At 73.9% G+C, this 57,125-nt stretch carries 49 protein-coding genes (2 of these 49 cut by a window edge); 25 read left to right on the plus strand and 24 right to left on the minus strand.

The annotated features are described in order from the left end of the window. A protein-coding gene (locus tag ACH4PU_RS02015) for a helix-turn-helix domain-containing protein (protein WP_398264579.1) crosses the window boundary here: on the minus strand, positions 1-782 show its 5' portion. Its footprint begins 253 nt before the window's first position; only the first 782 of its 1,035 coding nucleotides appear in the window; its start codon is at positions 780-782; its stop codon lies beyond the left edge, outside the window. A 145-nt stretch (positions 783-927) separates the two neighbouring features. On the opposite strand from ACH4PU_RS02015, the gene ACH4PU_RS02020 reads away from it, so the two are divergent. Further along, a complete protein-coding gene (locus ACH4PU_RS02020) occupies positions 928-1,803 on the plus strand; it encodes an NAD(P)-dependent oxidoreductase (protein WP_398264581.1) in 876 nt (291 codons plus the stop codon). Positions 1,804-2,066: 263 nt separating this feature from the next. Here ACH4PU_RS02020 and ACH4PU_RS02025 read toward each other — a convergent pair whose 3' ends face one another. Further along, on the minus strand, positions 2,067-3,203 hold the full coding sequence (locus ACH4PU_RS02025) for a rhomboid-like protein (RefSeq protein WP_398264583.1): 1,137 nt from the start codon (positions 3,201-3,203) through the stop codon (positions 2,067-2,069). Between the two features lie 212 nt (positions 3,204-3,415). Between ACH4PU_RS02025 and ACH4PU_RS02030 the strand changes: the two genes are divergently transcribed. The 4 genes from ACH4PU_RS02030 to ACH4PU_RS02045 all read left to right on the plus strand — a co-directional run bounded on the left by ACH4PU_RS02030 (position 3,416) and on the right by ACH4PU_RS02045 (position 10,145). Beyond that, positions 3,416-4,150 (plus strand): spermidine synthase, encoded by a 735-nt coding sequence (locus ACH4PU_RS02030; RefSeq protein ID WP_398264585.1) that lies wholly within the window; start codon positions 3,416-3,418, stop codon positions 4,148-4,150. 90 nt (positions 4,151-4,240) lie between these two features. Next, entirely contained in the window at positions 4,241-4,978 is a 738-nt protein-coding gene (locus ACH4PU_RS02035; RefSeq protein WP_398264587.1) for a response regulator transcription factor, read from the plus strand. A 16-nt stretch (positions 4,979-4,994) separates the two neighbouring features. After that, positions 4,995-6,083, plus strand: coding sequence for a sensor histidine kinase (locus ACH4PU_RS02040; RefSeq protein ID WP_398264589.1), 1,089 nt, complete (start codon positions 4,995-4,997; stop codon positions 6,081-6,083). 261 nt (positions 6,084-6,344) lie between these two features. Next, on the plus strand, positions 6,345-10,145 hold the full coding sequence (locus tag ACH4PU_RS02045) for a multifunctional oxoglutarate decarboxylase/oxoglutarate dehydrogenase thiamine pyrophosphate-binding subunit/dihydrolipoyllysine-residue succinyltransferase subunit (RefSeq protein ID WP_398264591.1): 3,801 nt from the start codon (positions 6,345-6,347) through the stop codon (positions 10,143-10,145). 99 nt (positions 10,146-10,244) lie between these two features. Here ACH4PU_RS02045 and ACH4PU_RS02050 read toward each other — a convergent pair whose 3' ends face one another. From ACH4PU_RS02050 to ACH4PU_RS02090, 9 genes are all read right to left on the minus strand, one after another. Further along, positions 10,245-11,462 (minus strand): acyltransferase family protein, encoded by a 1,218-nt coding sequence (locus ACH4PU_RS02050; protein ID WP_398264593.1) that lies wholly within the window; start codon positions 11,460-11,462, stop codon positions 10,245-10,247. Position 11,463: 1 nt separating this feature from the next. Further along, the gene (locus ACH4PU_RS02055; RefSeq protein WP_398264595.1) at positions 11,464-12,225 is read right to left on the minus strand and encodes an SGNH/GDSL hydrolase family protein; all 762 of its coding nucleotides are present in this window, start codon (positions 12,223-12,225) and stop codon (positions 11,464-11,466) included. Between the two features lie 221 nt (positions 12,226-12,446). Next, the gene (gene fxsT, locus ACH4PU_RS02060) at positions 12,447-15,467 is read right to left on the minus strand and encodes an FxSxx-COOH system tetratricopeptide repeat protein (protein WP_398264597.1); all 3,021 of its coding nucleotides are present in this window, start codon (positions 15,465-15,467) and stop codon (positions 12,447-12,449) included. Between the two features lie 67 nt (positions 15,468-15,534). Then, positions 15,535-17,043 (minus strand): aKG-HExxH-type peptide beta-hydroxylase, encoded by a 1,509-nt coding sequence (locus ACH4PU_RS02065; RefSeq protein ID WP_398264599.1) that lies wholly within the window; start codon positions 17,041-17,043, stop codon positions 15,535-15,537. Beyond that, positions 17,040-17,285 carry a hypothetical protein gene (locus tag ACH4PU_RS02070; RefSeq protein ID WP_398264601.1) on the minus strand — a complete coding sequence of 82 codons (246 nt, stop codon included), beginning with the start codon at positions 17,283-17,285 and terminating at the stop codon, positions 17,040-17,042. Before ACH4PU_RS02070 ends, ACH4PU_RS02065 begins: the two co-directional genes overlap by 4 nt. Before the next feature lie 126 nt (positions 17,286-17,411). Beyond that, positions 17,412-20,597 carry an SAV_2336 N-terminal domain-related protein gene (locus ACH4PU_RS02075; RefSeq protein ID WP_398264603.1) on the minus strand — a complete coding sequence of 1,062 codons (3,186 nt, stop codon included), beginning with the start codon at positions 20,595-20,597 and terminating at the stop codon, positions 17,412-17,414. 6 nt (positions 20,598-20,603) lie between these two features. After that, positions 20,604-21,608, minus strand: a complete 1,005-nt coding sequence (locus ACH4PU_RS02080; protein WP_398264604.1) for an AAA family ATPase — start codon at positions 21,606-21,608, stop codon at positions 20,604-20,606. Positions 21,609-21,795: 187 nt separating this feature from the next. Further along, complete coding sequence (locus tag ACH4PU_RS02085; RefSeq protein WP_398264606.1) at positions 21,796-23,925, minus strand: trypsin-like peptidase domain-containing protein; 2,130 nt, start codon at positions 23,923-23,925, stop codon at positions 21,796-21,798. A 17-nt stretch (positions 23,926-23,942) separates the two neighbouring features. Then, on the minus strand, positions 23,943-24,323 hold the full coding sequence (locus tag ACH4PU_RS02090; protein WP_185940224.1) for a CU044_2847 family protein: 381 nt from the start codon (positions 24,321-24,323) through the stop codon (positions 23,943-23,945). A gap of 172 nt (positions 24,324-24,495) precedes the next feature. Between ACH4PU_RS02090 and ACH4PU_RS02095 the strand changes: the two genes are divergently transcribed. Continuing rightward, the gene (locus tag ACH4PU_RS02095; protein ID WP_004937694.1) at positions 24,496-24,675 is read left to right on the plus strand and encodes a DUF6104 family protein; all 180 of its coding nucleotides are present in this window, start codon (positions 24,496-24,498) and stop codon (positions 24,673-24,675) included. Between the two features lie 157 nt (positions 24,676-24,832). Here the strand turns inward: ACH4PU_RS02095 and ACH4PU_RS02100 are convergent, their stop codons facing one another. Beyond that, the gene (locus ACH4PU_RS02100; protein WP_398264609.1) at positions 24,833-25,660 is read right to left on the minus strand and encodes a hypothetical protein; all 828 of its coding nucleotides are present in this window, start codon (positions 25,658-25,660) and stop codon (positions 24,833-24,835) included. Positions 25,661-25,839: 179 nt separating this feature from the next. On the opposite strand from ACH4PU_RS02100, the gene ACH4PU_RS02105 reads away from it, so the two are divergent. Together ACH4PU_RS02105 and ACH4PU_RS02110 are read left to right on the plus strand one after the other, a co-directional pair. Then, a complete protein-coding gene (locus ACH4PU_RS02105; protein WP_398264611.1) occupies positions 25,840-26,757 on the plus strand; it encodes a DUF4097 family beta strand repeat-containing protein in 918 nt (305 codons plus the stop codon). Further along, the gene (locus ACH4PU_RS02110; protein ID WP_398264613.1) at positions 26,757-27,707 is read left to right on the plus strand and encodes a helix-turn-helix transcriptional regulator; all 951 of its coding nucleotides are present in this window, start codon (positions 26,757-26,759) and stop codon (positions 27,705-27,707) included. The genes ACH4PU_RS02105 and ACH4PU_RS02110 overlap by 1 nt, the downstream gene beginning before the upstream one ends. 383 nt (positions 27,708-28,090) lie before the next feature. Here ACH4PU_RS02110 and ACH4PU_RS02115 read toward each other — a convergent pair whose 3' ends face one another. The 3 genes from ACH4PU_RS02115 to ACH4PU_RS02125 all read right to left on the minus strand — a co-directional run bounded on the left by ACH4PU_RS02115 (position 28,091) and on the right by ACH4PU_RS02125 (position 31,968). Continuing rightward, a complete protein-coding gene (locus tag ACH4PU_RS02115) occupies positions 28,091-29,545 on the minus strand; it encodes a cellulase family glycosylhydrolase (protein WP_398264615.1) in 1,455 nt (484 codons plus the stop codon). A 7-nt stretch (positions 29,546-29,552) separates the two neighbouring features. Beyond that, entirely contained in the window at positions 29,553-30,515 is a 963-nt protein-coding gene (locus ACH4PU_RS02120) for a zinc-binding dehydrogenase (protein WP_398264617.1), read from the minus strand. 238 nt (positions 30,516-30,753) lie between these two features. Further along, positions 30,754-31,968, minus strand: a complete 1,215-nt coding sequence (locus ACH4PU_RS02125) for an NADP-dependent malic enzyme (protein ID WP_398264619.1) — start codon at positions 31,966-31,968, stop codon at positions 30,754-30,756. A 621-nt stretch (positions 31,969-32,589) separates the two neighbouring features. On the opposite strand from ACH4PU_RS02125, the gene ACH4PU_RS02130 reads away from it, so the two are divergent. The 4 genes from ACH4PU_RS02130 to ACH4PU_RS02145 all read left to right on the plus strand — a co-directional run bounded on the left by ACH4PU_RS02130 (position 32,590) and on the right by ACH4PU_RS02145 (position 36,301). Continuing rightward, the gene (locus ACH4PU_RS02130) at positions 32,590-33,546 is read left to right on the plus strand and encodes an ABC transporter substrate-binding protein (protein ID WP_398264621.1); all 957 of its coding nucleotides are present in this window, start codon (positions 32,590-32,592) and stop codon (positions 33,544-33,546) included. A 31-nt stretch (positions 33,547-33,577) separates the two neighbouring features. Beyond that, a complete protein-coding gene (locus tag ACH4PU_RS02135; protein WP_398264623.1) occupies positions 33,578-34,531 on the plus strand; it encodes an amino acid ABC transporter permease in 954 nt (317 codons plus the stop codon). Then, the gene (locus ACH4PU_RS02140; RefSeq protein ID WP_274390172.1) at positions 34,528-35,295 is read left to right on the plus strand and encodes an amino acid ABC transporter ATP-binding protein; all 768 of its coding nucleotides are present in this window, start codon (positions 34,528-34,530) and stop codon (positions 35,293-35,295) included. The genes ACH4PU_RS02135 and ACH4PU_RS02140 overlap by 4 nt, the downstream gene beginning before the upstream one ends. Before the next feature lie 364 nt (positions 35,296-35,659). Next, a complete protein-coding gene (locus ACH4PU_RS02145; RefSeq protein WP_398264626.1) occupies positions 35,660-36,301 on the plus strand; it encodes a CGNR zinc finger domain-containing protein in 642 nt (213 codons plus the stop codon). Here ACH4PU_RS02145 and sodX read toward each other — a convergent pair. Then, the gene (gene sodX, locus ACH4PU_RS02150; protein WP_398264628.1) at positions 36,193-36,657 is read right to left on the minus strand and encodes a nickel-type superoxide dismutase maturation protease; all 465 of its coding nucleotides are present in this window, start codon (positions 36,655-36,657) and stop codon (positions 36,193-36,195) included. The two genes, ACH4PU_RS02145 and sodX, sit on opposite strands and share 109 nt — an antisense overlap. A gap of 148 nt (positions 36,658-36,805) precedes the next feature. Between sodX and sodN the strand changes: the two genes are divergently transcribed. Then, on the plus strand, positions 36,806-37,201 hold the full coding sequence (sodN, locus tag ACH4PU_RS02155; protein WP_004937667.1) for a superoxide dismutase, Ni: 396 nt from the start codon (positions 36,806-36,808) through the stop codon (positions 37,199-37,201). A gap of 234 nt (positions 37,202-37,435) precedes the next feature. On the opposite strand, the gene ACH4PU_RS02160 is transcribed toward sodN, so the two are convergent. Next, positions 37,436-38,110: a hypothetical protein gene (locus ACH4PU_RS02160; protein ID WP_398264630.1), complete on the minus strand. Its 675-nt coding sequence runs from the start codon at positions 38,108-38,110 to the stop codon at positions 37,436-37,438. Between the two features lie 848 nt (positions 38,111-38,958). After that, entirely contained in the window at positions 38,959-39,867 is a 909-nt protein-coding gene (locus tag ACH4PU_RS02165) for a LysR substrate-binding domain-containing protein (RefSeq protein ID WP_398264632.1), read from the minus strand. 147 nt (positions 39,868-40,014) lie between these two features. Here ACH4PU_RS02165 and ACH4PU_RS02170 point away from each other — a divergent pair, with 147 nt between their 5' ends. The 6 genes from ACH4PU_RS02170 to ACH4PU_RS02195 all read left to right on the plus strand — a co-directional run bounded on the left by ACH4PU_RS02170 (position 40,015) and on the right by ACH4PU_RS02195 (position 46,273). Continuing rightward, positions 40,015-41,220: an MFS transporter gene (locus tag ACH4PU_RS02170; protein WP_398264634.1), complete on the plus strand. Its 1,206-nt coding sequence runs from the start codon at positions 40,015-40,017 to the stop codon at positions 41,218-41,220. Between the two features lie 44 nt (positions 41,221-41,264). Beyond that, complete coding sequence (locus ACH4PU_RS02175) at positions 41,265-41,498, plus strand: hypothetical protein (RefSeq protein WP_398264636.1); 234 nt, start codon at positions 41,265-41,267, stop codon at positions 41,496-41,498. 175 nt (positions 41,499-41,673) lie between these two features. Beyond that, complete coding sequence (locus tag ACH4PU_RS02180) at positions 41,674-41,883, plus strand: DUF5133 domain-containing protein (protein WP_398264638.1); 210 nt, start codon at positions 41,674-41,676, stop codon at positions 41,881-41,883. A gap of 272 nt (positions 41,884-42,155) precedes the next feature. Further along, on the plus strand, positions 42,156-42,812 hold the full coding sequence (locus ACH4PU_RS02185) for an HAD family acid phosphatase (RefSeq protein ID WP_398264640.1): 657 nt from the start codon (positions 42,156-42,158) through the stop codon (positions 42,810-42,812). 97 nt (positions 42,813-42,909) lie between these two features. After that, complete coding sequence (locus tag ACH4PU_RS02190) at positions 42,910-43,323, plus strand: ArsR/SmtB family transcription factor (RefSeq protein ID WP_398264642.1); 414 nt, start codon at positions 42,910-42,912, stop codon at positions 43,321-43,323. Continuing rightward, on the plus strand, positions 43,307-46,273 hold the full coding sequence (locus ACH4PU_RS02195) for an HAD-IC family P-type ATPase (protein WP_398264644.1): 2,967 nt from the start codon (positions 43,307-43,309) through the stop codon (positions 46,271-46,273). The genes ACH4PU_RS02190 and ACH4PU_RS02195 overlap by 17 nt, the downstream gene beginning before the upstream one ends. A gap of 33 nt (positions 46,274-46,306) precedes the next feature. Here the strand turns inward: ACH4PU_RS02195 and ACH4PU_RS02200 are convergent, their stop codons facing one another. Beyond that, entirely contained in the window at positions 46,307-47,668 is a 1,362-nt protein-coding gene (locus tag ACH4PU_RS02200; RefSeq protein WP_398264646.1) for a hypothetical protein, read from the minus strand. A gap of 184 nt (positions 47,669-47,852) precedes the next feature. Continuing rightward, positions 47,853-49,376 carry an LCP family protein gene (locus tag ACH4PU_RS02205; protein WP_398264648.1) on the minus strand — a complete coding sequence of 508 codons (1,524 nt, stop codon included), beginning with the start codon at positions 49,374-49,376 and terminating at the stop codon, positions 47,853-47,855. Positions 49,377-49,569: 193 nt separating this feature from the next. Between ACH4PU_RS02205 and tatA the strand changes: the two genes are divergently transcribed. The 4 genes from tatA (at position 49,570) to ACH4PU_RS02225 (ending at position 53,005) form a co-directional block, all read left to right on the plus strand. Continuing rightward, positions 49,570-49,836, plus strand: a complete 267-nt coding sequence (tatA, locus tag ACH4PU_RS02210; RefSeq protein WP_398264650.1) for a Sec-independent protein translocase subunit TatA — start codon at positions 49,570-49,572, stop codon at positions 49,834-49,836. A 95-nt stretch (positions 49,837-49,931) separates the two neighbouring features. Beyond that, a complete protein-coding gene (locus tag ACH4PU_RS02215) occupies positions 49,932-51,308 on the plus strand; it encodes an alkaline phosphatase (protein ID WP_398264652.1) in 1,377 nt (458 codons plus the stop codon). A gap of 222 nt (positions 51,309-51,530) precedes the next feature. After that, a complete protein-coding gene (locus ACH4PU_RS02220; RefSeq protein WP_398264654.1) occupies positions 51,531-52,469 on the plus strand; it encodes a beta-ketoacyl-ACP synthase III in 939 nt (312 codons plus the stop codon). Positions 52,470-52,555: 86 nt separating this feature from the next. Continuing rightward, on the plus strand, positions 52,556-53,005 hold the full coding sequence (locus ACH4PU_RS02225) for a VOC family protein (RefSeq protein ID WP_398264656.1): 450 nt from the start codon (positions 52,556-52,558) through the stop codon (positions 53,003-53,005). A 65-nt stretch (positions 53,006-53,070) separates the two neighbouring features. On the opposite strand, the gene ACH4PU_RS02230 is transcribed toward ACH4PU_RS02225, so the two are convergent. From ACH4PU_RS02230 to ACH4PU_RS02240, 3 genes are all read right to left on the minus strand, one after another. After that, positions 53,071-53,778, minus strand: a complete 708-nt coding sequence (locus ACH4PU_RS02230) for a helix-turn-helix domain-containing protein (RefSeq protein WP_398264658.1) — start codon at positions 53,776-53,778, stop codon at positions 53,071-53,073. Beyond that, entirely contained in the window at positions 53,778-54,002 is a 225-nt protein-coding gene (locus ACH4PU_RS02235; RefSeq protein WP_185940248.1) for a hypothetical protein, read from the minus strand. The genes ACH4PU_RS02230 and ACH4PU_RS02235 overlap by 1 nt, the downstream gene beginning before the upstream one ends. A gap of 78 nt (positions 54,003-54,080) precedes the next feature. Next, positions 54,081-54,992, minus strand: a complete 912-nt coding sequence (locus ACH4PU_RS02240; RefSeq protein WP_398264661.1) for a glutaminase — start codon at positions 54,990-54,992, stop codon at positions 54,081-54,083. Positions 54,993-55,173: 181 nt separating this feature from the next. Between ACH4PU_RS02240 and ACH4PU_RS02245 the strand changes: the two genes are divergently transcribed. After that, positions 55,174-55,752 (plus strand): N-acetylmuramoyl-L-alanine amidase, encoded by a 579-nt coding sequence (locus ACH4PU_RS02245; protein ID WP_398265334.1) that lies wholly within the window; start codon positions 55,174-55,176, stop codon positions 55,750-55,752. A 96-nt stretch (positions 55,753-55,848) separates the two neighbouring features. Continuing rightward, entirely contained in the window at positions 55,849-56,802 is a 954-nt protein-coding gene (locus ACH4PU_RS02250) for a 1-aminocyclopropane-1-carboxylate deaminase/D-cysteine desulfhydrase (RefSeq protein ID WP_398264663.1), read from the plus strand. Positions 56,803-56,891: 89 nt separating this feature from the next. Here the strand turns inward: ACH4PU_RS02250 and ACH4PU_RS02255 are convergent, their stop codons facing one another. Beyond that, positions 56,892-57,125, minus strand: the final stretch of a protein-coding gene (locus tag ACH4PU_RS02255; protein WP_398264665.1) for a Na+/H+ antiporter. Its footprint extends 1,368 nt past the window's final position; the window shows 234 of its 1,602 coding nt (coding positions 1,369-1,602); its start codon lies beyond the right edge, outside the window — the gene reads right to left on this strand; the stop codon is at positions 56,892-56,894.

Genomic DNA, 57,125 nt, shown 5'->3' on the forward strand with positions numbered 1-57,125 from the left:
TGGAGGCGGCGGAAGAAGGTGCGGGGGCTCATGCCGGCGCGGGCGGCCAGGTCGTCGACGGTGAGGGGCTGGTCGAGGCGTTCGGTGGCCCACTGGAGGACGGGGGCCAGGCCGTCGTCGCCGGTCTCGGGGACGGAGACCTCGACGAACTGGGCCTGCCCGCCGGGGCGGTGGGCCGGGACGACGAGCCGCCGGGCGAGCTGGTTGGCGACGTTTGCGCCCAGGTCGCGGCGGACGAGGTGGAGACAGAGGTCGAGGCCGGCCGTGACGCCGGCGCTGGTGAAGACGGTCCCGTCGTCGACGTACAGCACCGAGTCGTCCACCTCCACCTCCGGGTGGCGGCGGGCCAGGGCCTCGGTGTGCATCCAGTGGGCGGTCGCCCGGCGGCCGTCGAGGATCCCGGCGGCGGCCAGGGCGAAGGCTCCGGCGCACAGGGAGACCATGCGCGCGCCCCGGTCGGCGGCGCGTCGGAGCGCGTGGAGGAGTTCGTCCGGCAGCTCACGCTCCCCGTCGACGCACGCCTCCGGAACGGACGGGATGATCACGGTGTCCGCGTCCTCCAGCCCCTCCAGCCCGTAGGGGGTGCGCAGGGTGAAGCCGAGCGGGCCGGGCGGCGGCTGGTGCGGGGACGGGCCGGCGGCGCACAGGCGCAGGTCGTACCAGGGGTCGGCGAGATCCGGGTGCGGGATGCCGAAGACCGTGCAGACCACCCCCAGCTCGTACAGGTCCCAGTAGGGGATGTCGTCGTCGATCACTGCCACGGCCACGGAACCAGCGCTCATACCGGGACAGCCTAGTGGCAGGAATTTTGCGGAGGCGGTCAGTCCTGCCACTGTCGGGGCCGTGCGGGCGGTGGAAACGTAGGGGTCACACGAGAGCGCGTCCTCTCAAGTCCCGGTACTTCCCCACGAAATGGGTGACTTTTCCATGAGCACGAAGGTGACCGTCCTCGGCCTGGGTTCGATGGGCACCGCGCTGGCCGGTGCGTTCCTGGCGGCCGGCCACCGCACGACCGTCTGGAACCGCACCGCGGGCAAGGCCGCCGCCCTGGTGGAGAAGGGTGCCGCCGAGGCCCCGGACGCCGCCGCGGCCGTGGCGGCGAGCCCGCTGGTGGTCGTCTGCCTGGCCACCTACGACACCGTCCACGAGGTCCTGGACCCGCTGGTCGGCGACCTGGCCGGGCGGACCGTCGTCAACCTCACCTCCGGCGCCCCGGAGCAGGCCGCCGAGGCGGCCCGCTGGGCCGAGAAGCACGGCTTCCGCTATCTCGACGGCGCGATCATGACGACGCCGCCCGGCGTCGGCAACCCCGACTTCATGTTCCTCTACAGCGGCTCCCCGGGGGCCCTCGACGAGCACCGCGCGACGCTCGCCGCCCTCGGCGACCCGGTGGACCTGGGCACCGACGTCACCCTGGCCTCCCTCTACGACACCGCGCTGCTCGGCCTGATGTGGTCCACGCTCACCGGCTGGGCGCACGGCGTGGCGCTCGTCGGGACGGACGGCGAGGGCAAGGCCGCCGCCTTCACCGCGGTCGCCGGCCGCTGGATGCGGGCCGTCGAGTTCTTCATGAACACGTACGCCCCGCAGGCCGACGCCCGCAGCTACCCGGGCGACGACGCCACGCTCGGCGTGCACCTCGCGGCCATCGAGCACCTCGTGCACGCCAGCGAGGCGCGCGGGGTGGCCTCCGGTCTGCCCGAGCTGCTCCAGGGCCTGGTCAAGCGGGGCATCGACGCCGGGCACGGCGGCGACAGCTGGGGCCGGCTGGTGGAGTTCGTCCGGGCGGAGGGACGCGCGTGAGCCCTCTGACGACGCCGGGCACCGCCCTCGCCCTCGACTGGGCCACCCTGGTCACCGAGACCGCCGAGCGGACCACCGCCTTCCTCGACGGCCTGGCTCCGGCCACGGCCTGGTCGCGGCCGGCCGGCCGGCTGGAGTGGTCCTGCCACGCGACGCTCGACCACCTGGCGTTCGGCATCACCGGGTACGCGGCACTGCTCACCGCCAAGCCGCGGGACCGGTACATCACCCTGTTCGCCTCGCTCGACCCGAAGGCCCCGGTCTCAGCCCGCCTGGAGGGCATCCGCGTCGCGGCGTCGTTCCTCGCCGCCGCCGTCCGCGCCGCCGCGCCCGAGGACCGGGCCTGGCACCCCTGGGGCCACTCCGACGGGCCCGGCTTCGCCGCCATGGGCGTGGTGGAGGCCGTCGTCCACACCCATGACATCGCCACCGGCCTGGGCGTCGACTGGACCCCGCCGGACGACCTGGCCGGCCCCGCCCTCGCCCGGCTGTTCCCCGGCGTCCCGCACGAGGACCGGCCCGGCCTGGCCCTGCTCCGCGCCACCGGACGGATCGCGCGGCCCGGGGAGGGGCACCTCGCCGAGTGGAGCTGGGACGGCACCGTCCGCTGAGGCGGTGGCGTCCGCTGGGGCAGTGGCGTCCGGGGCGGCGGCGACGGCCGGCGCGGGCCGGAGGGGAGCCCGCGCGGCCGGCGCCGTGTCCCGGACGTCACCGCGCAGCAGCAGCTCACAGGCGACACCGGCCAGCAGGGCGATCGGATGCCCCCAACTGGCCAGCGGGTCCGCCAGCTCCACCAGGTCCTGGGCGCACATCAGGGAGGCGGCGCCCAGCAGCCCCCACTTCCAGGGCGGGCGCTGGAGGCTCGCCAGCGCGCCGAGACAGGCCATCAGGCCGAAGCTGATGCCGTAGTCGAGCCGGTGCAGCGAGTCGGCCGGCAGCCGGCCCGCGGCGACCGCGCCGGCCACCGGCAGCTCGGTGGCCAGGGTCGCCAGGACGTGGCCGAGCAGGAAGACACCGGCCGTGCGCAGCCCGCCCACCCGCCGCTCCAGGGCGCCGAGGACCGGGGCGAACGCCCAGCCGAAGAAGGACCAGAGCCCGCCGGCGACCCACAGGGCGCTGGCGAACAGGACGACCAGCGGCCGGTCGGCCAGATGGGCCGCGTCGGTGCTGGAGTCGCGGAGCAGCTGGTTGACGGTGGACTCGTCGCCGAGCTCGGCGTAGACCGCGGTGGCGAGCAGGACGAGGCCGTACCAGAAGGTGAAGGGCGTGGCCCGAGGTGTGGGGACCAGCTGCCGCAGCCCGTGGAACCGGGTTCTGAGCGGGCGCGCCGGCCGCCGTCCGGCGGCGGTGCCGTCGGCCGGCGCGGGGGCGCCCGCCTCGGCGGGATCAGCGGCGGTCACTCGGCCGGGCTCCCTTCCGTCGACGTGCCCGGGGCGTGCCCGGACCTTCCCGGGACGCTCCGGACGGCCCGCCCGGCGGCGGGCCGCAGTACGAACAGTACGGGCCCGGGCGTCCGCCGGACCCGTCTTCGGTCCGTGAACCAGGCCACGCCTGTCAACCTCTTAACCTTCGGATGCGTCCGTCGAACATCAACGGTCTCCGGAGGTCTCCCGTGCCCGTCCCGTATGTCCCGAACGATCCCGTGACCACCCTCGACCGCCGCGACGGTCCCTACGGCGAGGTCGCCCTGCGGCGGCGCGGTCCGGCGGAGGGGGCCCGGCCGGTGTACGAGATCATCGCGAACGGCTGCTTCCTGATGGACACCTCGGACGGCCGCTCCGAGCGGCTGCTGGTGGACGCCGCGCTGAGGGCGCTGCCGGCCGGGCGGGCGGAGCCCGCGGTGCTGATCGGCGGGCTGGGCGTGGGCTTCTCGCTGGCGCACGCGGCTGCGGAGCCGCGCTGGGGGCGGATCACGGTGGTGGAACGCGAGCGGGCGGTGATCGACTGGCACCGCGCGGGCCCGCTGTCCGCCGTGTCCGGCGCGGCACTGGCCGATCCGCGCGTACGGATCGTCGAGGCGGACCTCCTCGCGCACCTGGACGCCCCGGCCCCGGCCTCCGCCACCTCCCCGGACGCCCCCGCCTACGACGCGATCTGCCTCGACATCGACAACGGCCCCGACTGGACCGTCACCGAGGACAACAAGGGCCTCTACTCCCCCACCGGCCTCGCCGCCTGCCGCGCCCGGCTCCGTCCCGGCGGAGTGCTCGCCGTGTGGTCCGCACAGCCGTCCGAGCGGTTCGAGGAAGCCCTCCGGAATGCCGGGTTCGCCGGGGTAACCACCGAAGAGATCATCGTTGCCCGAGGCGTCCCCGACGTCGTCCACCTCGCCGTCCTCGCCGCGTAGCCGTCCCCCGTCACCTGCCCGTACCCTGCTTGCCACAGTGGGAGGACCGGCACCGGAAGACGCTGGGGACGACGGCTAGGGGCGGGGCACATGGAGCAGACACACACGGGCCCGAGCGGCGCCGCAGCCTCCGCCGGGGCGCAGCGGCGGGTACTGATCGTCGAGGACGACCGGACCATCGCCGACGCCATCGCGGCACGGCTGCGGGCCGAGGGGTTCCAGGTGCGGACCGCGGGCGACGGGCCCGCGGCGGTGGACACCACCGAGGCGTGGCAACCGGACCTGCTGGTGCTGGACGTGATGCTGCCGGGCTACGACGGCCTGGAGGTGTGCCGGCGGGTCCAGGCCCGCCGCCCGGTGCCGGTGCTGATGCTCACCGCGCGCGACGACGAGACCGACATGCTGGTCGGCCTGGGCGTCGGCGCGGACGACTACATGACCAAGCCGTTCTCCATGCGCGAGCTGGCGGCGCGGGTGCACGTGCTGCTGCGCCGGGTGGAGCGGGCGACGCTGGCCGCGCACACCCCGCGGAGCGGGATCCTGCGGCTGGGCGAGCTGGAGATCGACCACGCGCAGCGCCGGGTGCGGGTGCGCGGCGGGGACGTGCACCTGACGCCGACCGAGTTCGACCTGCTGGTCTGCCTGGCGAACACCCCGCGTGCCGTCCTCTCCCGGGAGCAGCTGCTGGCCGAGGTGTGGGACTGGGCGGACGCCTCCGGCACCCGGACCGTCGACAGCCACATCAAGGCGTTGCGGCGCAAGATCGGCGCGGAGCGGATCCGGACGGTGCACGGGGTCGGGTACGCCCTGGAGACACCGGCCGCGTGAGGGGAACGGACGCGAGATGACCGGCTGTCCGCGGCCGGGCCTGCTGAGCCGCGTCTGGGAGGCGCTGCGCCCGCTGGATCCCTACCGGTCGGTCAAGGCCGCGCTCGGGTGGCTGGTGGTCGGTTCCGTGGTGATCACGACGTTCCTGGTGTTCGTCGCGTTCCGGTCGGCGACCGGGCTGCGGGTGATCACCGTCTTCTCGATCATCGCCTCGCTGCTGATCACCCAGTTCGTGGCGCACGGCCTGACCGCGCCGCTGGACGAGATGACCGAGGTCACCCGGGCGATGGCGCACGGTGACTACACCCGGCGGGTGCGGGACGGGCGGCGGGACGAGTTCGGCGACCTGGCGCACGCCTTCAACCGGATGGCGGCCGACCTGGAGGCGGTGGACACCCACCGCAAGGAGCTGGTCGCCAACGTCTCGCACGAGCTGCGGACGCCGATCGCCGGGCTGCGGGCGGTGCTGGAGAACGTGGTGGACGGCGTCTCGGCCGCCGATCCGGAGACCATGCGGGCCGCCCTCCAGCAGACCGAACGGCTGGGGCGGCTGGTGGAGCAGTTACTCGACCTGTCCCGGCTCGACAACGGTGTCGTACCGCTGCACGCCCGCGGCTTCGAGGTCTGGCCGTACCTGGCGCAGGTGCTGAAGGAGACCAGCATCGCCTGCGGCACCGGCTCCGCGCCCCGGGCCGCGCGCAAGGACGTCCACCTGCACCTGGACGTCTCGCCGCCCGACCTGACCGCCCACGCGGACGCGGAGCGGCTGCACCAGGTGGTCGCCAACCTGGTGGAGAACGCCGTCCGGCACAGCCCCCCGCACGGCCGGGTGACGGTCCGGGCGCGGCGCGGCGAGGGGCCGCAGTCGCTGGACCTGGAGGTGCTGGACGAGGGCCCGGGCATCCCGCCGGCCGAGCGGCACCGGGTCTTCGAGCGGTTCAACCGGGGCGGCTCCGGGCAGCACGGACCGGGCAGCGACGGGGGGACGGGGCTGGGGCTCGCCATCGCCCGCTGGGCGGTCGACCTGCACGGCGGCAGCATCGGCGTGGCCGAATCCCCCCGGGGCTGCCGCATCCGGGTCACTCTTCCAGGACGAGCCTCGTGATCCGAGTTGACGTAGGGTCGAAGACGGAAGCACACGTTCATCCGGATGTGGGGCACCATTCCGCGTACCCACGGAGGGGTCGGAAGCAGCCGGGGAGTCCGAAACCTCGGGTGTTTCCCGCCAAGTCATGCCCTGAAACACGGGAGCGAGTGTGACTTGCGCGACGACTGGCCCCGGTGGCCTGCATCAGGGCAGCGGACAGGCGTAGCCTTTATTCCCGCTGTCCACCACCTTAGGAAGCGGAAGAGGGCGGTTGCCGCCGTGTCGCCACAGTCCCCGAACACCTCGAGCACTTCGACCGACCAAGACGGGCAGGGCAAGAGTCCTGCTGATGTGTTCGGTCCCAATGAGTGGCTCGTCGACGAGATCTACCAGCAGTACCTCCAGGACCCGAACTCGGTCGACCGAGCCTGGTGGGACTTCTTCGCCGACTACAAGCCGGGCAAGGACGCCAATGCGCCGGCCACGCAGCAGGGGGTGACCGGGGGTACGGCTCCCGCCGCCCCGGCCGCTCCTCCGCAGCCACCCGCGGCCCCCGCGCAGGCAGCCCCGGCCCAGGCCACTCCGGCCGCCGCCGCGCCCGCCGCTCCGGCCCAGGCCGCCCCGGCTCAGGCCGCTCCGGCCGCCGCCGCGAAGCCGGCCGCCGCGAAGCCCGCGGCCAAGCCCGCCGCCGCGCCGGCGACCGAGGCCCCGGCCGGCCCGGAGTACGTGACGCTGCGCGGCCCCGCCGCCGCGGTCGCCAAGAACATGAACGCCTCCCTGGAGCTGCCGACGGCCACGTCCGTCCGCGCCGTCCCGGTGAAGCTGCTGTTCGACCAGCGCATCGTCATCAACAACCACCTCAAGCGCGCCCGGGGTGGCAAGGTCTCCTTCACGCACCTCATCGGCTACGCCATGGTGCAGGCGCTGAAGCTGATGCCGTCGATGAACTACTCCTTCACGGAGAAGGACGGCAAGCCCACCCTCGTCAAGCCCGAGCACGTCAACCTGGGCCTGGCGATCGACCTGGTGAAGCCGAACGGCGACCGCCAGCTCGTGGTGGCGGCCATCAAGAAGGCCGAGACCCTGAACTTCTTCGAGTTCTGGCAGGCCTACGAGGACATCGTCCGCCGCGCCCGCGTCGGCAAGCTGACGATGGAGGACTTCACCGGCGTCACCGCGTCGCTGACCAACCCCGGCGGCATCGGCACCGTGCACTCCGTGCCGCGCCTGATGCCCGGCCAGGGCCTCATCCTCGGCGTGGGCGCGATGGACTACCCCGCCGAGTTCCAGGGCACCTCGCAGGACGCCCTGAACAAGATGGGCATCTCGAAGGTCATGACCCTGACCTCGACCTACGACCACCGCGTCATCCAGGGCGCCGCGTCGGGCGAGTTCCTGCGGATCATGAACCAGCTGCTGCTGGGCGAGAACGGTTTCTACGACGACGTCTTCGAGGCGCTGCGGATCCCCTACGAGCCGGTCCGCTGGCTCAAGGACATCGACGCCTCGCACGACGACGACGTCACCAAGGCCGCCCGCGTCTTCGAGCTGATCCACGCGTACCGGGTGCGCGGCCACGTCATGGCCGACACCGACCCGCTGGAGTACCGCCAGCGCAAGCACCCCGACCTGGACATCACCGAGCACGGCCTCACCCTGTGGGACCTGGAGCGCGACTTCGCGGTCGGCGGTTTCGCCGGCAAGTCGATGATGAAGCTGCGCGACATCCTGGGCGTGCTGCGCGACTCGTACTGCCGCACCACCGGCATCGAGTTCATGCACATCCAGGACCCCAAGCAGCGCAAGTGGATCCAGGACCGGGTCGAGCGCGGCCACTCCAAGCCGGAGCGCGAGGAGCAGCTGCGGATCCTCCGCCGCCTGAACGCGGCCGAGGCGTTCGAGACGTTCCTGCAGACCAAGTACGTCGGCCAGAAGCGCTTCTCGCTGGAGGGCGGCGAGTCCGTCATCCCGCTGCTGGACGCGGTGCTGGACGCGGCCGCCGAGGCCCGTCTCGACGAGGCCGTCATCGGCATGGCCCACCGCGGCCGGCTCAACGTGCTGGCCAACATCGTCGGCAAGTCCTACGCGCAGATCTTCCGGGAGTTCGAGGGCAACCTCGACCCGAAGTCGATGCACGGCTCCGGCGACGTCAAGTACCACCTGGGCGCCGAGGGCACCTTCACCGGCCTGGACGGCGAGCAGATCAAGGTCTCGCTGGCCGCCAACCCGTCCCACCTGGAGACGGTCGACCCGGTCGTCGAGGGCATCTCCCGCGCCAAGCAGGACATCATCGGCAAGGCGGGCACGGACTTCACCGTCCTGCCGGTCCAGCTGCACGGCGACGCGGCCTTCGCGGGCCAGGGCGTCGTGGCCGAGACCCTCAACATGTCGCAGCTGCGCGGCTACCGCACCGGCGGCACCGTGCACATCGTGATCAACAACCAGGTCGGCTTCACCGCGCCGCCGGAGTCCTCGCGCTCGTCGATGTACTGCACCGACGTCGCCCGGATGATCGAGGCGCCGATCTTCCACGTGAACGGTGACGACCCGGAGGCCGTGGTCCGCGTCGCGCGGCTCGCCTTCGAGTTCCGCCAGGCGTTCAACAAGGACGTCGTCATCGACCTGATCTGCTACCGGCGCCGGGGCCACAACGAGGCCGACAACCCCTCGTTCACCCAGCCGCTGATGTACGACCTGATCGACAAGAAGCGCTCGGTGCGCAAGCTGTACACCGAGTCGCTGATCGGCCGGGGCGACATCACCCTGGAGGAGGCCGAGCAGGCCCTGCAGGACTACCAGGGCCAGCTGGAGAAGGTCTTCACCGAGGTCCGCGAGGCCACCGCGGCGCCCGCCTCGGCCGAGGTCCCGGCCCCGCAGGCCGAGTTCCCGGTCCCGGTGAACACCGCGATCTCCCAGGAGGTCGTCAAGCGGATCGCCGAGTCCCAGGTCAACCTGCCGGAGAACGTCACCGTCCACCCGCGTCTGCTGCCGCAGCTGCAGCGCCGCGCGGCCAGCGTCGAGGACGGCACGATCGACTGGGCCATGGGCGAGACCCTCGCCTTCGGTTCCCTCCTGATGGAGGGCACCCCGGTCCGCCTCTCCGGCCAGGACTCCCGCCGCGGCACCTTCGGCCAGCGCCACGCGGTGCTCGTCGACCGCGAGACCGGCGAGGACTACACCCCGCTGCTCTACCTCTCCGAGGACCAGGCGCGCTTCAACGTCTACGACTCGCTGCTCAGCGAGTACGCGGCGATGGGCTTCGAGTACGGCTACTCGCTGGCCCGCCCGGACGCGCTCGTCCTGTGGGAGGCGCAGTTCGGCGACTTCGCCAACGGCGCGCAGAACATCGTGGACGAGTTCATCTCGTCGAGCGAGCAGAAGTGGGGCCAGACGTCCGGCGTCACCCTGCTCCTCCCGCACGGCTACGAGGGCCAGGGCCCGGACCACTCCTCGGCCCGCATCGAGCGCTACCTCCAGCTCTGCGCCCAGAACAACATGACGGTCGCCATGCCGACGCTGCCGTCGAACTACTTCCACCTCCTGCGCTGGCAGGTCCACAACCCGCACCACAAGCCGCTCATCGTCTTCACCCCGAAGTCGATGCTGCGCCTGAAGGCCGCGGCGTCCAAGGCGGAGGAGTTCACCACCGGCGGCTTCCGCCCGGTGATCGGCGACGCCACGGTGAACGCGGCCGACGTCCGCAAGGTCGTCTTCTGCTCCGGCAAGGTCTACTACGACCTGGAGGCCGAGCGGCAGAAGCGCGGCGCCACGGACACCGCCCTCATCCGCATCGAGCGCCTGTACCCGCTGCCGGGTGCCGAGCTCCAGGCGGAGATCGCCAAGTTCCCCAACGCCGAGAAGTACATCTGGGCCCAGGAGGAGCCGGCGAACCAGGGCGCGTGGCCGTTCATCGCGCTGAACCTGATCGACCACCTCGACCTGGCGGTCGGCGCCGACATCCCGGCCCGCGAGCGCCTGCGCCGCGTCTCCCGCCCGCACTCCTCCTCCCCGGCGGTCGGCTCGGCCAAGCGCCACCAGGCGGAGCAGGCGGCCCTGGTCGCCGAGGTGTTCGACAGCTGATCCGCGGATCCTTCCGCCGCACACGGGCCGGGGCCCGTACCGCTTCCAGGAGCGGTACGGGCCCCGGCCCGTTCGTTCGCCGGGCCGTCCGCGCCGGGCCTAGCCGCCTCCGCGGGAAGGGGACGTGCCCCCGGATCCCCGGACGGGATCGCCGGGGGGTCGCTTTTCGAGACGGTCGAGGGATTCCAGGGACGGAATGGCCCGGCTGTAGAAACGCATTTCCTCGAGTCCGGTATGCAGGGCCCGCCGCAGCCGGCGCCCCAGAGGACGTTCGATCCAGCGGTGCACCAGCCAGGAGGCGGCGAGGACCGCCGAGAACAGGACCGCCAGCACGGCATAAGGGTGCATGCGGTGTTCCATGTGCCGGATGAAGATCCACCCGATGTCCTCGTGGAGCAGGTAGAAGGGGTACGTCAGAGCGCCGATGAGGGGCAGCCGGCGCCAGGTGATCCGGTCGGTCATTCCGACCGCCACCGCGGCCATCGCGACGAAGGCGGCCGCGACCAGGAGCGCGGCGGGCCAGAGGGGCATTTTCACCGCGGAGTAGCGCTGGTTCGAGGCGTGGGCGGCGATCAGGAAATGCTGGCCGAGCAGGAAACAGCCCGCGACGATCCCCCACAGCAGCACGTTCGGCTTGAACCGGTGGATCAGGTAAAGGGCGATTCCGGCGATGAAGTACCAGCAGTGTTCCGGCATGACGAGGGCCCGGAAAAGGCCGTTGTCGATTTTGGTGGCGAGCATTCCGGCGGTGGCCCACCCCAGGCAGAAGACGACGAGGCGCCGGTACGTCAGCCCTCGCCAGGCGACGAGCGCGAACAGCAGGTAGAACCGCATCTCGGCCCACAGGGACCAGTAGACGCTGTCCACCCGGTCCACTCCCAACGGGTCCTGGAACATGGTCAGATTGACCGCCAGGCCACTGAGCGTGGGAGCGTCCCGCACACCGGGGAAAAGCCACAGGGCCGACGCGGCGGCGAGTACGGCGAACCAGTACGCGGGATAGAGGCGCGTCACCCGGGACACGGCGAATTCCCCCACGCTCTTCCCCCAGCAGCTCATGCAGATGACGAAACCGCTGATGAGGAAGAAGAGCTGGACCCCCGTCCATCCGTAGTACGCGACGGCGTGGGCGTCGGGGAAGACGATCTGCACCGGGTAGGTCCAGCCCGGGCCGTTGTAGGCCATGAGGTGGAAGGCGGCCACCATCAGGGCCGCGATCAGCCGCAGTCCGTCCAGGGCGTACAGCCTGGGCGCCTTCGCGCGCCGGCCGTCGCCCGCCAGCCCGTCACCCGGCGTGCCGGGCACCGGAGAGCTCATGTCAGCGCTCCCGGCGGTCGTCGCGGGACGCGCGCGCCGGGGGCGGTGTGACGTCCACCCGCTCCCGGATCCACCCGTCGGCGGCGGCGCGGGCGATCGCCCGGTAGAACGCCGCCGACATCTTGGTGTACCCGCTGTCCTTGGGGTGGAGGGCGTTGGCGAGATCTCCCGTCGTCACCTCGCCCATGTCCACATAACCCACGTGAAAGCCCTTGGCACGCCGTTCCGCCACCACATCCGGCACCGCCGCGTTGAATGCCTCCACACGTCGCCGGACCACCGGGTCGGCGGCCGGGACGAGGGAGCTCACCAGCACCGTCATCCCGGGTGCGGCCGTGGTGATCTTGTCGATGAGCGCACCCAGCCGGCGGGGAGCCGCGTCCACCTGGCGGTTCTCGTTCAGGTCATTGGTCCCGATGTGCAGGAGGACGACGTTGGGCGCGGCCGCGGGCAGCCAGGTGCCGATGTGGGACAGCAGGCCCTCCGTCGTCCACCCGGGATGGCCCTCGTGGTCGGGGTCGGGCACCCGGCCGCTCCGCTCCGAGCCCACGAAATGCAGTGTCCCGGCATGCCCGGAGAGCCGGTCCCACAGTTCGGCCCGGTAGCCGGAGTCGGTCGAACTGCCGACGTTGCCATGGGTGATCGAGTCGCCCAGCGGCATGACCGCGAGGCGGGGCACCTTCCAGTGCGCGTCGCGGTCACCCGGGTCGCCTTGGGTGGCGTAGACGGCCCCCGTACCCGCCAGGAGTACCGCGGCGAGCACGATGACACTCTTCCGGGCGGCTGCTCGCCCGGTCGCACGGGATGTCCCCGACCCCTCGCGCACCAACTGACGTTCCGTACCCAATGCGCCGCTCCTTGACCGACTCACGTCCGAGAGGTGCGTCCTCTCACCATGGACTTGTGAGTTGCCGCCGCGAGCGTTCGCGGCGTGGGTCGAACGGGCTGGGTTCGTGGCCTACTTGGTCGCCTCCCCGAGCGCCGCTATCCCAGGTACGGCTCGAAGTCCCAGTACGGCCGGGAGCGCTGGCGGGCCGAGAGGGCGTGCGGGTGCTGGGCGCCCAGAGTGCGGGCGAGGCGCTGGAGGGCGTCCTCCTCCACCTTTTCCGCTTCCTCGTGCTCCCTCAGCGCCCGCAGGTCCGCCGCCAGGGCGACTTCGCAGGAGAGGGTGAAGGGGTGGTCCTGGCCGAGGGCGGTGCGGGCGCGGCGGAGGGTGTCGCGGCTGAGGTCGGTGGCGCTCTCCAGGCGGCCGGTGAAGTTGCGGCCGGCGGCGGCGTTGAGGGCGCAGCCGAGGACCCAGGGGTGGTCGGGGCCGAGGGAGGCGGCCAGGCCGGCGTAGGCGGACTCGAACATGGTGAGGGCCTCGGCCCGTTCGCCGGCGGCCTGGAGGACAAGGCCGGTGTTGGAGAGCATGCCGGTGCTGATGGGGTGGGCGGGGCCGAGGAGGGTGCGGAAGCCGCTCTCGCCCTCCTCGATGAGCTCGCGGGCCTGGCGGAGATCGCCGTGCTCCCGGGCGTAGTTGCCGAAGTCCACGACGAGGCCCATCGTGGCGTAGTGCCGGCGGCCGTGGACCTGTTCCATCTGTTCGAGGAGGCCGGCCATGGCACCGGTGAGGTCCTGCGGGGAGCCGGCGCGGCGCTGGCAGAGCAGCAGGTTGTGGCGGGCGCGCAGGGTCTGCGGGTGGTTGGCGCCGAGGACCTGGATGTGGAGCCGCATGCCGAGCTCCTGGCGGGCCAGGGCGTCGCCGTAGCGGCCCATCAGGCGCAGGTCGCGGGCGCAGGCGATGCCGGAGACCAGGGTGGCGGCGTGGCGGGCGCGGAGCTGGTTCTCGCGGGCGCGCAGGGTCTCCAGGTCGATGTCGTACGCCTCGGAGTAGCGGCCGAGCAGGCGGAGGCCGACGCCGAGGTTGTGCTGGGCGAGGAGGGTCGTGTAGTCCTCGGGGCCGAGCAGTTCGAGGGCCGTGTTGAGGACTTCGCGCTGCATCTGGAGGGCCTCGGTGTACTGGCCGAGGAAGCGCTGGTCGGCGGCGAGGCAGCTGGTGGCCGTCATCAGGCTGCCGGCGTCGGTGTCCGGGAGGGCGCGCAGCCGTTCCAGGGACTCCCGGTCGAGCTCGTAGGCGGCCCGGAAGAGGCCGTGGGCGCGCAGGATGTTGCCCTGCTGAGTGGTGAGTTCGACCATCCGGGGGTGCTCGGGCGGGAACATCTCGGACCACTGGGCGCGGATCTGCTCCGCCAGCTCGACACCGGTGCGGAACTCGCCGCTGTGCATGCAGTAGCGCAGCAGGTTGAGGACGGTCTCCTGGACCCGGTAGTCGTGGCTGCCGAGCGCGCCGGAGGGCTCCAGGTGCGGCAGGAGCTCGGCGTAGCGCGGCCAGAGCCGGCTGTCCTGGGGGTTGCCCGGGTCGGCGGCGGCGATCATGCGGCGGACGATGCGGCGGTGCAGCTGCCGTTCCTCGGGCGAGGTGAGCCGGGCGACGATGTCGTGGACCAGCCGGTGCATGTGCACCGACTCCTGCTCGGGACCGGGGTCGTGCGCCTGGGTGGTGCGCAGGTCGCGCGACTCGCGGGTGAACACCGAGTAGTTGACGAGGGTGTCCAGCGCCCGCGTCCAGCCGGCCAGGTCGGAGACGAGCCAGCCGAGGCTGTCGGGCAGCTGGGCGGGCGGCATGACGCGGATGAGGCCGATCGGGATCCGTCCGGCCCCGAACGAGGTGCAGAGGGTGAGGAGTTCGACGGCGTGGGGCTGGGTTTCGCGGAGCCGGTTGATCAGTATCGACCAGGAGGTGATCATCGAGGTGGGGATGCCGTCGTACTCGCCGCGGTCGGCCAGGCCGGCCACCTCGCCGTCCCTGACCATCCGCAGGTAGTCGGAGACCTCCATGTCCGACTCGCCGAGCCAGGCGGCGGCCTGGACCAGGGCGATGGGCACGTCGCCGAGCTCGGAGGCGACGGCGTCCGCCTGCTCGGCGGAGAGCCGGGGGGCGCGGCGCATCAGGTAGCCGGTGCTCTCGTGCCGCTGGAAGCCCGGTACGTCGACGGTGGCGCCGTACCGGTCCCAGAGGCGGTTGCGCGAGGTGATCAGGACGTGCCCCTGGCCCCAGGGCAGGATCTCGTCGACGAGGTCGGTGTCGTCCCAGCCGTCGAAGATGATCAGCCAGTTCTTGTAGGGCTCGCCGCGGCGCAGCGCCTCGCGCAGAGCGCGGATGCGCTCGCCGGGCTCGGAGCCGACGTCGAGCTGCAGCTCGGGGGCGAGCTCGCCGAACCGCTCGCGCTGGGTGCCGCGGGTGTCGGAGTTGACCCACCAGACGACGTCGTAGTCGGAGCTGAACCGGTGCGCGTACTCGGCGGCCATCTGCGTCTTGCCGATGCCCGACATGCCGACCAGGGCGCAGACGGCGGTGCCGCGGTCGGCGTCCATCAACTGCTCCTGGACCTGGTTGAGCAGGTCGTCGCGCCCGGTGAAGCGGCGGTTGCGGCGGGGGACGTCGCCCCAGACGGCCGGGGGGTCGTTGGGGTAGCGGGTGCCGGGGCCGGGGGGCAGCGGGCGCCGGGGCGGCCCCTCGGGCAGCTGGAGGCGGGCGAGGAGCCGGCGCTCGGCCTCCGGCGCGCCGACGCCCCAGAGGTCGGCCGGCTCCAGGACGGCGGTGGCGGGGAGGAGCGCCCGGTTGGTGAGGTTGACGGCGGCGAACCGGTCCACGTTGTCCGCGACGACGCCGCGCAGGGCCTCGTTCCACTCGTCCTCGCGGCGCGGGCCGAGCTCGAAGAACCAGTCGCTGAGCACCAGCAGGATCCGGCCGCTGGCCAGCAGCAGATCGCCCAGCGCGGCCTCCAGGGGGACCTCGCGGGGCGGGTCCCAGCGGTGGAGCGTCGTCCGGTGACCGTGGCTTTCCAGCCGGTGGCCGATCCAGGTCGCCCAGGGCCGGTAGAAGCCGGCGAAGACGATGGTGAAGTGCTCGCCGACCCGGTCCTGCGCACCGGTGCCGACCTGATACCGCTGCGTGTTCATGCGCGTCCCTCGTTCCTTCGCACCGCGTGGTCCGGGCGGCCGCCCGGGGTCCGGTGCGGCGGCATCATCACTGTACGTCATCACATGATGACGCACCGGCGATGCCGGACGCCATGCGCCCGGTTCGTCCCAGACTCAGGAGGAGCCGTTCCATGCCCGTCGCGAACTCCCGGCCCGCGGGAGTCAGTTCACTGGATTCAAGCAGGATGGGCACCGCTTCCGCGACCTGTCGGCGGTACGAATCGCGCCGGGCCCGCGCCTGCTCGCGCACCGCGTCGGGAACGGCGGTCCCCTGGGCCGCCCGGTCCCAGAACTCGGCGAGGGCCAGGTGCGCGTAGGTGCCCTGGAACACGCCGGCGAGCGGGCGCGGGTCGGGCCGCCAGGCGACCCGGTGCACGGCCGCGGGGCCGGCGTCGTGCAGCGGGACGAGGTCGTGCAGAACGGCCAGTTTCGTGTGCTGGGTCTCGTGGACGAGCACCTCGGCCAGGTCGGCGGCGGTGCGCGGCAGGGTGGCCAGTATGGCGCCGGGGGCCGCCCGGACGGTGGCGCTCACCTCGGTGCCCCCGCCGTCCGCCGGCCGGGCGACGGGCACCAGGCAGCGCAGCAGCGCTGTCGTCTCGGCGGCCCGCTGCGGGTCGGTGGCGCGCAGCAGGCCCAGGGCGGCGCGCCAGCGGCGGGTCCAGGGCCGGCCGGCGCCCGCGGTGCGGCCGGAGGGCGGCAGGGCGGACCGGCCCACACCGGCGGCGGGGGCGCGGTAGGGGTCGAGGTCGTCCAGGACGGCGGCGCCGCCGGGAAGCCTGCGCAGGCCGTGCCAGCCCGTCCCGGCGCCGGTGACCCGGCGGGTGCCGCGCAGCAGTACCGGCCCGGGGCGCCCGGGCCGGTACTGCCGCCCGGCGCCGGGCACGGTGAGGCGGGCGGTACGGGCCCGGGCGGTGAGCCGGACGACGGGGGCGCCGGCTTCCAGCAGGCCGATGCCGGGGAGGGCCAGGATCCCTCCGGGGGCGGCGAGTTCGGCCGTGAAGGCGGCCCCGGAGCGGAGCGCCGCGGCGGCGGCGACGGACCCGAAGTGCTCCAGTTCGGCGGCGAGGGAGGCGCCTTGGGGCGCGGCGAGGGCGCGGGCAAGCCAGTTGCCGACGGAGGGGTAGTCAAGGGTGTCGCGAACCGCCGGCGCGTGCCGCGCCTCCGCGCGCTCCATCAGGCTCCAGTGCGCCTCGAACCGCTCCCGCGCGGGGGCGGGCACGGCGCGCGGGTCCCGTTCCAGGCGCGTCAGAAGGGACTTGAGGAGGACGAGGCGTCTGCTGTGCAGGGCGTGCTGGAGGAGCGCGAGGTCATCGGCCGTGGCCCGGGTGCGCGCGAGCCGCTCCAGCGCGTCCGGCGCCACGAGGCGGACGGCGAGCGGCAGGGGGGTGGGGGCGGGGGGATGGGGGGAGTCGCCGGACCGCGCCGCGTCCGGGCGCGGCCGTACGGACACCGGCGCCCGCGCGCCCGTCCCGCGCCCCGAACTCCCCGCGGGGTGCGGCCGTCGTCCGGACGGCGACTCCGCCGCCGGCTCCCCGGCCTCTCCTCCGCTCGTCACGCGCCCGCCCCGGCCGCCTCCTCCACCGGCTCCCGTAAGCGGCCCCCCTGGTGGCCGCTGGAGTACCAGGTCTCGTCCAGCTCGGCCGGCCACCGGAGCGTGCTGTCGACGGCGGCGGCCAGGCCGGGATCCCGCAGGCCGCGCAGGCCGCGCAGGCCGACGCCGCGGAGGTCGGGCAGCGGCGGCACCGCTCCCGCTCCGCCCGCGGGGTCCGACGCGGCGGCGTTCCTGTGCTTGGGCACCCTCTGCTCCTCCCTGCCATGGTTCATTGCCGCAGCTCTCGCCGGACGTCCGGTCGACGGCCCCCTCGCGGCTGCTCGGTTCTTCCCGGGCGCCGTAATCCGGAAACCCGTTCGGACCACGTCCGGTCACCCGCCGGAAAGGCGGGCGACGCTTTCCCGGGTGGCCGCGACCTCCCCCCAAGGGACGTCCGCCAGCCGGGCGGTGAGGTCGCGCCACTCCCCCGCCGCGGCCCGGTACGCGGCCAGCGCCTGCCGGCGCAGCCCCATCCGCTCCAGGGCTTCGCCGTAGCGGTGCGAGGCACGGGCGGCGACGACGGAGCCGGGCTCGTCCCCGGCGCTGCGGCGCGCCTGTTCGGCCGCGGCGGCGAACGCGTCGGCCGCGTCGGTCAGCGGCAGGCCGGGCGAGCGCTCCCGCAGGGCGAGCCGCGCGGTGCCCAGCTCCAGCCACGCCTCCGCGCGGGTGTCGCCGTCCGGGGCCCGGCGGGCGGCCTGTTCCAGCAGGTGGCAGCTCTCGTAGAGGTCGGGCAGGAAGCCGAGCCGGCCGTAGCGCAGCACCAGGGCGCGCCCAAGCAGCAGTTGGAGGCGCGGGCGGCGCGGCGAGCGCCCGGGGCTCACGGCGTACGCCTCGCGCAGGACGGCCTCCGCGCGGGAGATCGTCCCGGTGTCCCCCGCCGGCCCGGCCGCCTCGGCGCGCGCGAGGAGCGACTCGCCCCACTCGGTGAGCAGCTCGCAGCGGCGCGGGCTGTCGCGGCCGGTGAGGGCGACGGCGGCGGTGTACGCCTCGTCGGCCCGCGGGCCGTCGCCCGCGTCGGTGTGCACCCGGGCGCGTTCGAGGTGGGCGCACAGCGACTGGAGTTCGTCTGCGGCGGACGCGGCCGCTTCGGCGGCCCGGTCGAGGACGGCGAGCGTGCCGGCGGCGGGCTCGCCGGCCAGCCGCAGGGCCCGGCCCAGGTCCAGCAGGGCGGCGCAGCGCCGCCCGTCCGGCGCGTCTTCGGCCTCCAGCAGCTCGCAGGCCGCGCGGAGTTCGACGGCGGCCTCGGCGGCGCGCGGGATCCTCGACTCGGTGCCGGACTCGGCGAGGGCCAGCAGGACCCGGCCCAGACGCAGCCGGCGGTCGGTCCGGGCGGGCAGGGCCCGCAGGACCGTCTCGGCGGCCGTGAGGTCGGTGCGGTCGAGGCCGGACCGCCAGCGGGCCCAGTGGGCGGCGGCCAGTTCTAGGCCGGTGGCGGTGTGCGCGTCGGTGCCGGCGGCGGTGCGCTCCCCGGTGCCGGGGGGCGTGTGCGCGTGGGCCTCGGCGAGCAGGGCGACGGCGCGGTCCAGCAGTTCGCGGCGGCCGGCGGGATCGTCGCGGACGGCCTCGGTGCCGGCCAGCGCCAGCAGGACGCCGCCGAGCACGAACCGGGCCCGTATCGCCTCGCCGCGGCCGTCGCCGGTGAGCCCGGCGAGAGGGGCCGCCGCCAGGGGGGCGACGAGGCCGCGCGCCTCGTGCAGCAGGGCGGAGTCGCCCTGGTCGTGCCAGAGCCGGAGCAGGCCCGCCGCCTCGCCGACCGGCCCGGTCTCCGGGGGCGTCGGCCGGTACCAGCGCACCACCCGGGCCGGGACCCGGGCGAAGAGCTCGGGTTCGGAGCCGGAGGGGCCGAAAGAATCGGCGGAGTCGGAGGATCCGGGGTCGTCGGTTCCGGTGTCGGGCAGCGGGTGGCCGCGCAGCCGGGCGACGGCGAGGGCGGAGAAGTTGCGGGCGCTCCGGCCGAAGTGCCGCTCCACATAGTCGGAGCAGTGCTTGAGCACCAGGGTGGCCTCGTCCACGCCGAGGGACTGGAGCAGCAGCTCGCGGACGCCGTCGGCGAACTCGTACCAGGGTCCGGTGGCGGCGTCCGTGCCCGCCGGGGCGGGCACCCGCCAGAGCAGCCCGCCGAGCAGCACCTCGGCCAGCTCCATGGCGCCGGTGTCGGGCAGCATCGCCCGCTGCACCATCTGCATCACGGGCAACGCCAGGGGGACGGCGGCGAAATGCGTCGCCAGACGCAGGGCGCCGGGCGAGGCCGTGGCGCGGAACGCGGCCAGGCGGGCGTCGGCGGTGAGGTTCTCGACTTCGTCCGGGGGCGGCGGCGCCGACGCCGGATGCTCCGGGAGCACCCAGCCGGCCGCGCCGTGCACGGTCGTCCGCCCGGGGCCGGACAGCAGCCGGGCCCAGGCGCCCAGCGCCTCGCGGACGGGCAGCAGGACGGGCACGGGCAGCGCGCCCCGCGATGGCGGCGGACCGAAGGCGTCCGGTTCGAAGCCCAGCCGGCCGCCCGACAGGGGGTCGCGGGTGAGCGTCCCGCCCTCGGCGGGCAGCGCGGTACGCGGCCAGAGCCGGGGCGGCAGCGGCTGGACGACGGCGAGCGGCGCGGTCGCGGACCAGCGGTGCAGCAGCCGCTGGGCGCGCCCCTCCTGCCACAGAGGGCCCACGCAGTCACTGATGACCAGGGTGAGCCGACGGCCGGAAGGGTCGAGGAACTGGTCGGCGGGGCGCGGGCGTTGCCGGGACGAGCCGGGGGCGCCGCCGGCCGCCGAGGTGGCGATCAGGGGCGTACCGTCGGACGCCCGGTGCAGATAGCGCACCCGGACGTCCCGGAAGACGCCCAACTGCGAACAGGTCTGCTCGATTTCATCCAGCATCCGCTCCCAGACGACCATGGAGGCGGAGGTGTCCATCAGCAACTGCATGGCCGCCGCCTGCCGTTCGCCCCGGCGGTAGGCGGGGTGCACGACACCCGTGCGGGCGGCGCGGTCGGCGGTGGCGTCCTCGTCCAGCGGCCCTTGCGGGGGCGCCGCGAGCGACCGGTAGCCGCGCAGCGGGCGCAGGGCGCGCTGCAGGCCCAGCAGGCCGGGCAGGGAGGCGGCGGGCACCCGGACGGGGAACGTCCGCTCGACGGTCTCGGGGGTACGGGCCGGGCCCGTACCCCGGCCGCCCGCCGCTGTCCCGCGCGCCCCGCGGCCGTCGACGCGCACCCCGACGGAACCCTCGGGCGCCGGCTCCCCGCCGCCCGCGGAGGGCAGCCGGGGCGCCTCCGGCACCCGGGCGCGGTCCGTGAGCCCGGACCGCCGGCCGGTCCCGGCACCGGCCGTGCCACCCTCTGTCTTACGGTCCGTCTCACCGGTCGCCGGCCGCTCGGCGCCCTCCCCGGGCGGGGTGGGCGCCCCGGGGTCCCGGGTCATCCGTCCGGCCAGCCACACCGCGTCGGCTATCTCCTCGGCGGTCACGTCCTGGGAGGTGGCCCGCAACCGGCCGACCAGTTCCTCCAGCCACGGCTCGGGGGGCGCCGTCATCGCTCATCACCTCGGGCGGTCCAGCGGTTGCATCAGCATGTCGGCGAGCCGTTCTCGGGTGACGCGTTCCGCGCTGGGGGCGTGCTGGGTGAGGAACAGGGCGTTCAGCAGCTGGTCGGCGGCGACCACCTCGCCGGGCTCGCGCCGCAGGAACCGCTGGATCAGCTCGCTCCCGTCCGTCACCGCGTCGTCGCCCAGATGCGCCCGGACCATCGCGGTCAGCTGCTCCTCGCCCGGCGGTTCGAGGTCGAGCTGGATGCAGCGGCGCAGCAGGGCGGCGGGGAAGTCGCGCTCCCCGTTGGAGGTGAGGACGATGAGCGGGAAGGTGGTGCAGCGGACCAGGCCGTCGCGGACCACCGCCCGGCCGCCGTCGTCCGTCCCCACCTCGACCTCGGGCTCGCGGTCGGCGATCCGCTCCAGCTCGTGGATCCGGAACTCGCCCTCCTCCAGCACGTTCAGCAGGTCGTTGGGGAGGTCGAGATCGCTCTTGTCCAGCTCGTCGATGAGCAGCACGCGGGGCCGCTCCGCCGGGAGCAGGGCGGTGCCGAGCGGGCCGAGCCGCAGGTAGGAGCCGATGGAGTGGCGCTCGCCGACATCCGCTCCGGCCCGTTCCAACTGCACGTCCTGCAGGCGGGCGATGGCGTCGTAGTGGTAGAGGCCGTCCCGCAGGGTGGAGCGGCTGACGATCGGCCAGCGCAGCACCCGGCCCAGCTTGAGCTCGTAGGCGACCGCGTGGGCCAAAGTGGACTTTCCGGTTCCGGGCGTGCCCGTCACCAGCAGCGGACGGCGCAGATAGAGCGCGGCGTTGACCGCCTCGACCTCCTCGGGCCGCGGGTGGTGGTTCTCCACCAGCCGGCGCTGCACCCCCAGCCGGCGGGCCGCGCTCGGGTCCGTGCCGGCACCGGTGTCGGGCCCGGCCGCGGCGAAGTCGCGCCAGGGGGGCGGGGGCGGCAATCGCCGGACGCCGTCGTGCGGCAGGCCGGCTCCCCGGTAGATGCGCCAATCGTTCACATCGGGCTCCTCGTTGCCGGCGTGGCTCTCCCGGCTGTCACCGGCCGGGCCCCCACGCTTCCGCCGTCGCCGCTTCCGCTCCCCGGACGACGGTACCGGTCCGGGCGCGGCCTGCCGAGCCTTTCCGTCTCGTCCGTCTCGCTCCGTCGTTTCCCTGTCACTTCCCTGTCACTCCGCCGGGACACCTTCACGGCCCGCCTTCCGGGCGCATACCCGGCGCGGACAGCGGCGGACCCGGCGGCGGCGGGTGCTCCGGCCGGTCCAGGAGCAGGGCGATCGACCACGCCCAGCGCGCCTCCTCGTCCGGCTGTTCGGGATCGGCGCAGCGAATCCGCAGGTTGCGCAGCCGGCGGTGGAGTCCCTCGGCCGTGGCCGCCTCGCACACCAGCCGGGAGACCTCGTCGTGGAATTCGGCGCAATCGAGGTGCTCCCCGGCGCATCCCCGCCAGATCACCACCGCGTGCCCGGCGGCGAGCGCCGCGTCCAGGGCCATGGCGCCCGGGCCGTGCGAGACCGGCCCGCAGAAGACCGGGACGGCGGACGGGTCCACGTCCGAGAGCCGGGCGTACGCCGCGTGCCTGCTCTCCGGCCGCCGCGCGCCGTGCCCGGGGACGGGCACCTCGGCCCGCAGCGGTACGGCGGTCATCGGGCCGGCCGTACAGCCGTTCCACCGCCGCTGCCACTCCGGGAAGTCGCGCCGGTCCCGGCGGCGGCGGTCCCGGACGACCACGACGCGGCGCTGGCCGAGCGGCATGGTGTGCGGGTCCAGGCCGTCGTCGTCCGCCCCGGGCGGCACCAGCCGCCAGTCGGCCACCGGCTCGTCGAACAGCTCGCGCGGCAGCACGAGTTGGAGCGCCGCCAGGTGCTCGCCCACATCGCCCTGGCGCAGCGCCTCCGCTATCGGCTCGCGCAGCGCCTCGCGGAGCTCCGCCCGGCGGGCGCCCTGGGCGTCGTCGCGGAGCGGGGTGATCCGGTCGTCCTGGCCGAGCAGTTTGACGCGCCACGGGTAGCGGTCGCCGTACATCAGGGCGTCGACCTCGACGAGCACGTCGGCCCTGGCCTGGAGGTCGGTCTCCTCGGCGGGCTCCACCGGGCCCGGCCGGTCCTTGACCAGGACGACGCCGGCGGCCGGCACCGGCCGGTCCGGGCCGGGGTCGCGGCGGCCGTGCAGGATCCGCTGGACCTCCTTGCGGATGACGTCCTGCACCTGGTCCGCCTTGCCGGTCACCCAGCCGGCCAGCTCGCGCAGCGGGCCGGCGTCGGCGGGGTCGCCGAGCCTGCTGACCGCCGCCGCGACCCACGCCGCGTACAGCAGGACCGCCTCCAGCTCCAGGTCCCGCCCGGGGCCGGAGCCGGCGCCCGGCCAGCCCGTGCGCCCGGCGCGGCCCTCGGCACCGTCCCGCAGGTCGTAGAGGAGGCCGACGCCCTCGCGCCAGGTGCGCGGATCGTGCTCGACGCCGGGCTGGTAGGGGTCCTGGACGACCCGGCTCTTGGCCTGGTCGACCAGGGCCATCACCTCGCCGGGCGTCCGGGGCTGGGTCAGCTCGGCCAAGCGGGCGAACAGCTGGGTGCGCAGGACCGGGGTGAAGCCCTCGGCCGCCGGGCGCAGGCCCTTCTGTATACCCGTCCAGCTGCGGCCGGTGCCGACCGCGCGGTAGTGCCGCAGGTGGTAGCGGTCGTGCGCGCGGACGACGGAGTGCAGGCGGTCCCGCCCGGGGCGGTCGTTGGCGATCCGCCGCAGGGCGGTGACCGGCACCGCGAGCCCGTGGTCCCGTCCCCGCCCCTTGCTCACCCCGATGACCGCGCCCCGGCCGGTGTCCACCACCGGGCCGCCGGAGCAGCCCTCCACCGGGATCTCGCCGCGCAGCAGCATCGCCCGGCCGCTGCCGTCCCCGCCGGCGGCGGTGCCCGTGCCGTAGCGCCAGCCCAGCTCGCCGGTCTCCCGCGACCAGCCGTAGACGGCCACCTCGGCCGGGACGACCGCCGAACGGTCGCTCATCCAGAGGCACTCGGCGCCGTGCGCGTCCGCGACCTCGACCAGCGCCAGGTCGGGCAGCGGCCAGCGGTCCGGCGGGCGCTCGGGGTCGTCCGGGCGCGGCAGGACGAACACCACCCTGCCCTCGTGGACGCGGTCGTCGTCGTCCGTGACGTCGATGGCCGTGGTGCCGGCCAGCACGCCGCCACCCCCGTTCCCCACCACATGGGCGCAGGTCAGGGCCCAGCCGGGGGCGATGAAGAACCCCGTGCCCCAGAACCGGTCGTCCTCGGTTTCCCGCCCGCCGCCGGCCGCGGAGATGCGGACGACGGACCGGCGCACGGTGGCTTCATGGGGGTTCAAGGAGCACTCGGGGTCGTGGGCGCCCCGGGGGCGCCGCCGGCGGCCGGTCCGCTCTCCTTCCAGGTGAGCGTCACGTTGATCGACGCCTTGCCGCCCGCGTCGGTGAGCAGACTGATGACCTGGCCGGACTGGGCGGACAGCTCGATGCCGAACTGCACCTGCACCTCGTGCGGCCGGGCCGCCGCCACCCCCATGCGCAGCGAGTCGACGACCCCGCGCACGGTGTCGGCGAGCCCGTTCGCCAACCGGGCGACGCGGCGCGCCGCCGTCGAGTCCTGGTACCCGCCGCTCCCGGGCGAGCCCAGCTCCTGCGCCTCGCTGATCCTGGCCCACACGACCGTGCCGTCGTCGAGCCGCACCTGGGTGATCCCGTCCATCACGCGTCCCCCCGTCGTCGCGCTGTCACCGCGCGGTCACCGCCGTCGTCACCGCGATGATGCAGCAGGCTAGCCCTCGGACGTGACGGGCGCGAGAGGTCGTGGCCAACGCCCGGCGCCGGGGCCGCCTATCCTGAGGGCGATCCTGACCCCCCTGTTGACGGAGAGAGCGTTGTACTTCACCGACCGCGGCATCGAGGAGCTGGAGAACCGACGGGGCGAGGAGGAGGTCACCCTCGGCTGGGTCGCCGAACAGCTGCGTACCTTCGTCGACCTCAACCCGGACTTCGAGGTACCGGTGGAGCGCCTGGCGACGTGGCTGGCACGGCTGGACGACGAGGACGACGAGTAATCAGCCCGTCTGGGGGCACCCCCTCTGGGGGAGTTTGAGGACGACCGCGCGGAGCGCGGTTTCGGGGGTGCGGGGGCGGAGCCCCCGCAAGAAACGGTAAATGGGGGTGCCCCCTCTGGGGGGAGGGCTGGGGCACCACCCGGCCGTAAGGCCGCCCTCAGGAAGCCGACCGCCCCGCCCGCCACCGGTCGTACAACAAAGTCAACGCGCCGTCGGCGACCAGCACGACCCCCGCCGCCCGCCACCCACGCCGCGCTCCGCCTCGCGACCAAGCCAACAACGCGACGCCGGCGGCGACTTCAGCCTTACCCAGAGCCCGCGCCCGCGGCCCCCGGGTCCACGCCCCGAGCGCCCCGCGCTCAGCCGCGCCCAGCCCCCCGCAGACAGCCGCCCGCCACCCGGGCCAGTCCACGGGCTCCGCGTCCGGCAGCGCCCCGGCCGCCTCGCAGAGCCGCCCGGCGGCCAGCCCGGGGACGACGCCCGGGCCGAGCTGGAGGCCCGCCCGGGCCAGGACGGCGGCGAGGCCGAGGACACGGGCGGCCCCGTCCGCTTCCGCGTCCGGCCGCGTCAGCCGGTCGAGCGCCGCACCGTCGAGCACCGGGTCGAGACCGAGCCGGGTGCGGAGGGCGGTCAACGCCTCCTCCTCGCCGAGCGGCGTGCCGTCGGGGAGCCAGGTGTGGCCCACGGTGCGGCGGAAGCCCGCCGCCACCACGAACCCCGCGCCGTCCGCGTCCCACCACAGCCCGACGACCGGCCAGTTGTCGGCCACCGTCAGGGCGTGCGCCCAGTCCCCCGCGACCGCCGCGAGATGGGTACCGGCCTCGCGCCAGGACTCGGCCGCGGGCACCAGGACGCTCCAGCCCTCGCCCGCCGGGGCCAGGAGCATCGGCCGCCGCAGGAGCTGCGCGACGGGGCGTACGCGGTCGGGGGCGGCCCGGCAGAGCAGCAGCAGCCCCGCGGCCGGGATGTGATCGGTAGCGGACATGCGCCAACGCTATGCCACCACGGCGGGCTTGACTTCACGGAGCCGCGATATATCGTGTTTACCGGAGACGCGATAAGACGCGATACACCGTGGGGCGTTCGCCGCGCACCCCGCGGGCCGCGCCGACCGCGCCCGACACACGCCGGCGCAACCGGCTCACGCCGCACAAGGAGGCCCGCATGCCCACCCCGCCGGAGTGGTCGCTGACCGCACCCGAGAACCTGACCTTCGAGGAGCCGGTCACCTCCCTGGAGGTGCGCCTCGCGAACGGTGCCGTCAACGTCGTCGGCACCGACACGGGCCCCGCCCGCCTGGAGCTCTCCGCGCATTCGGGGGCACCCCTCCTTGTCACCCACAAGGATGGAGCGCTGACCGTCGGATACGAGGATCTCGCCTGGAAGAACATCCTCAGCCGGATCGCCCACGGCCTCCGCCACCGCTCGGTCACGGTCACGCTGGCCGTCCCCACCGGCACCCGCGTCAAGGTCGGCGTCGTCGGGGCGCACGCCGTCGTCTCGGGCGTCTCCGGCGCCACGAACGTCCGCGGCGTCACCGGAAACGCCACGCTGGTGGGTCTGACCGGCCCGGTCCGGGCCGAGACGGTCTCCGGGGACGTGGAGGCCCAGTCGCTCTCCGGGACGCTGCGCCACAACTCCGTCTCCGGCGAACTCACCCTCGTCGACTGCCGGAGCGAGACGGTGAAGTCGGATACGGTCACCGGCGGCATCGTCATCGACCTCGCCGAGCCCGCCGCGGCCGCGTCCGGCCCGGCGCCCTTCCTGGACCTCAACACCGTCTCCGGCGACGTCGCCCTGCGCCTGCCCGGCTCGACGGACGCCGTCGTGGAGGCGGGCACCGCCACCGGCGCCGTCTCCCACGCGTTCGGCGAGCTCCGGCAGTCCGGCGAGTGGGCCGGCCGGCGCCTCACCGGCCGGCTGGGCCAGGGCACCGGCCTGGTGCGGGTCACCAGCGTCTCGGGGGCCGTCACCGTCCTCCGCCGACCCCCGGCCGCCGGGGCCTTCACCGACGCCTTCACCGAAGGCCCCGACGCGCCCGACGCTCCCGCCGACGCCCCCGCTCAGGGAAAGGTCCTCTGATGCCCCCCGTCTTCGCCCACGGCCGCCTCCGCCTCTACCTGCTCAAGCTGCTGGACGAGGCCCCGCGCCACGGCTACGAGATCATCCGGCTGCTGGGAGAGCGCTTCCAGGGTCTCTACGCCCCGTCCGCCGGCACCGTCTACCCGCGCCTCGCCAAGCTGGAGGCCGAGGGCCTGGTCACCCACACCACCGAGGGCGGCCGCAAGGTGTACGCGATCACCGACGCGGGCCGCGCCGAGCTCGGCGACCGGGCCGGCGAACTGGCCGGTCTGGAGCGGGAGATCCAGGAGTCCGTCACGGCCCTCGCCGCCGACATCCAGGAGGACGTCCGCGGCGCGGCCGGCGCCCTGCGCCGCGAGCTGCGCGAGGCCGCCGGCCGGCTGCGTGACGGCTCCCCGGGGGCCGGCGGGCAGGGCGGCGACGCCTTCGCCGGTATGAAGGAGGAGCTGCGCCGGGCCAAGGAGGAGTGGAAGGAGCAGGCCCGCCGCGCGAAGGAGGAGAGCCGGCGAGCCCGCCAGGAGGCCCAGCAGGCCCGCCACCAGGCGCGGGAGGCCCATGAGCACACCCGCGAGGAGGTGCTCCGCATCAAGGAGCGCGTCCAGGAACAGGTCCGCGAGCACGCCCGGCGCGGCGACTGGCCGACCGGCCTCATGGAGGGCGTCACCGCGCTCGCCCAAGAGCTCGGCACCCTGGCCGGCGGTGGCCGTCCCGAGTCCGCGTCCGGGGCCCCGACGGTACGCGTCGAGCGCGCGGACGCGCCCGAGTGGGCGTCGGTGGACTACGCCCACTCCACCGACCCGGCCCGCGACCTCGACCGGCTGCTGGACCGCTTCCGCGACGAGATCCGCGACGCGGCGCGCGACCACGGGGTGACCGCAGGGCAACTCGACGAGTGCCGGGAGCACTTGGCCGATGCGGCGGTCCGGATGGGGGCGGTGCTCCGGAAGTGACGTAAGGGCCCGTGCTGTTCCACGGCTTCCTGCGTGCCTCGCCTCGTCCTCACTCGGCCGCCGGCCCCCCGGCCGGCGAACGTCGCGCGGAGGGGCGGCCGCTGCCCTTCGCGGCGGCGCCGGTCGCCACCAGGCGGGGCTGCCGGCCATCCGGTCACCGCCGGTCGGACAGGAAGGCGGACCCTGGCCCGCCCAGGTCGCGGGCCCGGTCGCTCCCCGTCACGACAGCGCCGGTCACCCACCACCAGGCGTCCGACCACTGCCCGGCCCGCTCCCGCCCGGACGGGGGGCGGGCCCCGGCCCACCCGGGGCGCCCGGGGCCCGCCCCGATGGATCCCGGCCGCCGCGCCCGGGCCGGAGCCGCCGTGAAGTCCCGGACGCCGTCAGGGTCCGGGCCGCCGCGCCACCACCCCGACCGCCGCCCCCGGCCGGGCGCGGACCGTCACCCGTCCGCGTTCGCCGGGGCGGACGTACGCCGTGTCCGGGCGGGCCGGCCCGGTGACCGTGACGCGCCAGCCGCGCGAGGCCGGCGGCAGGGTCAGGTCCGTCCGGCCGCCGCCCGCCGCCGAGGCGGTGTACTCCAGCCGGAAGACGCCGCCCCGGGGGTCGTACGACGTGCGCCGTACGTCGCCCGCCACGGCCGGCGCGTACGGCCGGGCCGTGTCCTCCTTGTGCCGCTGGAAGCGGCCCTCGCGGTCCAGGGCGCAGTAGCCGCCGCCGTAGCACCAGGTCCAGCCCGCCCATCCGGAGCCGTAGCGGTCCAGGGACGCGAGCGCGTCCGCGTAGTAGCGGCCCATGTTCGGCAGGGTGCTGTCGGGCGGCCCCCACTCGCCCACCACGACGGGGACCCGCCGCTCGCGCGGGTAGCGGACGACGGCGGCCTCGTAGCGCTCGATCCAGCCGGCCGCCGGGTCGTAGTCGGCGCCGGTCTCCATGGACGTCTCGTAGAAGTGCGGCGCGTAGACGATCCGACCGGCCGGGTCCTCGATCCGCCCGAGGGAGGTCGGGACGCCCTCGCCGACGACGGGCGTGGGCTCGACGAAGATCCGGTGCGTGCGGTCGACGGAACGGATCGCCGCGATGAGGCGGTTGTACATCGGAGTGACCTGAGTGGCCTCCACACGGCGGGCGGCGGCCGGCAGGTCCTCGCCCGGGCGCATCCGGCCCATCGGCTCGTTGATCAGGTCGTAGCCGTACAGGGCGGGGTGCCCGGCCAGCCGGCCGGCCAGCACCCGCCACATCCGCTGCTGGGCCCGCCGCAGGTCCGCGTCCTCGTAGAGGTGCTCGAACGCGGCCTGCACACCGGGTTCGTAGTACTCGGCGAACCAGTCGTCCGGGTGCGGCCGGTAGGGCAGGCCGTCGGTGCGGGTGGCCCACTCGGGGATGCCCCGGTGGCCGCCGAACGCGGGCCCGTAGACGTCCTGGTGGGCGTCGATCACGACCCTGACGCGGTACCGGGCCGCCCAGTCCAGGATCCGTTCGACCTTCCGCAGGTAGCGCTCGCTGTAGTGGCCGGGCCGGGGTTCGAGGTCGTCCCAGAACACCGCGAGCCGGGCGAAGTCGAAGCCGCGGGCCGACAGGTCCCGGAGGTGGCGCTCGGTGATGTCCTCCAGGGCGCGGTCGCCCCGGTGGTCCTTGTCGGCGAGGTTCCAGCCGCGGAGGGTGAGGGTCCGCCCGTCGTCGTCGGTCAGCGGGGGGATCCCGTCACCCGGCGCGGCCGGGGCCGCCGGGGCGGCTTCGGCTCTCGGCGCCGGTGTGGCGAGTGGTGCGACAGCTGTCAGCAGCGCGAGCGCCGAGGCCACGACGGGCCCCGGGCGGCGCACACGTCTCGTCCGCATCCGACGGTCATACCGTCAGGACGACCTTCCCGAACAGCTCGCCCTCGGCCATCCTTTCGAGCCCTTCGCGCGCCCGGTCCAGCGGCAGCACGGAGTCGATCACCGGCCGGACGCCGGTGGCCGCGCAGAAGGCCAGCAGGTCCGCCAGCTCCTCCTTGCTGCCCATGGTCGAGCCGACGATCCTCAGCTCCAGGAAGAAGACCCGGGTCAGCTCCACGGCCGACGGGTTCGGACCGCTCGTGGCGCCGGAGATCACGAGTGTGCCGCCCGGCTTAAGGGATTTGACCGAGTGCGACCAGGTCGCGGCGCCGACGGTCTCGATGACCGCGTCCACCCGGTGCGGCAGCCGGGCGCCCGGCTCGAACGCGTCCTCCGCGCCCAGCTCGACGGCGCGCCGCCGCTTGGCCTCGTCCCGGCTGGTCGCGAAGACCCGCAGGCCCGCCGCCGCGCCCAGCACGATCGCGGCGGTGGCCACGCCGCCGCCGGCACCCTGCACCAGGACGCTCTGGCCGGGACGGACGTTCGCGTTGGTGAACAGCATCCGGTAGGCGGTCAGCCAGGCCGTGGGCAGGCAGGTGGCCTCCTCGAAGGACAGTTCCTTCGGCTTCGGCAGCAGGTTCCAGGCCGGGACGGTGACCCGCTCGGCGAACGTGCCCTGGTAGCGCTCGGTGAGCAGCGAGCGCGGCTCGTCCGGGCCCACTCCGTGGCCGGTCTGGCCGATGACGGAGTGGACGACGACCTCGTTCCCGTCCTCGTCGATCCCGGCGGCGTCGCAGCCGAGGATCATCGGGAAGGCGTCCTCCTTGATCCCCACTCCGCGCAGGGTCCACAGGTCGTGGTGGTTGAGGGAGGCGGCCTTGACGGTGACGGTCGTCCAGCCGGGGCGGGCGTCGGGCTCGGGGCGTTCGCCCAGTCGAAGCCCGTTCAGCGGCTGGTCCCGGTCGATGCGTGCGGCATAGGCGGCGAACATGGTGCGAACCTAGCGGGGCTCTTGGCGTGGGGGAACGGGGGCGCGGTGTGACGCGGCTCGCGTCGCGGGGGGGGTGCCCCGGTCCCGCCCTTTCTCCCCCGGCTACCGCTGGGAGGTGCCCCCGGTTTCCTGCGGGGGCGAGCCCCCGCACCCCCGAAGCGCCCTAAGGGCGCTGTCCTCAAACGCCGGACGGGCTGAATCGGCCCGTCCGGCGTTTGAGGATCTCAAGCCGGGACCGCTACCGCCGCGCGACCCCGTCCGCCCGAGCCGCCGCGGCCACAGCGGCCGTGACCGCCGGAGCGACCCGCTCGTCGAACGGCGACGGGATGACGCGGTCCGCGCTCAGCTCGTCCGCGACGACCGCGGCCAGCGCCTCGGCCGCGGCGAGCTTCATGCCCTCGGTGATCCGGGAGGCCCGCACCTGGAGGGCGCCGGCGAAGATGCCGGGGAAGGCGAGCACGTTGTTGATCTGGTTGGGGTAGTCGCTGCGCCCGGTGGCCACCACGGCCGCGTACTTGTGGGCGACGTCCGGGTGGATCTCCGGATTGGGGTTGGCCATCGCGAAGATCAGCGCGTTGTCGGCCATCTTCGCGACCGCCGTCTCGGGGACCGTACCGCCGGAGACGCCGATGAAGACGTCCGCGCCGTCGAGGGCGGACTCCAGGGGCCCGGCGAGCCCGGCCTTGTTGGTGAACCCGGCCAGTTCCCGCTTGACGTCCGTCAGGTCGGCGCGGTCGCGGGAGACGATGCCCTTGCGGTCGCACACGGCCACGTCGCCGATGCCCGCCTCGACCAGGATGCGCGCGATGGCGACGCCGGCCGCGCCGGCGCCGGAGATCACGGCACGCAGGTCGCCGAGGGTGCGGCCGGTGAGCTTGGCCGCGTTGCGCAGGGCGGCCAGGGTGACGACGGCGGTGCCGTGCTGGTCGTCGTGGAAGACCGGGATGTCCAGCCGCTCCTGCAGCCGCCGCTCGACCTCGAAGCAGCGGGGAGCCGAGATGTCCTCCAGGTTGACGCCGCCGAAGGACGGCGCGAGGCGGACGACGGTCTCGACGAGCTCGTCCACCTCGCGGCAGTCGAGCGCGATCGGCACCGCGTCCACGCCGCCGAACTGCTTGAAGAGGATGGCCTTGCCCTCCATCACGGGCAGGGACGCCTCGGGGCCGATGTCCCCGAGCCCGAGGACGGCGCTGCCGTCCGTGACCACCGCGACGACCTGGGACTTCCAGGTGTAGTCGTAGACGAGTTCGGGCTGTTCCGCGATCGCGGTGCACACCTTGGCGACGCCCGGTGTGTAGGCGAGGGACAGGTCGTCCTTGTCCCGCACGGGCACGGTCGCCCGCACCGCCATCTTGCCACCGCGGTGCAGCGCGAAGGCAGGATCGAAGGGCTCGTCCCGAGCACCCTCCTCCGCACCGCTCTCGCTGAGAGGATTGACGATCTCCGCTGCCACTTTCTTGACCCCTTTGTCGAGATGTCCATCGAGGGTATATCCGTCCCCTGGAGTGCGGGGCGGCCGGGCGGGTGTCCGCTCGTCCCGGCGGATGGCCGGGGCGTGGTGGGACCGCCGTGCGAGCGGTCCGCGCGCGGGAGCGCGAGCGGGGAGTGCGGACACCGGGCGCGCTGCACGACGCGCCGTGAGCCCCGGGTGCGGGGTAAGGGCCCTTTCTACCGGATGAGCGCTACGGCCGACGAGTGAGTTACGAGGTTCTCTGCCACGCCGTGCCGATGTCGGCCGGAAATCGGTGTCAACTGAGGCTGAGAGTCCATGGAGTGAGACGTGTGGCTCGTGAGATGCGCCTCGCTCCCAGAACGAACGGAAGCGGTCAACCAACCCCCCACCACCCGAACAACCCTCTCCAGCAAGACGATCATCCCGTTATCCGATTTTGACATTGCTGGCCCCCCGAACGGTGTAGTCCAGATGGCAAGATGCCCCAATCACCCGAGGTCGCGGCAGCCGGTGAAGTGTGCTGACGCCCTCGGCGAGGTCTCGCGTGCGTTTTTCCCTTGAACAGCTTGAACAGGCCGTGTGAAGAGTCGGCTATCCCCTCACCCGCAGGAGGAACCAGCAATGACCGCAAGCACCACCCCCCGCCCGGCTGCCGCCAGGAGTCGTTTGGCCGCCGTCGGCGCGATCGCGGTCGCCGGCGCCCTGCTGCTGACCGGTTGCGGCGACCAGACCAAGAACAAGGACAAGGACGGCGACTCGTCCTCCGCCGGGGCCTCCGCCCCGCTGTTCGACAAGCTGCCGCAGTCCGTCAAGGGCTCCCGGGTGATCCGGGTGGGTTCGGACATCGCCTACCCGCCCGTGGAGTTCGTCAAGGACGGCAAGACCGTCGGCATCGACCCGGACATCGCCGACGCGCTCGGCAAGCAGCTCGGCGTCCGCTTCACGTTCAACAACTCCAAGTTCGACTCGCTCGTCGCGGGCCTCCGTTCCAAGCGCTACGACATCGCCATGTCGGCCATGACCGACACCAAGGACCGGCAGAACGGCGTCGACCCGAAGACGAAGAAGAAGGTCTCCGACGGTCTCGACTTCGTCGACTACTTCCAGGCCGGCGTCTCCCTCTACACGCCCAAGGGCAAGACCCAGGGGATCAAGGGCTGGCAGGACCTGTGCGGCAAGAAGGTCGTCGTCCAGCGCGGCACCGTCTCGCAGGACCTCACCAACGCCCAGTCGGAGAAGTGCGGCGACAACAAGATCTCCATCGAGGCGTACGACACCGACGTGCTGGCCCAGACCCGGCTGCGCAGCGGCGGCGCGGACGCCGGTGCCAGCGACTTCCCCGTCGCCGCCTACGCGGTGAAGACCTCCGGCGGCGGCAACGACTTCGAGATCGTCGGCGACCAGGTGGAGGCGGCTCCGTACGGCATCGCCGTCGGCAAGGACAACGCCCAGCTCCGCGACGCCATCAAGGCCGCCATGGACGCCATCATCAAGAACGGCGAGTACCAGAAGATCATGGACAAGTGGGGCGTCTCGGCGGGCGCCATCAAGGAAGCCAAGGTCAACGGCGGTTCCTGACCCACCGCACGCTCGCTGAAAGGCCACTTCCGTGACCGTAAACACCGACAAGGCGCAAGGCCCCGGCGACGCCCGCCCGGAACCCGGCGCCGCTCCCGAAGCCCTCAAGGCCATCCCCGTACGCCACTACGGCCGCTGGGTGTCGGCCGTCCTGGCTCTCGCCGTCCTCGGCCTCCTGATCAACGCGTTCGCCCAGGGCAAGGTCCACTGGGGCACCGTTCCCGACTACTTCTTCGACGGCGACGTCCTCAGGGGCGTCCGGAACACCATCACCATCACCATCCTGTCCATGGTGGTGGGCGTCGTCCTCGGCGTCATCCTTGCCGTGATGCGGCTCTCCAAGAACCCCGTCACCTCCTCGATCTCCTGGTTCTACATCTGGTTCTTCCGGGGCACGCCGGTCTACGTCCAGCTGCTGCTCTGGTTCAACCTCGGACTCGTCTTCGAGTACATCAACCTCGGGCCGATCTACAAGGACTACTGGTCGTCGTTCATGACGCCCTTCCTGGCCGCCCTGCTCGGACTCGGCCTCAACGAGGCCGCGTACATGGCGGAGATCTGCCGCGCCGGCCTCCAGTCGGTCGACGAGGGCCAGACCGAGGCCGCGCACGCGCTCGGCATGAGCCACGCCAAGACGCTGCGCCGGGTGGTGCTGCCGCAGGCGATGCGGGTGATCGTGCCGCCGACCGGCAACGAGTTCATCAACATGCTCAAGACCACCTCGCTGGTGATCGCGGTGCAGTACTACGACCTGCTCCAGGCCACATCCAACGTCGGCCAGACCTCGGGCGCGACAGTCGAGATGCTCTTCGTCGCCGCCGCCTGGTACCTGGTCCTGACCAGCGTGCTGAGCGTCGGCCAGTACTACCTGGAACGCCGGTTCTCCCGCGGTTCGACGCGGAACCTGCCGCCCACCCCCCTGCAGAAGGTCGTCAAGGCCAACCTGCTCTCGTTCGGCAACCGCCAGGCTGGAGGCGCCGCATGACCGCCACCCCGATGGTGAAGGCCGAGGGCGTCCACAAGTCCTTCGGCGCCGTCCAGGTCCTCAAGGGCATCGACCTGGAGGTCGCCCCGCGCGAGGTGTTCTGCCTCATCGGCCCCTCCGGCTCCGGCAAGTCGACGTTCCTGCGGTGCATCAACCACCTGGAGAAGATCAACGGCGGCCGGCTGTACGTCGACGGCGAGCTGGTCGGCTACCGCCAGCAGGGCAACAAGCTCTACGAGCTGAAGGACCGCGAGGTCGCCGCCCAGCGCCGGGACATCGGCATGGTCTTCCAGCGCTTCAACCTGTTCCCGCACATGACGGCCGTGGAGAACGTCATGGAGGCGCCGGTCCAGGTCAAGCGCGAGACGAAGGCCGTCGCCCGGGAGCGGGCGCTGAAGCTGCTGGACCGGGTCGGCCTCGCCGACAAGGCCGGCAACTACCCGTCCCAGCTCTCCGGCGGCCAGCAGCAGCGGGTCGCGATAGCCCGGGCGCTGGCGATGGAGCCGAAGCTGATGCTCTTCGACGAGCCGACGTCGGCGCTCGACCCGGAGCTGGTCGGCGACGTCCTCGACGTGATGCGGGACCTCGCCGAGGAGGGCATGACCATGGTGGTGGTCACCCACGAGATGGGTTTCGCCCGCGAGGTCGGTGACTCGCTGGTCTTCATGGACAACGGCGTCGTCGTCGAGTCCGGCGACCCGCGCGAGGTGCTCACCAACCCGCAGCACGAGCGGACGAAGTCCTTCCTGTCCAAGGTGCTGTGAGTCCCCAAGGTGCTGTGAGCCCCCAAGGTGCTGTGAGCCCCCAAGGTGCCGGGAGCCCGGAGGACGGCCTCCGGGAAGCCGCCCGAACCGCCGGGGGCGCGCTCGGCGGGGGACGCTCCCCCTCCCGCTCCCCCATGAGGCGCCCACCGAACGGATGACGGATGCGCGCCGCCGGACGGCGGTCGTACGGAACACGGTTCCGCGCGACCGCCGTCCGGCGTTTGCGGACACCAGTTCGCCTACGGCGTGCGTGGCCGAAAAGTGCGTCCCGTCCACGCACCCGTCGTACGGTGTAATAGCCTCGTTGCATCGACATCCATTACCCATCGGGGCTCGGCCCCGGGCCGACCACCGAAGGACCCCCGTGGAACTGGCCTCCTACGCGGACTACGCCGTCCGGCTGGTCAACACCGAGGCGCCCGCGCGCGGCACCGACACGCTCACCTCGCTCGACGGCGCCCGGGAGATGTTCGGCCCCGGCTCGCAGATGGCGCGCAGGCTCACCGACGGCGACGTCACCCGGCTGCGCGGCGTCCGGACGCGGCTGCGCGCGGTCTTCGAGGCGGCGGCCGAGGGCGACGAGGTACGGGCCGTGGACCTGCTCAACGCGCTGCTGATGGAGTTCCCCGTCAGCCCGCAGATCTCCGGCCACCAGCAGCGCGACGAGGCCGGCCGGCCGGACTGGCACCTGCACATCGCCGATCACGCCGCGAACTCGGCGGCCGGCTACACCGCCACGGCCTGCATGGGCCTCGCCGTCCACCTCACCGGGCCGGGCGTGGACCGGCTGGGCATCTGCCAGGCCCCGCCGTGCCGCAACGCCTACCTCGACACCTCCACCAACCGGTCCCGCCGCTACTGCTCCGACCGCTGCGCCACCCGCGCCAACGTCGCCGCCTACCGGGCCCGCAAGCGGCGCGAGAGCGGCAGCCCCAGCAGCCCGGAGGAGCGCACCGGCCGGACGGCCGAGGCCGCCCAGGAGAGCAGCGCGCCCGCCGACCGCTGACCCGCCTGCGGCAGCGGGCGCAGCCGCACCCAGGCGCGGGCCACGACGAGCTCGTCCGGCACCGCGCCGAACTCCCGGCTGTCGTTCTCGACCAGGGGGTTGTCCCCGGTGACCCACCAGCCGCCGTCGCGCCGCTCCACCGCGCGCTTGACGATGAGCAGGTCCTGCCGGAACGGGTGCCGCAGCACCACCACGTCCCCCGGGCGCACGCTCGCGCCGTACTGCACCACCAGCTGGTCGCCCGGGTTCAGCGTCGGGACCATCGACGGGTTGTAGACCTCGGCCAGCCCGATCCGCAGCAGTCCGCGACGCTCGCGGTCCAGCCCGTACGCGGGCTCGTCCAGTCGCTCCTGCACCTCGGCTCCTCACTCCCGTCCTTCGCCGTCCGGTCCCAGCCTGACACCGGTCTTTCGTCCTAAGCCCCACGGGGTACCCGGGAAAAGCCTTCCCGCACCGAGTAATCTCGCACCTGAGAAGACGATCACGAGGAAGGACAGCACCACTATGCTTTCCCGCCTGTTCGCCCCCAAGGTGAAGGTCAGCGCCCACTGCGACCTGCCCTGCGGCGTGTACGACCCGGCCCAGGCCCGCATCGAGGCGGAATCGGTCAAGGCCGTCCAGGAGAAGTACCAGGCCAACGAGGACCCCCACTTCCGTGCCCGCGCCACGATCATCAAGGAGCAGCGCGCGGAGCTCGCCAAGCACCACGTCTCGGTGCTGTGGAGCGACTACTTCAAGGCGCCGCACTTCGAGAAGTACCCCCAGTTGCACCAGCTGGTCAATGACACCCTGAAGGCGCTGAGCGCCGCCAAGGCGTCGACCGACCCGAAGACGGGCGAGAAGGCGCTGGAGCTCATCGCCGAGATCGACCGTATCTTCTGGGAGACCAAGAAGGCGTAAGGTCTCCCTCTTCGTCCACCGTCGGCGGGGCGCTCGACGCGTCGCACCGGCGTGCGGTGGCACACGGGAACCCGAGGGGCCCGGCCGGATCTCCGGCCGGGCCCCTCGTCGTCGTCATGGGTGCACGGGAGTCACGGGCTTACGGGAGCCCCGGGTGCACGTATGTCCCAGGCGCACGGGAACGGGCGTGCGCCGTGGAGCGGGCGCCCCGGCGGCCACGCACCGGTCGTGCGGCTACTTGGGGAGGACCCACTTCAGGGGCTCCTTGTAGAAGCCCCGCCGGTAGGTGATGTGGGTGACCTTCTTCCCCTGCGGCACCACGAAGGGGCGGCAGATGGTGCGCTCCTCGCCCTTCTGCCACGGCTTCGCGTAGTCCTGGCCCTGGCAGTCGCCGGGCGTCCCGGGAAGCGCGCCGATGGTGAGGAGCGGCGTTCCGGGCCCGTTACCCTCCACCAGGGTGCCGATGTCGGTGGTCATCATGGGCGGTTTCATGGGGGAATCGCCGTCGGCCAGCTTGGCCTTCAGGTAGGCGAAGGCGACGGTCTTCCCGGCGAACTTCGCGGCATCCGAACCGCCTTGGAGGCTTTCGGGCTTGCCCATCACCACCTTCTGTGCGGTGACGACGAACTTCCCCTTCTTTTTGTCCGACTCCAGTTCCTGCTCCTCCGGGCTGGGCTGCCCGGCGGGGAGTTCCTTTGCCCCGGCGTCCGCCTGGGCGTCGCCCGGCTTCCCCTTGTCTGACGGCCGGTCGGACGAGTGGCCGGACGAACCGCAGGCGGTCAGCGCCAGGGCGGCCACGACGGCCCCCGCGGTGAGCGCGGCGCGGCGGGGTGCCGCGGCGGTGAGATCTGCGAACTGGCTGAGCAAGGTGTCCCCCGTTTGTTCCGTGATGCCGTTCCGGATCCGCATCCGGAAACGGCGACCGAGTTTACGCATCCGGCCGTGCGAGGAAGTCGGCAGGGGTTCACGGCGGAAGGGACGGCGAAGCGGAATCCGGATATCGGGGACGGTTTCGGTGAAGTTCCGGGGAAAAGGCGGAGCGCGTCGTGCTTTCGGGATCGCTCCGGGCATTCGCATGGCTGCCGGCACCTCTCACACTCCTCCGACTCCCCTTATTCGCTGCGCAATTCACCGTGCCGCCGGGCCGGATACGCGGAGGGGGACACCGTTCCGTCCGGGCCGCCCCGCCGCGTGAAAACCCGTTGCCGCCCGCCCGCCGGGCACGGCCGGGGACGTCGCTTACGCATCTCCCGGTGCGCAGGGGACGGTTACTTCGTTTCGGGTACGGGTGGTTGCGGGTTCGCATCCCGTCCGGGGCCCAGGGCCCCGGGAGCTGAACGGCAGAGCGCCATGTGCCGTCCCCGCCCCTGATCTCGGGAGAGCGCGAGCACCACCGCACACGCACCTCCCGGTGCGCGGGCCACGGCTCCTTCTCCGCCGGAACACCCCGTGGCGGACCTGGTCTCGGGGGGCGCGGCACCGGGGCGTCCGGTGCGCCGGTCCGCGGCTGCTTCGGGTCGCGGACCGGCGGGGCGGCGGCGCCGGCGGCCGGCCCGTACGGCAACCGGGGCGTCGTCGCGTCCGACCTGCCCCGCCCGGACGAACCGGGCTAGATGCCGGGCCACTGGACGTCGTGGTACGAGCGAGCGGTGCCGAAGCCGGTCAAGCGCGGCGTGGGGGACGCGCACTCGCCCGCCGACGTCCCGGCGCCGGACGGCCGGACGCTGGTGCCGGTCGACCGTCCGGTCCGGCGTTCGTCAGGTCGCCGACGCCTCCGCCGCCGCCCCCGCCAGCGCCGTGCCGAAGGCGCGGAGCCGGGCCGTCGTCGCGTCGCGGTGGTGGATCAGGCCGAGGGCGGACTGGGGGAGGCCGTCGACCGGGACGAACGCGAGGTCGTCGCGGCCCTGGTACGTCCCGGTCGGCCGGCAGAGCAGCATGCCGCCGCGGCCGGCGGCGGCCAGGGTGATGCCCTCCTGGAGGGTGGACACCGCCGGGCCCGCGGGGACCGGCCGGCCGCCGGGGGTGACGGCCGGGGCCTGGGCGTCCCGCCAGTAGGCGGGGGCCGGGGCGGCGGGGGCGATGAGGGGACAGTCGGCGAGGTCCTCGGCGTCGAGGCGGCGGCGGGACGCGAACGGGTGCCGTACCGACACCGCGAGCGTCTGCTGCTCGCGGGAGAAGACCGGACCCAGCGTCAGGTCGGGCTCGGTGACCGGCAGCAGGACGACGGCCGTGTCGACCTCGCCCCGGCGCACCGGGCCGAACGGGTCGGCGAGCGGGATCTCCGCGATCTCGATCTCGCAGCCGGGGTGGCGCTCCCGGAAGGCGTGCACGGCCGCCATGACCGTACGGCCGGCGACGCCCTGGAAGCCGACGCGCAGGACGCCCTCGACGCCGCGCGCCGCGTCGCGTGCGTCGCCGACCGCGCTCCTGAGGGCGTCGTAGGCGGGCCGGAGGTCGGCGAGGAAACGTTCGCCCAGGGGGGTGAGGGCCACGCGGCGGCTGGTGCGGTCGACGAGGCGCGCGCCGACGCGGCGTTCCAGCGCGCGCAGCAGCTGGCTGACCCTGCTCTGCGAGACGAACAGCCGCTCGCCCGCGCGCCCGAAGTGCAGCTCCTCGGCGAGGGCGAGGAAGCACTCCAGCTCCCTCAGGTCCAGTCCGCCCACCATGTCTCCCTCACGTCTCCCACGGTCCGCGCGGTGCCGTCGTCCACCGTCGCCCAACCGCCGTCCGCCGCCGTCATCGATGAGTCCCGCTCATGGAGCGGTGAGGGATCGGCCGTTGTTCCCGGCCTGGCACGGGCGGAGGCTGGGGGCATGGCGAAGATCAGGAACGTGGGAGGGTGGCCGGCCGTGGCCGCCGTGGCGGCGAGCACGTTCTCGGTGGTCACCACCGAGATGCTGCCCATCGGGCTGCTCAGCCCGATCGGGGCGGGGCTGGGGGTGTCGGACGGGACGGCGGGGCTGGCCATGACGCTCCCCGGCCTGGTGGCCGCCGCGGCCGCGCCCGTCCTCACGGTGTGCGCGGGGCGGCTGGACCGGCACGTCCTGCTGCTGACGCTGATGGCGCTGCTCACCGCGGCCGACCTCCTCTCCGCCGCCGCACCGGGGATCGAGGTGCTGCTGGGGCTGCGGGTGCTGGTGGGTGTGTGCATCGGCGGGGTGTGGGCCATCGCGGCCGGGCTGGGCGCCCGGCTCGTCCCGTCCCGCGCCGCCGGACGCGCCACCTCGGTGATCTTCAGCGGGATCGCCGTGGCCTCCGTACTCGGCGTTCCCGCAGGCACGTTGGTGGGCGGCCGGGCCGGCTGGCGTGCCGCCTTCCTCGTGATGGGAGGGGTGGCGTTCCTGGTGACGGTCGCCCTGGCGGTGGTCCTGCCGCCGCTGCCGCCCCGGGGCACGGCGCCGTCGCGCGCCCTGCCGGCGCTGCTGCACGCCCCCCGGGTCCGCGCGGCGCTGCTGGTCGTCCTGTTGCTGGTGTGCGGCCACTTCGCGGGCTACACCTTCGTCCGCCCCGCGCTGGAACGGATCCCGGGCACGGGCGCCGGGACGGTCGGCGGTCTCATGCTCGCGTACGGCGTCGCGGGCGTGGCGGGCAACTTCCTGGCCGGCACGGCGGCCGTACGGCATCCGCGCCGCGTACTGACGGTGATCGCGGTGACCCTGGGGGCGGTGGTACCCGCCGTGTCCCTGACGGCCGGTGGGACGGCGGGGGCGGCCGTGCTGCTCGTGGTGTGGGGGCTCGCGTACGGGGGCGTCTCGGTCGGTACGCAGACCTGGCTGTCCGCCGTCGCGCCGGAGGCCGGGGAGACGGTGTCCGCGCTGTTCGTGGCGGTGTTCAACGTGGCCATCGCGCTGGGCGCGCTGCTGGGCGGCCGGGCGGTGGACGCGGTGTCGGTGCCCGCCGCCCTGTGGCTGGGAGGGCTGCTGGCCGTGGCGGCCGTGGTGCCGCTGGGGGCGGCGGGTCGGGTGGGGACACGTAGGGGAGAGGTGAGGGAGGGAGCCCAGGCACGTACCGCTTCCTGACGGGCACGGGCCCCGGCTTGGCGGCGCGGCGTGGCGCGGCGGTCGTGACGCGCCGGCCGCGCGTGCCGTCCGGTGACGGCGTCCGCGACACCGCCGACCGCCGCACGGTCCGCATCCGGCTCACCGAGCACGGCTACCGCCTCATGGACGAGCTGATCGCCCTCCACGCGGCGAACGGCGAGCGGATCCTCTCCGGCCTCAGCCGCGAGGAATGCGACCGCGTCGCGGAGGCCCTGTGCGTCCTGCTGGTGAACCTGGGAGACAAGCGGCTGGAGTGACTTCCACGGCCCCGGCGCCCGGCGGCGCACGTCACACCGAGTGCGTCACCTGCCCCCGCCCAGCTGACGAACTCCCCCGTCCCGTCCGGCACTTGGCGACCAGTCGTGGTCCCATGTGACAGCACCGCCGGTTCACGGCGCCACAGCCCCGGAACGAGGAGACGCCCCCATGCTCATGGCCCATCCAGCCGTCCTGCACCAGCTGGTGGAGCGGTACACGGCCCAGGCCGCCGTCGGAGCGGCGGACGCCGCGGCACGGCGGCGGGCCGACGACCTGGCGCACACGCTGTGCGTCTCGACGGGCACCCGCCGCGTCGAGGACGCCCTGCAGGTCGCCGCCCACGTGCTCGGCGCGGAGGGCGGGAGCCTGACGCCGGCGGCCTGAACCGCGCCGGCGGCCCACGGGCCGGCACACCGGGGGAAGCCGCAGGGAATGCGCGGAGCTGCCGCCGTGGAGGGGACGGCGGCACCTCGGCCTCAAGGCGGCTTCCCCGACCGGCCGGCCCGCCCGCCCGCCCGCCCGCCCGCGCGCCGGTCGGCACCCGCATCCAGCACCACGCGCCCGTACCGCACCATCCCGCGCACGGAACCCAACCATCACCCCCCGGACAACCTCACGTTCCTCCCCCGTCACACAAGGACGTGATCGTTCCCGGCATGACCGCATCGATCCGGGCCCGCCGCACGGCCGTCGCAGTCTCCGCGACCGCCGCCGCCCTCGCCACGCTGGGCACGACCACGACGGCCACCGCCGCCCCCGCCACGGACGACACCCAGGCCACCGCGTCCCCCGCGCACACCTCGGGCACCGCCGGGCTCAAGGGCGTCGACTACGCGGCCTGGCAGCGGGACGTACAGGCCGCCGTCGACCGGGCGACGCCGTACGTCCGCGAGCGCACCGCCCAGGCCCGTACCGAGAAGCAGGCCGTGGTCCTCGACATCGACAACACCTCGCTGGAGACCGACTTCCACTGGACGTACCCGACGCCGGCCGTCGCCCCCGTCCGCGAGCTGGTCCGGTACGCGCACGAGCGCGGCGCCGCGGTCTTCTTCGTCACCGCGCGCCCCCGCCTCCTGGGGTCACTGACGGAGGACAACCTCAAGCGCGTCGGCTACCCGGTGGACGGCCTCTCCGTCCGCCGCCTCCCCGACCTCTTCCGCGACGTCAGCGCCTACAAGACCGCCGAGCGCGCGAAGATAGAGGCCAAGGGCTACAAGATCATCGCCAATATCGGCAACAACACCACCGACCTCTCCGGCGGTCACGCGGAACTCACGGTCAAGCTCCCCGACTACGACGGCAAGCTGTCCTGAGCCCGGCCGGCCCGAGGGTACTGGGGAGCCGGCCGCCCCTCTGCCTAGACTGTCCCCCTCGGGCGTGACGACGCCCGGCAGGGACGGGAGAGCGACAGTGACGGCAGGCGTCGGCAGATTCGAGAGCCCCGAGGGGGCCGTCGAACGGAGCGCCGCCGACCCGTCGGCGGACGTGCTGAGCGAGGCCGCCGCCGCGTTCGGGCTGCTCGCCTCCCCCGCCCGGCTGCACCTCGTCTGGGCCCTCGCCCAGGGCGAGAGCGACGTGACAGGGCTGGCCGAACGGGTCGGCGGCGCGCTGCCCGCGATCAGCCAGCACCTCGCGAAACTCAAGCTCGCCGGGCTGGTGCGGTCCCGCCGCGAAGGTCGCCGGGTCGTCTACCTGGTGGACGACCCGCACGTGGTGACCATCGTCCGCCTCATGGTCGACCACCTCTCCGACCGCCGGGCCGAACCCGCACCCCGGTCCCGGTCCGGCGCCGGTTCCGGACGCCTCCGTGGCCTGGGCGCCTGAGGTCGGCCAGGCCGGCTCCACCCTTCACGCGCTGCGGGAGCTGGGCAGCGGCCCGCGTGGACTGACCGAGGACGAGGCCGCCCGCCGGCTGGCCGACGCCGGCGAGAACGTGCTGCCCGGCCGCCGGCCGCCCGGGCCCGCCCGGCGGTTCGTGCACGGCCTCCGCGACCCGTTCACCGCCGTCCTCCTCTGCCTGGGCCTGGTCTCCGCCGCGGTCGCCTCCTGGGGCACCGCCTGTGTGATCAGCGTCCTCGTCACCGTCAGCTGCGCCCTCAGGACCGCCGGCGAGCACCGCGCGGAACGCGCCGCGGCGGCGCTGCGCGACCTCGTCCCCACCACCGCCACCGTCCGCCGCCGCCCCGCGCCCGACGCGCCCCCGGCCCACCGGGAGCTGCCCGTCGGCGAACTCGTCCCCGGCGACGTCGTCCTCCTCTCCCCCGGCGACCTCGTCCCGGCCGACCTGCGCCTGCTCCGCACGACCGGCCTGACGGTCCACGAGGCCGTCCTGACCGGCGAGTCGACGCCGGCGGAGAAGCGGGCCCGGGACCTGGCGGCGGGCGCGCTCCGGCCGGTGTCCGCCGCCGCGTACGCCCCCGCCGCGGCGGGAGCCGCCGACGGCTCCGTCGACGGAACGGACGGCTGCGACCGCACGGGCGGTCCCGCCGGCCGCTCCCGCCTCCCCGGCCGGACGCCGGCGGAGCGCACCCCCCTCGCGTACGCCGCCCCGGACCCCGCCGGCGCCCCGGACGGCGCGGCCGACGGCCTCCGGACGACGCCGTCGCCGGCGCGCCGCCTCACCCTCGTACCGGCCGACGAGGCGAGCGCCCCGGCGAACGACGACGGAGCGGCGCTCCGTCGTCACGGCCTCCACCGCACGGCGTCCGGGCCGGAGTACGCGGACGGCCCCAGGGCAAGCTGCCCAGGCGGCGAACAGGACGCCCCCGACCCCGCCCACCTCTGCTTCCAGGGCAGCAGCGTCCTCTCCGGCACCGCCACCGGCGTCGTCGTCGCGACCGGGGCGGCGACCCGGCTCTCCGGGGCGCTCCCGGGCGCGGCGGCTGGGTGGGGCGGGCGCCGGGTCACGCCGTTCGACCGGTCCGTCAACGGCATCGCCTGGACGCTGATCCGGTTCATGCTGCTGACCGCGCCCCTGGTGCTGGTCGCGAGCGCGCTGCTGCGCGGGCGCGGGATGGAGACGCTGCCGTTCGCCGTGGCGGTGGCGGTCGGGCTGACGCCCGAGATGCTGCCCGTCGTCGTGACGGCGGCGCTGGCGCGCGGCGCCGCCGGTCTCGCGCGCGGCGGCGAGGTGATCGTGCGGCGCCTGGCCGCCCTCCACGACCTGGGCGCCGTCGACGTGCTGTGCGTGGACAAGACGGGCACCCTCACCCAGGACCGGCCCGTCCTCCACCACGCCGAGGACGGACACGGGCGCGACGGCGAGGAGGTGCTGCGCTGGGCGGCGGTCAACGCCCTGTGGACCCTGCACCTCGCCGAACTCCCGCTGCCCGACGCCTTGGACGAGGCCGTCCTCGACGCTGCGGGGGACGACGTCCTGCCGGCCGCCGAGGAGGAGTACGAGGGGATCGCCGCGCTCCCCTGCGCTCCCGGGCGCCCCCTGTCCACCGCCGTCGTCCGGCGCGCCGACGACTCCCGGTTCGGCCTCGCGGGGGTCCACGTCCTCGTCGTCAAGGGGGCCCCGGAGGACGTCCTGGAGCGCTGCGCCCTCGAACCGGCGGAGCGCGACCGCCTGGCGCGGCGGGCGGCGGACCTGGCGGCGGACGGGCTGCGCGTGCTCGCCGTGGCCCGCGCCGAGCGCCCGTCCCGCCACCGCCCCTACGGCCCGGCCGACGAGCACGGCCTGGAGTTCACCGGCTTCCTCGCGCTGCACGACGCCCTCGCGCCCACCGCCGCCGAGGCGCTGGCCGTCCTCGCGGACCGGGGCATCGCCGTCCGGGTCCTCACCGGCGACCACCCGGGCACGGCCGCCCGCGTCTGCCGCGACCTCGGTCTGGACCCGGGCGAGGTGGTGACCGCCGACCGCGTCGACGGCCTCACCGACACCGAACTGGCCGCGCTCGCCGACCGGACGACGGTCTTCGCGCGCTGCTCCCCCGACCACAAGGCCCGCATCGTCCGCGCCCTGCGCGCGAACGGCCGCACCACCGGTTTCCTGGGCGACGGGGTCAACGACCTGGCCGCCCTGCACGCCGCCGACGTCGGTGTCTGCCCCCGCGCGGGCGTCGACGTCGCGCGCGAGGCGGCGGACGTCGTCCTCGCCTCCAAGGACCTCACGGCCCTCGACCGGGCGGTGATGGCGGGCCGGCGCAGCACCGGCAACATCGCCGCCTACCTGCGGATCACGCTCTCGTCCAACTTCGGGAACGTCATCGCCATGCTGGCGGCCGGGCTGCTCCTGCCGTTCCTGCCGATGCTCCCCGCCCAGGTGCTGGTGCAGAACCTCTTCTTCGACGCGGCCCAGCTCGCCCTGGCCTTCGACCGTCCCGCCCCCGCCGCGCTGCGCCGGCCGACCCGGCTGCGCCCGCGCGACCTGCTGCGGTTCGTCACGGTCTTCGGCCTGCTCAACGCCGCCGCCGACCTCGCCACCTTCGGCGTCCTGGCCTTCGCCGTACGGTCGCTGGGGGACGACGGCGGCCAGGAGGCGTTCCACGCCGGGTGGTTCACCGAGAACCTGCTGACCCAGGCGATGGTGATGCTCGTCCTGCGCTCCGGCCGGCACCTGGCCGAGGGCCGTCCCCCCGGCCCCGTCCGCCTCGCCACCACCGCCCTGGCGGTCGTGGGCCTCCTCCTGCCGCTGTCCCCGCTGGGCCCGCTCCTGGCCATGACCGGCCTGCCGCCGCTGTCGTACGTCCTCCTCGCCACCGTCCTGACCGTCTACGGCGCGGCACTCACCGTCGCCAGGAACCGGTATGCGCGGAAGGTCGGCGGATGAGCGGGGCGGGGGACGGGGGCCCGGAAGGCGCGCTCACCAGTCCCCGCCCCCGAAACCACCCCCGTCCCCACCGCCACCGTCGCCCCAGCCACCGCCGAAGTCCCCGGGGTTGAAGTCATTGCCGGAGAAGTCGCCCCCTTCGGGGCCGGTGTCCGTGGGAACGCCGCCGAAGTCCGACGCGTAGGCCGGGCCGCCGAGCATGCTGCCGAGCATGGTGCCCACGAGGAGGCCGGGCAGGATGCCGCCGCCGAAGTAGCCGCCGGCCCACGGGGCGTAGGCGGGTCCCGCGTTCCAGTACGGCTGCGGGCCCTGGGCGGTCTGGACCGTACGGGACGCGGGGTCCTCGCCGTCGGCGATGCGCGTCGCGTCGGCCCGGCAGGCGGGGACGGTACGCGGCGCGCCGCCCGGGGGCGCCCACGGGACGTCCTCGACGGACGGGCCGTGGCGCGGGTCGAAGAAGCAGGGCAGCCGGCGCTCGGGCAGCGGCGCGCCGGTGCGGCGGGCGGCGAGGGTGGCGAGGGCGAACCGGCCGTTGTCCAGGGCCTCGGTCACGGCCGTGACCTCCTGGGGCCTGGTCGCCGCCGCGATCCGGCGCTTGGCCTCCTCGTACGCGTCGAGGGCCTGCTCGTAGTCCTGCCGCATGGCGTCCGTGGCGCCGGGCTCGGACGGTGAGAAGTCGAGGCGGTCGAGCTCCTCGCCGAACGCGGTGATGTCCTCGTCGACGACGACGCGCAGGGCGTCCAGCTCGGCGCGCTCGCGCTCCTCGCGCTTCCTCTTCGCGCGCCGGTGGAACGCGTAGGCGCCGCCCGCGCCGGCGACGACGACCGCGCCGACGACGATCAGCCCGGTGGAGCCGCTCCCGGAGCCCGAGCCGCCCCACGAGTCGGGGGCGTGCCCCCGGGCGGTCCTGATCGCGCCGTCGACGAACGCGTTGAGCTCGGTGCTCGCGTTGGCGTTGTCGTTGCGGCGGACCGAGTCGCGCAGGTTGGCGACGGCGTTGCCGGACATCACGCGGCGGTCGGCACCGGCGATGAACCCGTCGCCGAGCCGGATGGCGTAGACGCCGGTGACGCCGACCTTCCCCCGCAGGTCCCCCAGGACGGTCGCCGGCGGGAACTCCGGCGTGTTCGGCAGCACGGCGACGAACACCGGCTTGCCCGCGTCCTTGATCTTCTTGGCGAGGGCGTCCGCGTCGGCCGACGAGAGCTGGGAGGACGCCCGGGGGTCGACGTAGACGGGGCTCTTCTTGAGCCCTTCGGCCGCCTCGTTCAGGCCGGTGGCGGCGTGGGCGGGCGGGGCGAGGGCCGCGCCGCCGGCCACCAGCAGCAGAGCCGCGAAGAGCCCCGCGAAGAGGGCCGGCAGGGGCCGGGGAAGGGCCCTGGGAGTGGCGGACATAGACGGTGCTCCTCGGAGGGGGCGTACGGAACGGACGTATGCGTTGGTGGCGGGTCGGGTGACAGCCGCTGCGGCGGCACTTCACCGGAATCCCGAACTTACTCCGCGTTCACTGAAACAACGGGCCATTCGGGCACTCGGTTCCCCGGGCAATCTCCTCCGGCACGCTGATGTCACCCCGATGTCACCCGTAGGACAGGTCAGGGCAGGGGTGGTCGGCCGCCGGTCTCCCGGCGGAGACGTCCGTGGACACTCGGGGCGCGTCCGCCGCGAGCGGCGCCGCCGCGCCCTCCGCCGCCGTGCCCTCCGCCGCCGTGCCGTAGTCCCGCCCCAGGGTGACGGAAATGCCGGAATCGGCGGTGCCCCGCACGAACGCCCCGGGGAAGAGCCGGGCCAGCGTACGGGCGCGGCCCGCCTGCCCCGGGCCGAACTCGATCACCGTGGTGCCCGCGTCGCCGGCCTCGGCCGTACGCGGGCCCGTCACCGTGTAGCCGTGCCGCCGGAGGAGCGCGGCGGCGCGGGCGGCCTGCCCGTCCGTGTGCGTCGCGTCGGCGAGGGAGACCCGGACGCCCGCGCCTTCGCCGCCCGTCGCGCCTCCCCCGCCCTTCGACCCCTTGGCGTCCCCTGATCCCTTCGGTCCCTTGGCATCCCCCGGCCCCTTGGGGTCCGCCGTGGAGCCGCCGGACCCTCCGCCCGCCACCGCCCGGTCGTCCCGCAGCGCCGCCCACAGCGTGTCCGCCTCCGGCTGGACGACCGCCACCCGGTCGCCCTCGTACCGCCACGGCATCGTCACGAACGTGATGTCGCCCTGGTCGATGCCCTTGAGCGACCGCGCGAAGGACACCAGCTTCTCGACGGACCCCAGCCCCGGGTCCACGGTGAGGGATTTGGTGGCGGCGTCCGCCAGCGGGAGCAGCGCCGTGGGATCGAGCCCCCGGGACCGCACCTTCTTGATCAGGGCGGCGACGAACGCCTGCTGGCGGCGGATGCGCCCGATGTCGGAACCGTCGCCGAGCCCGTGCCGCACCCGTACGTAGTCCAGCGCCCTCCGCCCCGACACGGTCTGCCGCCCCTTCGTGAAGAGGAGGCCGCCGCGGCTGCCGCGGTTCGGGTCGAGGTCGCCCTCGTAGACGTCCTGCGGCATGCAGACCTCGACACCGCCCACGGCGTCGGTCAGCGCGGCGAAGCCGGCGAAGTCGACGACGACGGTGTGGTCCACGCGCAGTCCGGTGAGCCGTTCGACGGTGTTCTGGGTGCAGGCGGGGTTGCCCTCGGCGGTGCCGCCGACCGAGAAGGCCGAGTTGAACATCGCTCTGTCGCGCGTGGCCGTCCAGCTGCCGTCGGGGAGCCGGCAGGGCGGGATCTCGACGAGCGTGTCCCGGGGGATGGAGACGACGGTGGCCCGCTCCCCGTCCCCGTACACGTGCAGCAGGAAGGCCGTGTCCGAGCGGCCGACGCGGCCGGTGCCGCCGCCCAGGTCCCGGTTGCCGCCGGCGCGCGAGTCGGAGCCTATGACCAGGACGTTGTCGCCGGCGGCGGAGCCGGGACGGTCCCGGGCGATGCCGTCCGCGTCGAAGACGCCGAGGTTGCCGTCGAGCCGCAGGTACGTCCAGCCGGCCGCGGCCAGCAGCAGTATCAGCAGCGCCAGCGACGCGCCGCCGAACGTCCGGCCGCGCCGCCGCTCCCGGCCGCCGCCCCCTCCACCCATCTCCGAGCCCCCCAGCCCCTCCGCGCCCTCGCTCCCAAAGGCGTTTCCCCAAGGTCCCCCCAAGACTCATCCCCAAAGACGGACGGAAGTCACCCCTGGTTGCCCGTTTGCGCAAGACCGCAAGTAAAGTGGGTGAGCCGCGGAGGACCGGAGACCGCGGAGACGGAGAACGCAGAGAAAGCAGGTGGCCGCCGTGCTGCGCAACGCCCTCGAACCCTGGCACCTCATCGTCGTGGTGCTCGTCCTCGTCGTGCTCTTCGGCTCGAAGAAGCTGCCCGACATGGCGCGTGCGCTCGGCAAGTCCGCGCGCATCCTCAAGAGCGAGGCCCGGGCCATGAAGGAGGACCCGTCGCCCGGAGCCACCGGGACCGCCTCCGGTGAGGCCACGGGAACCACCGCACCCGCGCCGGGCGGCAGCGCGAACCCCATCATCCCCACCACGGTCGAAAGCTCCCGCTGACCCCGGCTTCACCTCGTATTGCGCTGCCGTACACCCTCACTTGGTGAGCTTCCTCCGGCCGGGCACACCGCCGGCCCACGAGGAAGGAAAACACCATGGGTTCTCGTCCGTACGGGCGTCGTCTCGCCTGGGGCGCCGCCGCACTGCTCGTCGCCGGTGTCGCGGTGCCGGCCGCGGCCTCCGCCTCCGACGCCGGCCGCACGGACCGGACGGCCGAGTCGGCCGTCGCCGCCCAGGCCCACGGCCCGAAGAAGGCCAAGAACGTCATTCTGCTCATCGGTGACGGCATGGGCGACTCCGAGATCACCCTCGCCCGGGACTACACCGTGGGCGCGGGAGGCCGGCTGAACATGGACAAGTTCCCGATGACCGGCGCCTACACCACCTACTCGGTGGACAAGAACGGCAAGCCGGACTACGTCACCGACTCGGCGGCGAGCGGCACCGGCTGGGCGACCGGCCACAAGACCGTCAACGGCCGGATATCCAAGACGCCGGGCACCGACAAGCCGATGACCACGATCCTGGAGCTCGCCCAGCGCAACGGGCTCGCCACCGGCAGCGTCACCACCGCGGAGCTCACCGACGCCACCCCGGCCGTCCTCGCCTCGCACGCCACCGACCGCAGCTGCCAGGGCCCGGACGACATGAAGGCCTGCCCGAGCGACCGGATCGCCAAGGGCGGCCCCGGCTCGATCGCCGAGCAGAGCGTCGACCACAAGGTCGACGTCCTCCTCGGCGGCGGCAAGCAGCGCTTCGACCAGAAGATCACCGAAGGCCGCTACAAGGGGCTGACCGTCACCGAGCAGGCCCGGAAGCTCGGCTACCAGGTCGTCACCGACACCAAGGGCCTCGGCAAGGCGCGGTCCGGCAAGCCGGTGCTCGGCCTGTTCGCCCCCGGCAACGTCCCGGTCGAGTGGACCGGCAAGGCCGCCGCCCAGGGCGGCACCGCGCCGCAGCGCTGCGTGACGAACAACCCGGAGCGCACCGCCGGCACGCCCACCCTGGAGGAGCAGACCAAGAAGGCGCTCCAGCTGCTGGAGCAGAAGCAGCGCGGCAAGAAGGGCTTCTTCCTCCAGGTCGAGGGCGCTTCGATCGACAAGCGCGACCACCAGGCCGACCCGTGCGGCCAGATCGGCGAGACGGCCGCGCTGGACCGCGCGGTGAAGGTCGCCCGCGCGTACGCGGCCCAGCACCCCGACACCCTGGTCGTCACCACCGCCGACCACGGGCACACCAGCCAGATCGTGCCGCTGGAGGCCACCCCGCCCGGCCTGTCCTCGACGCTCGTCACCGACGAGGGGCAGCAGCTCAAGGTCAACTACTCGACCAACACCCCGGGCAAGTCCCAGGAGCACACCGGCACCGAGGTCCGCATCGCGGCCCAGGGCCCGCTGGCGGAGCGCGTCCTCGGCGTGACCGACCAGACCGAGCTCTTCACCACCATCCGGACGGCGCTCTCCCTGCGCTGACCGCCGCGCTGATCACCGGGCCGGCCGCCGGGCCGGGCATCGGCTGACCACCGGACCCGTGGGGCCCGGCCGACCGGAGGAACCCGGAGGCCGGGCCCCACGGGCTCTCCTGTGGGTTGTGCCAGTTATCCCGCCGGAACGTTGGTGGAATGCTCATCGCTCCGGGGGCGGGCGCGGTCAACACTGGGGGTTCGGATCATTCGCCCGCAGGAGGAACCCCCGATGTCCGGGTCGCGCGTCATCGCCCTCGGTCACTATCAGCCCGCCAAGGTGCTCACCAACGACGAGCTGGCGGCGATGGTGGACACGAGCGACGAGTGGATCCGCTCCCGCGTGGGCATCCACACACGGCGGATCGCCGGACCGGACGAGACCGTGGCCGCGATGGCCGGCGAGGCCGCGGCCAAGGCCCTCGCCACGAGCGGCCTCGACCCGGCCGCCATCGACCTCGTCCTCGTCGCCACCTGCACCGCCGTCGACCGCAGCCCGAACACGGCCGCGCGTGTGGCGGCCCGGCTGGGGCTCACCTCCCCGGCCGTCATGGACGTCAACGTCGTCTGCTCGGGCTTCACCCACGCCCTGGCCTCCGCCGACCACGCCATCCGCGCCGGCGCGGCGACGAACGCCCTGGTCGTCGGGGTGGAGAAGTTCACGGACGTGGTGGACTGGACCGACCGCTCGACGTGCGTCCTCGTCGGCGACGGCGCCGGCGCCGCGGTCGTCTCCGCCTCGGAGGAGCCCGGTATCGGCCCGGTGGTCTGGGGCTCCGTCCCGGACATGGGGCACGCCGTGCGCATCGAGGGCACCCCCTCCCGGTTCGCCCAGGAGGGCCAGTCCGTCTACCGGTGGGCCACCACGCAGCTGCCACCGATCGCCCGGTCCGTCTGCGAACGGGCCGGGGTCACCCCGGAGGAGCTGGCGGCGGTCGTCCTCCACCAGGCCAACCTGCGGATCATCGAACCCGTCGCCCGCCGCATCGGCGCCGTCAACGCCGTGGTCGCCACCGACGTCACCGAGTCCGGCAACACCTCGGCCGCGAGCATCCCGCTCGCCCTCTCCAAGCTCGTCGAACGCGGCGCCATCCCGTCCGGCGCGCCGGTGCTCCTCTTCGGCTTCGGCGGCAACCTCTCGTACGCGGGCCAGGTCATCCGCTGCCCGTGACCGGGTGAACGGCGCGGGAGCGCGGTCCTCCGGGGGTGTCCGATCCGTTCAAGACCGGCCCCGCGGCCCCTGCCTACGGTGCTCGCATGACACCTCGCACGACCCCTCCTGTGACTCCTCCTTCGGCACCTCGTTTCGACTGCACCGGCCTCGTCGTCGCCGACATGGCCTCCTCCCTCGCCTTCTACCGCCGCCTCGGCCTGGACATCCCGGCGGAGGCGGACGGCCAGCCGCACGTCGAGCACGTGCTGCCGAACGGCCTGCGGCTGCTGTGGGACACCGACGCGACCTACCGCTCCTTCGACCCCGACACCCGTCTGTCCACCGGCCCCGGCCGCGTCACCCTGGGTTTCGCGTGCGACGGCCCCGCCGGGGTGGACGCCGTCTGGGCCGAGCTGACGAAGGCCGGCTACACCGGGCACCAGGCACCGTGGGACGCGGTCTGGGGGCAGCGGTACGCGATCGTGCTGGACCCGGACGGCAACGCGGTGGACCTGTTCGCCGCCCTGGAGACCCCTTCGGCTTCGGCGGGCTAGCCGCCACCGGCCGACCGTCATGGGACGCGGATCACCGCTCCCGGACGCCGACGGACGACGCGAGGTCACCGCCCGCGCACCAGCTCGCCAAGCGTCGTCCCGGTCAGCCGCCGCACCTCGCGCGCCAAGTGGGCCTGGTCGGCGTAACCGCACGTCGCGGCCACGTCAGCGAAGCGGGCGCCGGTCCGGGCCAGCTCCAGTGCCCGGTTCGCCCGCAGCACGCGGGCGAGCGTCTTCGGCCCGTACCCGAAGGCGTGGAGGGAGCGCCGGTGCAGCTGCCGTTCACCGAGGCCCAGCCGGGCGGCCAACAGGGACACCGGTTCGCCGCGCCGGGCGGACGCCAGGACGGCGGCCGCCACGGGGTCGTACGCGTCCGGGCCCGCTGCGCCGCCGACGACGTCCTCCAGGGCGCGCCCGGGCAGGGGCGCCTCCGCCACCCGCCGGGCGGCGAGCCGCGCCCGGCGGCCGGGCCACAGGTCGTCCAGCGGCACCCGCCGGTCGCGGAGCTCGTGCGCCCGCACCCCCAGCAGGGCCGCGCCGGTGCCGGGAAGGAAGCGCACCCCGGTGTACACGGCCCCCGGTACCGCCTCGACGAGATGTGCCCCGGTGTCCGGGCCCGCCACGACCAGCCGCCCGCCGACCGCGATCAGATCCATGCAGCCGTCCGGGACGACCCGCACGGGATCGGCGGACACATCCGTCCGGGTCCACACGACCGCCCCGGGCAGCCGGCGCGAGGGCCGCTCCCGGTAGCCGGCCGACGAGTCGGGCACTAGGGCGACTCCCGCAGGTAGAGCGCCCCGCAGGAGTGGCAGATGGGAACCTTGCCGGTGCCCCAGAGGTCGACGGAGCGGATGGCCGCGCCCGGGTCGAGCTCACGGCCGCACATCCCGATCAGGCCGTCGCCTTCACGGACCACGTGCCACGTCTTGACCGCGGGGTCGATGTCGTCCGGCGAGCTGCCGTCCGCGTATTCGGCGCGCAACTCGTGTTCCATACGGCCTCCTCCTGGTTCTTCCCGTGCTCCACGATGCGCCGGGCCCCGTGGGAGCGCCACCGGCACCGGAAGCCGACCTCAGAACACCGACCACCCCGTCAGCGTGGTGAAGTGGTCCAGCGCGGCGACGCCCGCCACCGAGTTCCCGCGCGCGTCCAGCCCCGGGCTCCAGACACAGAGCGTGCAGCGCCCGGGTATGACGGCGATGATGCCGCCGCCTACTCCGCTCTTGCCCGGCAGCCCCACCCGGTAGGCGAAATCGCCGGCGGCGTCGTAGGTGCCGCAGGTCAGCATCACGGCGTTGATCTGCTTCGCCTCCCGGCGCGGCAGCAGCCGGGTGCCGTCGGCCCGCAGCCCGTGGCGGGCCAGGAAGCCGCCGGCGAGGGCCAGGTCCCGGCAGTTCATCTCGATGGAGCACTGCCAGAAGTAGTGCTCCAGGACCGTGGGCACGGGGTTGTCGAGGTTGTCGTAGCTGGCCATGAAGTGGGCGAGGGCCGCGTTCCGGTCGCCGTGCTCGGACTCCGACCTCGCCACGGCGGGATCGAAGGACACCTCCGGATTCCCGCTCTCGGCGCGCAGGAACTCCAGCATCGTGGTGCTGGCGTCGCCCGTCAGCGTCTGCAGCCGGTCGGTGACGACGAGCGCTCCCGCGTTGATGAACGGGTTGCGCGGGATGCCGTTCTCGTATTCGAGCTGCACGAGGGAGTTGAAGGCATTTCCGGACGGTTCCGTTCCGACCCGCTCCCAGATCTTGTCCCCGCCCTCGGCCAGCACGAGCGCCAGTCCGAAGGCCTTGGAGATCGACTGCACGGAGAACGGCCGCTGCCAGTCCCCCACGCCGTAGACGCCCCCCGAGACGTCGGCGACCGCCATTCCGAACTGCCCGGTGTCCATCCCCGCCAGGGCCGGAATGTACTGGGCCGCCTGACCGCGGCCCACCAGCGGGCGCGCGAACGCGGCTACCTCTTCGAGGACGGCCTGGTAGTCCACTGGCGTGCGCTTTCTGTCTCCGTACCGACGTGCGACATCCGGCCTGCGGCCGAATCGGCTCGCACGATATCCGAACACCCCGATAACCTGCGAACTTTTCGGTAGAACAGGGCCATTCAGGCGTATACGACAGGGCGTGCGCCGCCGGAACCGTCGAGGAGCCCAGGCCGTGGCCGCACCCATGTCCGCCGAAGCACTGCTCACCGTCCTGAGAGCGGAAGGCTCCACCGTCGTCGAGGTGCCCGGCTGGCGCACCCACAACCGGGCCGGCCACGGGCCGTGGGGCCCGGTCCACGGAATCATCGTCCACCACACGGCCACCACCGGCACGGAGAACACCGTCCGCCTCTGCTGGCAGGGCACCGACTCCCTGCCCGGCCCACTGTGCCACGGGGTCGTGGGCAAGGACGCCCGGATCCACCTCGTCGGCTGCGGGCGCGCCAACCACGCCGGCGGCGGCGACCCGGACGTCCTGCGGGCCGTCATCGAGGAGCGGCGCACACCGCCTCCGCGGCGTTCCGACGCCGACGGGAACACCTACTTCTACGGCTTCGAGTGCGTGAACCTGGGCAATGGGACGGACCCCTGGCCGGAAGCACAGCTGGAAGCGGTGGAACAGGCGGCGGCAGCGCTCTGCCGGCACCACGGGTGGACCGAGCGGTCCGTGATCGGGCATCTGGAGTGGCGGCCGGGGAAGATCGACCCCCGCGGCTTCACCATGGACGGGATGCGGGCCCGCATCCGTGACCGGCTCACCTGACGGCCGGGCGGGCAGCGCCCTCCGGCGGGCCCCACCGACGGGTCTCCCGCGGAGCTCGGCGACGTCCCCCGTCCGGGACTCGCCGACAATGGGAGCGTGACCGGCCCGTCTCCCCTCGCCTCCTCCGTACCGCTGGACCTCGCCGCCCTGCGGCCCCGGCTGCCGTCCCCCGTCGTCGAACTGGCCGACGAGCGGTTCACCCGCCATGGCGTACGGCTGCTGCTCAAGCGGGACGACCTGATACATCCCCGGCTGCCCGGCAACAAGTGGCGCAAGCTGGAGCCGAACCTGCGGGCCGCCGCGGCCTCCGGCCGGTCCACGCTGCTCACGTTCGGCGGCGCCTACTCCAACCATCTGCGGGCCACCGCCGCCGCGGGCCGCCTGCTCGGCTTCGCCACCATCGGTGTCGTCCGCGGCGACGAGCTCGCGGACCGGCCGCTGAACTGGTCGCTGGCGCGCTGCGCGGCCGACGGCATGCGCCTGCGCTTCGTCGACCGGTCCACCTACCGCCGCAAGACCGAGCCGGAGGTGCTGGCCGCGCTCGGGGCGGACGGCTGCCACATCGTCCCCGAGGGCGGCAGCAACGCCGCCGCCGTCCACGGCTGCGCGGTGCTCGGCCGCGAACTGCGCGCCGTCCTCGGGCCGGGGGACGTCGCCGCCGTCGCCTGCGGCACGGGCGGGACGCTCGCCGGGCTGGCCGCCGGACTCGGCGAGGGGACGCGCGCCCTCGGCTTCCCGGTACTCAAAGGCGGCTTCCTGGGCGCGGAGGTCGAGCGGCTGCAGACCGCGGCGTTCGGCGGCCGTCGGGGCGACTGGTCGCTGGACGACCGCTTCCACTGCGGCGGTTACGCCCGCACCACCCCCGAGCTGGACGCCTTCGCCGACGACTTCGCCGCCCGTCACGGCCTGCCGCCGGAACGGCTGTACGTGGCCAAGGCGTTGTACGGCCTGACGGCACTCGCCGAGGAAGGGGCGTTCGCACCGGGCACGACGGTCGCCGCGATCATCACGGGCGGCCCCGATCCTCAACCCCAGCCGGACCAGGCTTAGGAGCCGGCGGACGGGGCGGACGGCGCCCGGTCCGCCCGGCGCCCTCGCGCGCCCGGTGGACCCGCGTCGTCGTCCGTTCCGTACGCCGTTCATTCCGCCGCCTCCTCCCGGTACGCCGCGGCCTCCTCCAGGTCCAGCCGCCGCAACAGCGTCCGCAGCATCTCGTCGTCGATCCGCCGCGCGTCCCGCAGGGCCACGAAGACCTCGCGCTCGGCCTCGATGACCTCCCGGGTAAGCCGCCGATAGGTGTCGTCCGCCGACTCCCCGGTGGTCTCGTGCACGGCACCGAGCCGCTCCCACACCGCGTTGCGGCGGCGCTCCAG

The sequence above is a fragment of the Streptomyces sp. NPDC021100 genome (assembly GCF_044333095.1).
In the GTDB taxonomy this organism is placed as follows: domain Bacteria; phylum Actinomycetota; class Actinomycetes; order Streptomycetales; family Streptomycetaceae; genus Streptomyces.

What these genes read in the sequence shown, in the direction of transcription:
- ACH4PU_RS02165 (WP_398264632.1), bottom strand. Translation starts at nt 39,867, where the DNA reads ATGGTGGGCGGACTGGACCTGAGGGAGCTGGAGTGCTTCCTCGCCCTC.
- ACH4PU_RS02180 (WP_398264638.1), top strand. Translation starts at nt 41,674, where the DNA reads ATGGCCCATCCAGCCGTCCTGCACCAGCTGGTGGAGCGGTACACGGCC.
- ACH4PU_RS02105 (WP_398264611.1), top strand. Translation starts at nt 25,840, where the DNA reads ATGCCCACCCCGCCGGAGTGGTCGCTGACCGCACCCGAGAACCTGACC.
- ACH4PU_RS02115 (WP_398264615.1), bottom strand. Translation starts at nt 29,545, where the DNA reads ATGCGGACGAGACGTGTGCGCCGCCCGGGGCCCGTCGTGGCCTCGGCG.
- ACH4PU_RS02075 (WP_398264603.1), bottom strand. Translation starts at nt 20,597, where the DNA reads ATGACGGCGCCCCCCGAGCCGTGGCTGGAGGAACTGGTCGGCCGGTTG.
- ACH4PU_RS02050 (WP_398264593.1), bottom strand. Translation starts at nt 11,462, where the DNA reads ATGAGCTCTCCGGTGCCCGGCACGCCGGGTGACGGGCTGGCGGGCGAC.
- ACH4PU_RS02245 (WP_398265334.1), top strand. Translation starts at nt 55,174, where the DNA reads ATGTCCGCCGAAGCACTGCTCACCGTCCTGAGAGCGGAAGGCTCCACC.
- ACH4PU_RS02040 (WP_398264589.1), top strand. Translation starts at nt 4,995, where the DNA reads ATGACCGGCTGTCCGCGGCCGGGCCTGCTGAGCCGCGTCTGGGAGGCG.
- ACH4PU_RS02020 (WP_398264581.1), top strand. Translation starts at nt 928, where the DNA reads ATGAGCACGAAGGTGACCGTCCTCGGCCTGGGTTCGATGGGCACCGCG.
- ACH4PU_RS02185 (WP_398264640.1), top strand. Translation starts at nt 42,156, where the DNA reads ATGACCGCATCGATCCGGGCCCGCCGCACGGCCGTCGCAGTCTCCGCG.
- sodN (WP_004937667.1), top strand. Translation starts at nt 36,806, where the DNA reads ATGCTTTCCCGCCTGTTCGCCCCCAAGGTGAAGGTCAGCGCCCACTGC.
- ACH4PU_RS02090 (WP_185940224.1), bottom strand. Translation starts at nt 24,323, where the DNA reads ATGGACGGGATCACCCAGGTGCGGCTCGACGACGGCACGGTCGTGTGG.
- ACH4PU_RS02100 (WP_398264609.1), bottom strand. Translation starts at nt 25,660, where the DNA reads ATGTCCGCTACCGATCACATCCCGGCCGCGGGGCTGCTGCTGCTCTGC.
- ACH4PU_RS02205 (WP_398264648.1), bottom strand. Translation starts at nt 49,376, where the DNA reads ATGGGTGGAGGGGGCGGCGGCCGGGAGCGGCGGCGCGGCCGGACGTTC.
- ACH4PU_RS02120 (WP_398264617.1), bottom strand. Translation starts at nt 30,515, where the DNA reads ATGTTCGCCGCCTATGCCGCACGCATCGACCGGGACCAGCCGCTGAAC.
- ACH4PU_RS02235 (WP_185940248.1), bottom strand. Translation starts at nt 54,002, where the DNA reads ATGGAACACGAGTTGCGCGCCGAATACGCGGACGGCAGCTCGCCGGAC.
- ACH4PU_RS02130 (WP_398264621.1), top strand. Translation starts at nt 32,590, where the DNA reads ATGACCGCAAGCACCACCCCCCGCCCGGCTGCCGCCAGGAGTCGTTTG.
- ACH4PU_RS02035 (WP_398264587.1), top strand. Translation starts at nt 4,241, where the DNA reads ATGGAGCAGACACACACGGGCCCGAGCGGCGCCGCAGCCTCCGCCGGG.
- ACH4PU_RS02225 (WP_398264656.1), top strand. Translation starts at nt 52,556, where the DNA reads ATGACACCTCGCACGACCCCTCCTGTGACTCCTCCTTCGGCACCTCGT.
- ACH4PU_RS02170 (WP_398264634.1), top strand. Translation starts at nt 40,015, where the DNA reads ATGGCGAAGATCAGGAACGTGGGAGGGTGGCCGGCCGTGGCCGCCGTG.
- ACH4PU_RS02160 (WP_398264630.1), bottom strand. Translation starts at nt 38,110, where the DNA reads ATGCGGATCCGGAACGGCATCACGGAACAAACGGGGGACACCTTGCTC.
- fxsT (WP_398264597.1), bottom strand. Translation starts at nt 15,467, where the DNA reads ATGAACACGCAGCGGTATCAGGTCGGCACCGGTGCGCAGGACCGGGTC.
- ACH4PU_RS02140 (WP_274390172.1), top strand. Translation starts at nt 34,528, where the DNA reads ATGACCGCCACCCCGATGGTGAAGGCCGAGGGCGTCCACAAGTCCTTC.
- ACH4PU_RS02220 (WP_398264654.1), top strand. Translation starts at nt 51,531, where the DNA reads ATGTCCGGGTCGCGCGTCATCGCCCTCGGTCACTATCAGCCCGCCAAG.
- ACH4PU_RS02110 (WP_398264613.1), top strand. Translation starts at nt 26,757, where the DNA reads ATGCCCCCCGTCTTCGCCCACGGCCGCCTCCGCCTCTACCTGCTCAAG.
- ACH4PU_RS02215 (WP_398264652.1), top strand. Translation starts at nt 49,932, where the DNA reads ATGGGTTCTCGTCCGTACGGGCGTCGTCTCGCCTGGGGCGCCGCCGCA.
- ACH4PU_RS02200 (WP_398264646.1), bottom strand. Translation starts at nt 47,668, where the DNA reads ATGTCCGCCACTCCCAGGGCCCTTCCCCGGCCCCTGCCGGCCCTCTTC.